Annotated in this window: 50 protein-coding genes and 1 other annotated feature (2 of these 51 running past the window's edge); of the genes, 46 read left to right on the top strand and 4 right to left on the bottom strand. The window is 48.9% G+C overall.

What is annotated here, in order from left to right; all coding sequences use genetic code 11:
• The 4 genes in view from A7975_RS31710 to A7975_RS31695 are tightly spaced (at most 35 nt apart) and all read left to right on the top strand, a layout consistent with a single transcriptional unit that may run on beyond the window.
• On the top strand, positions 1-1,507 hold the 3' portion of the coding sequence (locus A7975_RS31710) for a spore germination protein (protein ID WP_255314635.1). It extends 164 nt beyond the left edge of the window; the window shows 1,507 of its 1,671 coding nt (coding positions 165-1,671); the start codon falls outside the window, past its left edge; it ends in the stop codon at positions 1,505-1,507.
• A gap of 15 nt (positions 1,508-1,522) precedes the next feature.
• Entirely contained in the window at positions 1,523-2,728 is a 1,206-nt protein-coding gene (locus A7975_RS31705; protein ID WP_065387785.1) for a Ger(x)C family spore germination protein, read from the top strand.
• A gap of 5 nt (positions 2,729-2,733) precedes the next feature.
• A complete protein-coding gene (locus A7975_RS31700; protein ID WP_065387784.1) occupies positions 2,734-2,955 on the top strand; it encodes a hypothetical protein in 222 nt (73 codons plus the stop codon).
• A gap of 35 nt (positions 2,956-2,990) precedes the next feature.
• Positions 2,991-4,094, top strand: a complete 1,104-nt coding sequence (locus A7975_RS31695; RefSeq protein ID WP_053376861.1) for a GerAB/ArcD/ProY family transporter — start codon at positions 2,991-2,993, stop codon at positions 4,092-4,094.
• Positions 4,095-4,788: 694 nt separating this feature from the next.
• Here A7975_RS31695 and A7975_RS31690 read toward each other — a convergent pair.
• Positions 4,789-6,060, bottom strand: coding sequence for an IS110 family RNA-guided transposase (locus tag A7975_RS31690; protein ID WP_065387783.1), 1,272 nt, complete (start codon positions 6,058-6,060; stop codon positions 4,789-4,791).
• 135 nt (positions 6,061-6,195) lie between these two features.
• On the opposite strand from A7975_RS31690, the gene A7975_RS35725 reads away from it, so the two are divergent.
• The 13 genes from A7975_RS35725 (at position 6,196) to leuS (ending at position 19,868) form a co-directional block, all read left to right on the top strand.
• The gene (locus A7975_RS35725; RefSeq protein WP_141680468.1) at positions 6,196-6,501 is read left to right on the top strand and encodes a hypothetical protein; all 306 of its coding nucleotides are present in this window, start codon (positions 6,196-6,198) and stop codon (positions 6,499-6,501) included.
• A complete protein-coding gene (locus A7975_RS31685) occupies positions 6,413-7,360 on the top strand; it encodes a helix-turn-helix transcriptional regulator (RefSeq protein WP_053377946.1) in 948 nt (315 codons plus the stop codon). The genes A7975_RS35725 and A7975_RS31685 overlap by 89 nt, the downstream gene beginning before the upstream one ends.
• Before the next feature lie 118 nt (positions 7,361-7,478).
• Positions 7,479-7,883 carry a VOC family protein gene (locus tag A7975_RS31680; protein WP_065387782.1) on the top strand — a complete coding sequence of 135 codons (405 nt, stop codon included), beginning with the start codon at positions 7,479-7,481 and terminating at the stop codon, positions 7,881-7,883.
• A gap of 400 nt (positions 7,884-8,283) precedes the next feature.
• On the top strand, positions 8,284-9,555 hold the full coding sequence (locus A7975_RS31675; protein ID WP_065387781.1) for an IS110 family RNA-guided transposase: 1,272 nt from the start codon (positions 8,284-8,286) through the stop codon (positions 9,553-9,555).
• 469 nt (positions 9,556-10,024) lie between these two features.
• A complete protein-coding gene (locus tag A7975_RS31670) occupies positions 10,025-10,492 on the top strand; it encodes a DUF2691 family protein (RefSeq protein ID WP_065387780.1) in 468 nt (155 codons plus the stop codon).
• A 230-nt stretch (positions 10,493-10,722) separates the two neighbouring features.
• Positions 10,723-12,267 (top strand): right-handed parallel beta-helix repeat-containing protein, encoded by a 1,545-nt coding sequence (locus A7975_RS31665; protein WP_053376860.1) that lies wholly within the window; start codon positions 10,723-10,725, stop codon positions 12,265-12,267.
• A 303-nt stretch (positions 12,268-12,570) separates the two neighbouring features.
• The gene (locus A7975_RS31660) at positions 12,571-13,140 is read left to right on the top strand and encodes a PadR family transcriptional regulator (RefSeq protein WP_065387779.1); all 570 of its coding nucleotides are present in this window, start codon (positions 12,571-12,573) and stop codon (positions 13,138-13,140) included.
• On the top strand, positions 13,137-13,547 hold the full coding sequence (locus tag A7975_RS31655; protein ID WP_053376858.1) for a DUF6194 family protein: 411 nt from the start codon (positions 13,137-13,139) through the stop codon (positions 13,545-13,547). The genes A7975_RS31660 and A7975_RS31655 overlap by 4 nt, the downstream gene beginning before the upstream one ends.
• 671 nt (positions 13,548-14,218) lie before the next feature.
• Positions 14,219-14,707, top strand: a complete 489-nt coding sequence (locus A7975_RS31650; protein ID WP_065387778.1) for a DedA family protein — start codon at positions 14,219-14,221, stop codon at positions 14,705-14,707.
• 9 nt (positions 14,708-14,716) lie between these two features.
• Positions 14,717-15,016 carry an rRNA adenine N-6-methyltransferase family protein gene (locus A7975_RS35565; RefSeq protein WP_369688975.1) on the top strand — a complete coding sequence of 100 codons (300 nt, stop codon included), beginning with the start codon at positions 14,717-14,719 and terminating at the stop codon, positions 15,014-15,016.
• Positions 15,017-15,212: 196 nt separating this feature from the next.
• Positions 15,213-15,899 (top strand): response regulator transcription factor, encoded by a 687-nt coding sequence (locus A7975_RS31640; RefSeq protein ID WP_065387777.1) that lies wholly within the window; start codon positions 15,213-15,215, stop codon positions 15,897-15,899.
• Positions 15,900-16,110: 211 nt separating this feature from the next.
• Positions 16,111-16,995 carry a HAMP domain-containing sensor histidine kinase gene (locus A7975_RS31635; RefSeq protein WP_255314634.1) on the top strand — a complete coding sequence of 295 codons (885 nt, stop codon included), beginning with the start codon at positions 16,111-16,113 and terminating at the stop codon, positions 16,993-16,995.
• A 103-nt stretch (positions 16,996-17,098) separates the two neighbouring features.
• Positions 17,099-17,347: a binding site (T-box leader), on the top strand.
• Positions 17,348-17,429: 82 nt separating this feature from the next.
• Positions 17,430-19,868: a leucine--tRNA ligase gene (gene leuS, locus A7975_RS31630; protein WP_065387776.1), complete on the top strand. Its 2,439-nt coding sequence runs from the start codon at positions 17,430-17,432 to the stop codon at positions 19,866-19,868.
• A gap of 48 nt (positions 19,869-19,916) precedes the next feature.
• On the opposite strand, the gene comER is transcribed toward leuS, so the two are convergent.
• Positions 19,917-20,756, bottom strand: coding sequence for a late competence protein ComER (gene comER / locus A7975_RS31625; RefSeq protein ID WP_053376854.1), 840 nt, complete (start codon positions 20,754-20,756; stop codon positions 19,917-19,919).
• Between the two features lie 190 nt (positions 20,757-20,946).
• Between comER and A7975_RS31620 the strand changes: the two genes are divergently transcribed.
• The 7 genes from A7975_RS31620 (at position 20,947) to holA (ending at position 29,363) form a co-directional block, all read left to right on the top strand.
• Positions 20,947-21,468 (top strand): ComEA family DNA-binding protein, encoded by a 522-nt coding sequence (locus A7975_RS31620; RefSeq protein ID WP_065387775.1) that lies wholly within the window; start codon positions 20,947-20,949, stop codon positions 21,466-21,468.
• A gap of 92 nt (positions 21,469-21,560) precedes the next feature.
• Positions 21,561-22,856, top strand: a complete 1,296-nt coding sequence (locus tag A7975_RS31615; RefSeq protein ID WP_053376853.1) for a homocysteine synthase — start codon at positions 21,561-21,563, stop codon at positions 22,854-22,856.
• Between the two features lie 62 nt (positions 22,857-22,918).
• Positions 22,919-23,449, top strand: coding sequence for a deoxycytidylate deaminase (locus tag A7975_RS31610; protein WP_053376852.1), 531 nt, complete (start codon positions 22,919-22,921; stop codon positions 23,447-23,449).
• Positions 23,450-23,560: 111 nt separating this feature from the next.
• On the top strand, positions 23,561-26,143 hold the full coding sequence (locus A7975_RS31605; RefSeq protein WP_065387774.1) for a DNA internalization-related competence protein ComEC/Rec2: 2,583 nt from the start codon (positions 23,561-23,563) through the stop codon (positions 26,141-26,143).
• Between the two features lie 372 nt (positions 26,144-26,515).
• The gene (locus A7975_RS31600) at positions 26,516-27,064 is read left to right on the top strand and encodes an RNA polymerase sigma factor (protein WP_053376850.1); all 549 of its coding nucleotides are present in this window, start codon (positions 26,516-26,518) and stop codon (positions 27,062-27,064) included.
• A complete protein-coding gene (locus tag A7975_RS31595; RefSeq protein ID WP_065387773.1) occupies positions 27,061-28,074 on the top strand; it encodes an anti-sigma factor family protein in 1,014 nt (337 codons plus the stop codon). Before A7975_RS31600 ends, A7975_RS31595 begins: the two co-directional genes overlap by 4 nt.
• Before the next feature lie 254 nt (positions 28,075-28,328).
• A complete protein-coding gene (gene holA / locus A7975_RS31590) occupies positions 28,329-29,363 on the top strand; it encodes a DNA polymerase III subunit delta (RefSeq protein ID WP_065387772.1) in 1,035 nt (344 codons plus the stop codon).
• Positions 29,364-29,510: 147 nt separating this feature from the next.
• Here the strand turns inward: holA and rpsT are convergent, their stop codons facing one another.
• Positions 29,511-29,783, bottom strand: coding sequence for a 30S ribosomal protein S20 (gene rpsT / locus A7975_RS31585; RefSeq protein ID WP_053376847.1), 273 nt, complete (start codon positions 29,781-29,783; stop codon positions 29,511-29,513).
• Between the two features lie 259 nt (positions 29,784-30,042).
• Here rpsT and gpr point away from each other — a divergent pair, with 259 nt between their 5' ends.
• From gpr to A7975_RS31495, 18 genes are all read left to right on the top strand, one after another.
• On the top strand, positions 30,043-30,984 hold the full coding sequence (gene gpr / locus A7975_RS31580; protein ID WP_053377871.1) for a GPR endopeptidase: 942 nt from the start codon (positions 30,043-30,045) through the stop codon (positions 30,982-30,984).
• Positions 30,985-31,225: 241 nt separating this feature from the next.
• On the top strand, positions 31,226-32,473 hold the full coding sequence (gene spoIIP, locus A7975_RS31575; protein ID WP_053376846.1) for a stage II sporulation protein P: 1,248 nt from the start codon (positions 31,226-31,228) through the stop codon (positions 32,471-32,473).
• Positions 32,428-32,949, top strand: a complete 522-nt coding sequence (locus tag A7975_RS31570; protein WP_065387771.1) for a THO complex subunit 5 — start codon at positions 32,428-32,430, stop codon at positions 32,947-32,949. Before spoIIP ends, A7975_RS31570 begins: the two co-directional genes overlap by 46 nt.
• Before the next feature lie 80 nt (positions 32,950-33,029).
• Positions 33,030-34,847 carry a translation elongation factor 4 gene (lepA, locus tag A7975_RS31565; protein ID WP_065387770.1) on the top strand — a complete coding sequence of 606 codons (1,818 nt, stop codon included), beginning with the start codon at positions 33,030-33,032 and terminating at the stop codon, positions 34,845-34,847.
• Positions 34,848-34,987: 140 nt separating this feature from the next.
• Complete coding sequence (gene hemW, locus A7975_RS31560) at positions 34,988-36,148, top strand: radical SAM family heme chaperone HemW (RefSeq protein ID WP_442950634.1); 1,161 nt, start codon at positions 34,988-34,990, stop codon at positions 36,146-36,148.
• Positions 36,149-36,241: 93 nt separating this feature from the next.
• Positions 36,242-36,712 carry an N-acetyltransferase gene (locus A7975_RS31555; RefSeq protein ID WP_053376842.1) on the top strand — a complete coding sequence of 157 codons (471 nt, stop codon included), beginning with the start codon at positions 36,242-36,244 and terminating at the stop codon, positions 36,710-36,712.
• 205 nt (positions 36,713-36,917) lie between these two features.
• Positions 36,918-37,193 (top strand): hypothetical protein, encoded by a 276-nt coding sequence (locus A7975_RS31550; protein WP_053376841.1) that lies wholly within the window; start codon positions 36,918-36,920, stop codon positions 37,191-37,193.
• Positions 37,194-37,352: 159 nt separating this feature from the next.
• On the top strand, positions 37,353-38,378 hold the full coding sequence (gene hrcA / locus A7975_RS31545) for a heat-inducible transcriptional repressor HrcA (protein WP_053376840.1): 1,026 nt from the start codon (positions 37,353-37,355) through the stop codon (positions 38,376-38,378).
• A 60-nt stretch (positions 38,379-38,438) separates the two neighbouring features.
• Positions 38,439-38,999 carry a nucleotide exchange factor GrpE gene (gene grpE, locus A7975_RS31540; RefSeq protein ID WP_065387769.1) on the top strand — a complete coding sequence of 187 codons (561 nt, stop codon included), beginning with the start codon at positions 38,439-38,441 and terminating at the stop codon, positions 38,997-38,999.
• Between the two features lie 84 nt (positions 39,000-39,083).
• Positions 39,084-40,919 carry a molecular chaperone DnaK gene (dnaK, locus tag A7975_RS31535; RefSeq protein WP_053376838.1) on the top strand — a complete coding sequence of 612 codons (1,836 nt, stop codon included), beginning with the start codon at positions 39,084-39,086 and terminating at the stop codon, positions 40,917-40,919.
• A gap of 104 nt (positions 40,920-41,023) precedes the next feature.
• Positions 41,024-42,154 (top strand): molecular chaperone DnaJ, encoded by a 1,131-nt coding sequence (dnaJ, locus tag A7975_RS31530; protein ID WP_053376837.1) that lies wholly within the window; start codon positions 41,024-41,026, stop codon positions 42,152-42,154.
• 111 nt (positions 42,155-42,265) lie between these two features.
• Positions 42,266-42,421, top strand: coding sequence for a YfhD family protein (locus A7975_RS31525; RefSeq protein ID WP_065387768.1), 156 nt, complete (start codon positions 42,266-42,268; stop codon positions 42,419-42,421).
• The gene (locus A7975_RS31520) at positions 42,421-42,627 is read left to right on the top strand and encodes a hypothetical protein (RefSeq protein ID WP_065387767.1); all 207 of its coding nucleotides are present in this window, start codon (positions 42,421-42,423) and stop codon (positions 42,625-42,627) included. The genes A7975_RS31525 and A7975_RS31520 overlap by 1 nt, the downstream gene beginning before the upstream one ends.
• A gap of 235 nt (positions 42,628-42,862) precedes the next feature.
• Positions 42,863-43,843 carry a 50S ribosomal protein L11 methyltransferase gene (prmA, locus tag A7975_RS31515; protein WP_065387766.1) on the top strand — a complete coding sequence of 327 codons (981 nt, stop codon included), beginning with the start codon at positions 42,863-42,865 and terminating at the stop codon, positions 43,841-43,843.
• On the top strand, positions 43,843-44,517 hold the full coding sequence (locus A7975_RS31510) for a site-2 protease family protein (RefSeq protein WP_065387765.1): 675 nt from the start codon (positions 43,843-43,845) through the stop codon (positions 44,515-44,517). The genes prmA and A7975_RS31510 overlap by 1 nt, the downstream gene beginning before the upstream one ends.
• Positions 44,518-44,616: 99 nt before the next feature.
• Positions 44,617-45,393, top strand: a complete 777-nt coding sequence (locus A7975_RS31505; protein WP_065387764.1) for an RsmE family RNA methyltransferase — start codon at positions 44,617-44,619, stop codon at positions 45,391-45,393.
• 5 nt (positions 45,394-45,398) lie between these two features.
• On the top strand, positions 45,399-46,790 hold the full coding sequence (gene mtaB / locus A7975_RS31500; protein WP_065387763.1) for a tRNA (N(6)-L-threonylcarbamoyladenosine(37)-C(2))-methylthiotransferase MtaB: 1,392 nt from the start codon (positions 45,399-45,401) through the stop codon (positions 46,788-46,790).
• Positions 46,791-46,903: 113 nt separating this feature from the next.
• Complete coding sequence (locus A7975_RS31495; protein WP_053376831.1) at positions 46,904-47,335, top strand: NUDIX hydrolase; 432 nt, start codon at positions 46,904-46,906, stop codon at positions 47,333-47,335.
• Position 47,336: 1 nt separating this feature from the next.
• On the opposite strand, the gene A7975_RS31490 is transcribed toward A7975_RS31495, so the two are convergent.
• Positions 47,337-48,311 carry a Na/Pi cotransporter family protein gene (locus tag A7975_RS31490; RefSeq protein WP_065387762.1) on the bottom strand — a complete coding sequence of 325 codons (975 nt, stop codon included), beginning with the start codon at positions 48,309-48,311 and terminating at the stop codon, positions 47,337-47,339.
• A gap of 107 nt (positions 48,312-48,418) precedes the next feature.
• Here A7975_RS31490 and A7975_RS31485 point away from each other — a divergent pair, with 107 nt between their 5' ends.
• The 4 genes in view from A7975_RS31485 to A7975_RS31470 are tightly spaced (at most 33 nt apart) and all read left to right on the top strand, a layout consistent with a single transcriptional unit that may run on beyond the window.
• A complete protein-coding gene (locus tag A7975_RS31485; protein WP_255314630.1) occupies positions 48,419-49,828 on the top strand; it encodes a class I SAM-dependent rRNA methyltransferase in 1,410 nt (469 codons plus the stop codon).
• Between the two features lie 33 nt (positions 49,829-49,861).
• Positions 49,862-53,377 carry a helicase-exonuclease AddAB subunit AddB gene (gene addB, locus A7975_RS31480; RefSeq protein ID WP_065387760.1) on the top strand — a complete coding sequence of 1,172 codons (3,516 nt, stop codon included), beginning with the start codon at positions 49,862-49,864 and terminating at the stop codon, positions 53,375-53,377.
• Between the two features lie 5 nt (positions 53,378-53,382).
• On the top strand, positions 53,383-57,243 hold the full coding sequence (gene addA, locus A7975_RS31475; protein WP_082198580.1) for a helicase-exonuclease AddAB subunit AddA: 3,861 nt from the start codon (positions 53,383-53,385) through the stop codon (positions 57,241-57,243).
• Positions 57,244-57,258: 15 nt separating this feature from the next.
• Positions 57,259-57,671, top strand: partial view of a hypothetical protein gene (locus A7975_RS31470; RefSeq protein ID WP_065387758.1) — the 5' portion only. Its footprint extends 190 nt past the window's final position; 413 of the gene's 603 nt are visible here — the first part of the coding sequence; it begins with the start codon at positions 57,259-57,261; the stop codon falls past the right edge of the window.

Here is a 57,671-nt window from a genome sequence, read left to right as displayed (position 1 = left end):
TAGCATTAAGACTAATATAGATTGGATTGCGAATCGGCTGGGCAACAGTACGGATCTGACTATTAGGTATTTTAAAATGGGTGAAAAGGATTCCCGGTCTGCGGCTGTTTTGTTTCTTGAGGGGATTTCCGATGCGCCCAAAATGCTGGAATCCATAGTTACTGCTGTGCGCGATCATGCGAATCAAGAGCTCCATTGGTTAGTAGTCGATGGGGAGGATTTTATGGATCGTCTGATCCTTCCTGCCGGATCGGTAAAAAGGGCAGACAATATGACTGCTATCCTTAAAGCGATACTCCTCGGTGATACCGTTATTTTATTAGAGGGTTGGGAATACGGGGTGCTCGCAGGCTCTCGTAAGTTGGAGGATCGCGGAATTGAGGAGCCGAGCAACGAGCCAGTCGTTAGAGGTCCACGAGACGGCTTCAATGAGACACTTAGAACCAATACGAGCTTGATTCGCCGTCGTATTAAGGATCCGAATTTATGGATGGAAACCATGCAAATCGGAAGATCCACTCGAACGGACGTGGCCATCATGTATTTGAATGGTATTGCAAGTCAGAAGGTGATCGACGAGGTGCGGAAGCGATTGAAAGCCATAGATGTCGATGGCATATTGGAGAGCGGCTATATCGAGGAATTTATACAAGACAAAACCTTCACTCTTTTTCCGCTGATTTACACCACTGAGCGGCCCGATGTTGTCGCCGCGGAGCTGTTGGAAGGGAGGGTTGCTATTCTTGTAGATGGTACTCCCTTTGTGCTAATTGCTCCAGCGATGCTGATTCAATTTCTGCAGGCCTCGGAAGATCATTACCAGCGCTGGGATTTCGCTACGTTTATACGTCTAATCCGATACGTTAGTCTTGGCATTACGATGCTAGCGCCAGCGCTTTATATTGCGATCACTACTTTCCACCAGGAGGTTCTTCCGACACAGCTTCTGATGAGTTTGGCAGCAGCCCGGGAAGGCGTTCCTTTCCCTGTTTTTGTAGAGGCTGTATTGATGGAAATTACATTCGAAATATTACGTGAAGCCGGTGTAAGGATGCCGAAAACGATCGGTCAAGCTGTATCCATCGTAGGTACGCTAGTCATCGGCCAAGCAGCTGTTGAAGCGGGTCTGGTTTCCCCGGCTATGGTCATTGTAGTAGCGATAACCGCGATTTCCAACTTTGTGCTGCCGTCATACAGCATAGCCATTTCTTTTCGAATGCTGCGTTTCTTTATGATGATATTAGCTGGCTCCCTAGGTTTTTTTGGTATTTTACTTGGCCTGTTAGCTGCCGTATTTCACTTATGCGGTCTGGTATCCTTCGGGCTGCCTTATATGAGCGGCTTTGCTCCTTTTCATTTAAATGACCAAAAGGATGTCATTCTCCGTGTGCCTAGATGGGCTATGTTCACAAGACCTAGTTACATCAAAGATAGAAATTTCACCAGAGTGGGTTCGGACAAAGATCCATCTTTAAAAAAAGAATCTGAGGAGAATTCCAATTCATAACGCGGGAGGGCTTTAATGGCGGTTAGGATTTGTAAAGGGCTATTCATAATCGGATTAATGATATTGGTGACAGGCTGCTGGAATCGCAGGGAGCTAAATGAAATGTCTATCGCGGTGGCCATGGGACTGGACGAAGCGAGGGAAGGCCGGGTTTTGGTTTCGGTACAAGTTGTCAATCCCGGCGAGATTGCTTCAAAAAAAACATCGGGGTCCGGTGGAACTCCGGTAACGACGTTTCGTGCGGAAGGAAATTCAATTTTTGAGGCACTCCGAAAGCTAACGCTAAAGCTAAACCGTAAAATTTATTTATCTCACCTGCGAATGCTGGTCATCGGGGAGGAGCTCGCGAGGAAAGGAATTGCAGAACCCATTGATTATCTGTCGAGGGACCATGAGCTGCGGACTGACTTTGCCATAGTCATAGCGAAAAATGGAAAAGCAGAGGCTATGCTGGACATTTTAACACCCCAAGAGAAAATCCCTGCGAGTAAATTGTATTCCTCGCTTGAAGTAGGCGAAAAAGCATGGGCTTCTACGAGCAAAGTGTCTTTGGATATGCTGATCAATGATTTAGAAAATGACGGAAAAAATCCTGCTCTGAATGGAATAATTATGAAAGGACCTCATAACGAAGGGCAAAAATTATCCAATCTTCAATTGACAGATACGAAAACGATTATGGTGTACGACGGATTTGCTGTTTTTCGTAAAGACAAGCTCGTGGGATGGTTGAACATAAATGATAGTCAGGGCTATAACTACATCCAGGGAAAAGTGAAGAGCACAATCATCGTAAACTCATGCAGTGGCGGTGTAATAGAGGTGGAACTCATTCGAACAAAAACAGCTGTCAAGGCAACTCTGACAGAAAAGGGAGAGCCGAAAATAATAGTTGATGTCCATGGGGAGGGTAATGTAGGAGATGTTTCCTGTGACATCAATATGCTGGACCCCACCACCATTCCTCGGATCGAGAGGATGACCGAGCAGCGTATTGTGGAGATTATTAAGGGCGTGGTAGATACGACCCAATCAAGATATAAAACCGACATTCTCGGCTTCGGAGACACCGTTCATAGGGCATACCCACAGCAGTGGAAGAAGTGGAAGCAGGACTGGGACTCTACTTTTATGCACTTAACCGTGCAAGTGGACGTGCATATCGACATCCGACGAATTGGAACCATTAACCAGCCTATTAAATCAAAAGTAAGGAAGTAGATCACATGTGGGTAACGGTAGGAGCCGCTGTAATCGGCATCTATGCTGTTTGGTCAGAGATGCCTGAACTGCACAGATCAAAGAAATACAAAGAGATGCTGATATTTAGTTTACTGGTGGTCATTTCGCTGACCGTTTATACTATGCAAATCATTCATGCAGCTCTTCCAAACCCGCTCGAATGGATAACAATTGTTTATGAATGGCTCGGGCTGGTTCTAAGGTGAAGGATAAAGTGATCTGAAGAGAAAGGAGGTTTATCATGAAAGAAAGTGAGACAATCGGTGTCCATCAATTTACGATTTTAGTGATTATTTTTGGTATTGGAACCTCTATTCTCATCGCGCCAGCTGCCCTTGCGGCCGTTGCCAAGCAGGATGCCTGGATTTCAAGCATCATTGGCATTCTGGCAGGCTTTTTACCGGTTATAGTCTATGTTACATTATCAAAAAAGTATCCAAATAGGACAATTATTGAGATTAATGAACTGGTTTTTGGAAAATGGCTAGGAAAGACAGTTTCCGTATTATACTTATCGTACTTTTTTGTATTAAGCGTGCTGCTGCTCGGGGACGTTGGATACTTCCTAACGACGGAAGTGATGCCGGAGACGCCTATTGTTTTTATTATGGGCTGTTTGATGATCGTAATTATTTTAGCTACGCGTAAGGGGCTAGTCGTCATAGCCCGGGGAGCTGAAGTCTTTTTTCCTTGGATCGTATTGCTGCTGGTAATGGTTATTATAATGCTGCTGCCGGAAATTGAAATACGAAAAATTGAGCCGGTTTTGGAAAACGGGCTGATTCCGTCATTGGAAGGCTCTTATCCGTTTATGAGTCTGCAGGAGTATATCGTTCTGATGATGATTTACCCATTCGTTAAGGTCTCGAAAAAGAAGGCACCCGCATTTTTTGTCGGTACCCTCCTGGCTGGGATTGTACTTATCATTATTATATTAGTATGTATTCTTGTACTTGGAGCCAGTCTAACAGAATCCAGCATGTACCCGACCTTCACGCTCGCCAAAAAAATTAGTATTGGTAATTTTCTTGAACGTCTGGAGGTTATTGTAGGCGGTTTATGGTTCGTAACCATTACCTTCAAGCTCATTATAACCTTCTTTGCGGTAACTGTTGGCACAAGTCAGCTGCTTCAATTCAATTCGTATACCTTTTTGACAATACCTATAGGCATGCTGATAACGGCAATGGTACAACCTACCTGCACAAACATAGTTTATGTCATGAATTTTATTCAGAAGGTTTGGCCTGCGTACTCCTTAACCTTTATGGTTGTACTACCGCTTCTGACCTGGCTTTTATCCTTGATAAGAAAGAGAAAGAGTACAGCCATTCAAGTTCAATAAAAGCCGCAAAGTAGCAGCATATAAAAGCACTCCTTCTCTTTGCTTGATGACCTATCTCAAGACAGCAAGCTATTCGTTTCTCCATAATTAAAATGGATTCCAATGAAATCATAGGTTCTTGTGGTAATAATTCTTTGGATTTGGAAAATGAAAATGTATAAATTGGATATGACATTGCTAAATCATTTTGGGGAAGAGGATATGATATGCTTCAGAAGCTATCTATTACGCATTCTCATCTTTAAAGATAAACGATAGTTCATAGAAATTACAGAAGTAGTAGATACAACTAGGCAGTGATTATACGCTTGATTAAGCTCCCTCGGTACGATGCAGTTTTCTCACGAATACTCGCTTATTCGCAGGATTTCACTAGAAGATAAATCGTAAGCCGGATAGAATGGGGCTATAGCCGTCTAAATGGGCATCCGGCGAGCATACGGGAACAGAAGGGGCGAGTTTTCGCTCCTTTATTATTGATCTGCTGCACGCTGCTCCACGCACCTCCGGAGGCTTTCACTCCCATTTCTCGACGGGTCTATGCCCTTTCATTCCTTCGTTACGCCTATCCAGAGGGTGGAGGCCGGTAATCCTAACGGTACGGGTCTATGCCCTTTTGTTTAATGCAATCCGGTACTCCGTGCAATCTTGAAATCCTATGAATAAGCCAGTTTTTGTGCGGAGCGTGAAGCGATTAAGCAACCTGTTTCATAGGCAGAGCTCGATTCGGTTCGTAAGCTTCACCGCTGCGAGCTATGGAAACCAGAATGCGAGCCAGCTTGCCGCAAAGCTTCATCACTGAGCGCATTGGCTTCATGCTTTTCGTCTTTACATTCACTTCGTGCTGTCGTTTAAACGTTTCATCGTTCATAATGAGGGCCATGGTTGCCATGAACAGGGCATGTCGAAGTCTTGGTCGACCACGTTTACTGATGGACATTTGGCCCTTCCACTTACCTGAACTTGCTTCAGCTAGGTTGAGACCGGCATGCCGCAACAACGCATTGCCATGTGTATAGCCACTGAGGTCGCCAGCTTCACCCAGAATGCCGGCGACTGACAAGATGCTCATACCCTTAATGGCCATCAACGGACCGGCAAGCGGGATCCGGACCAATGTAGCCTCGACTTCATCCTCGATGACCTGCAACTGATCCATAGCCAGATCATATTCAGCCAGCAGTTGTTGTAGATGAAGCTTGTAGGCTTTCTCTGCATGCTTGGCGCCGACGGAGCGAGCTGCCAGCGCCAGTAGCTCACCAGCTCTTCGTTCACCGCTATGCCGTTTCATGACTGTTTTCCAGCCGTCGATTACCTGGCGAACGGTTAACTTTCGAAGATCGGCAGGCGTTGGAAAGAGACGAAGTGTAGCGAGGGACCCGGAGCCAATGAGGTGCTTATATACCTGCCGCAGCTCGGGGAACACAATGTCGACCCAACGGTGGATCTGGTTCTTGACGCTGACGAGACGATGGACGATGGTCTCTCGATTCGCCATGAGCACTCGCAGTTCTATGAACACTTCACCGGTATCTTTAATGACCGAGTAGTAGCCGTTTTTCACCATGTCTGCGATAACCAAGGCATCCTTGATGTCGCTTTTGGAGGGAGTATTATCTCGGTTTTCCTTGTTCTTTTTGACGAGATGAGGGTTTACCAACACGACTTCGAGGCTTCGGTCTTTGAGCCAGGCGGCGAGGCTGAGCCAGTAGTGGCCAGTTGGTTCCATACCGATGATGGTGATGTTTAGTTGGTGCGTTTCCTGTAAATCCTTCATCCACTGCAGCAGTTGGCTAAAGCCGGCATCGTTGTTGGAGAAGTGAAGCGGAGTGCCAAGCGTGATTCCACGAAAGTTGACAGCGCGAGCAACATGGGACTGCTGGGCGATGTCGATACCGACGACAAGGTGCTGGATTGAAATGCGTTCGAGCAGTTGATTTTGTTTGGTTTGCGCTTTAAAATTCAAAATAGAGCGACCTCCTTAAGATGGCTAAAGGGCTATGACCCGTGACTACCCCATCGTACCGGAGTCGCTCGTTTTAATGCAAAGCGCAAAATTAACGCTCTACAGGAATCCTAACGGGCAGGATAGTTTAACAAAATGTGGTATGATCTGTTTGTTGAAACAAGTCTGGCGTCTCAGTTCTGGCGCAACAGCTCGCTGCGCATTTCTCCGCTAGAGGAGGTCGAGTTTCTTGGCAAGCTGATCGATGAGACGCTGCCTTTCGACAAGGACGTTATGAGAGCGGTCAAACGGATGATCCTGATGGAGGAATCCGGCGACCATACCCTATACGGCAAATCAAGGAGGGCAGCCAATGAACAAAACAGACCGTTTATTAGCCATCGTTTTGGAGCTGCAAAGCAGAGAAGTGATACGGGGCGAAGATTTGGCGGACCTATTTGAAACCAGCGTGCGGACCATCTATCGTGACATTCAGGCACTTAGTGAAGCGGGCGTGCCGATTGTAGGTGCCCCAGGCACAGGATATTCTTTGATGAAAGGCTATTTCCTGCCACCGATCAGTTTCACGGTAGAAGAAGCCGTGACCTTGCTTATAGGAACGGACTTTATCGAGCAACGATTTGATGATGAGTATCGTGTTAGGGCTCAAGCTGCTCGGAGGAAAATCGAGGCCATTCTATCGGAGAGCGTTCGCATCGAGACCTCTCATGTGCGCAAGGCGCTGCGCTTGCTCACTCCAGGAAAACGGGTCGCGCTGTCAAAAGAAAGGGAATATTTCGAAAAGATCCGTCGAGCGATATTAGAGGAACGAAAGATCAGATTACATTATTCGAAAGGGATTGGGGATTCCAAAGGGAATCACCTTAGTGATCGTACCGTCGCTCCTTATGGACTGGTACTCGTTGAAGGAGCTTGGATGCTCGTTGCCCGTTGCGATCTACGTCAAGACATCCGCCATTTCCGTTTATCCAGAATGACCAAACTTATTGAGCTGGAAGAACGCTTCGAACTACCGGCGCATTTCAACTTAAGGGAGTATACCCCTCCGGATGATCGCCACTTGCGAGTTCGCCTTCGATTTAACCATGATATCGCAGATAATGTGAAGGAATCGAACTATCACTATATAGAGGATATGGAAGAGCATCAAGATGGATTGTATGTGATTTTACGTGTTCGTCAATTGGATGAATTGCTTAAATGGGTGCTTGGCTGGGGAGCGGGTGTGATCGTATTGGAACCTGAATCATTCAGAAAAAGGATTACTGAGGAAGCCCAAAAGATGTTAAAACGCTACTGACATAACGTTGTCAGTAGCGTTGTTTTATAATCGGGTATGTAAACGTAAAGTCGTTGGTTCTGGCCCACGATATTATACTATTGTTTCATTTATTTTATTATAGGAAGGATGATATTTTGTGAATTTCGCTTCTGTACGCATCATTACCGACGACGTAGATCGTCTCGTCGAGTTCTATGAGAAAGTCATGGGTGTTTCGGCAGAGCGCCCCGCGCCCGTTTTTGCCGAACTCGTTGTGCCATCTTGCACCCTGGCAATCGGCCACTCCCAGACGGCGCAACTATTCGGCGCTGGTTCCGTAGTAGCGGCCAACAATCACACTGTCATTATTGAGTTCCGCGTCGATGATGTCGAATCCGAATACGTGCGCTTGAAGCCATTTGTCGATGAATGGGTAAAGGAACCTACAACGATGCCGTGGGGAAACCGTTCTGTGCTTTTCCGCGATCCCGACGGCAACCTCGTTAACCTCTTCGAGCCGGTGACCGAGGAAGCGATCAAACGGTTTAGCGGCAGGCGTTGACGGACAGTTAAACAATTTAGGAAGTGGCAACGATTCGTAAAATATATGGCCACCTAGTTCTTAATAAGGAGCGTGATCATACGCTCCTTTAATAATTAAATAGACTCTCGGAATTCAGAGGAGGTATCACTTGAAATTAAAACGTTAAGTTAATTTTTCTGATTGAATATTCTTAAAAAAATTCTTTGCATTAACAGGACACGATGGCTTTACTAGTCGAACAAGATTGAAGAACCCGAATCATTCAGTATAAGTACGGATCGTTACGCTAACGGGACACGATAGCATTCCTGTAGAGCGTTAATTATCAGTTTTGCAAAAAAACAAGCGCCTCGGTACGATGGGATTACGAAACGGGTCATAGCCCTTTAAATCCAATCATCCAGGAGGACGCTCTACTATGAAGTTTAAATCGCAGGATAAACAAAATCAACTCATTGAAAAAATTACCGCCCAGCATTTAGTCGTCGGGATCGATATCGCTCAGCAAACGCACGTCGCACGTGCAGTAAACTTTCGCGGGATCGTAATTGACAATCCGCTATCTTTCTCAAATGACGAAGAAGGTTTTCAGATCCTTCTTCGCTGGATCCAATCGTTGCAGGCAGTCCATAACCTTAACTTCGCTATCATCGGCATGGAACCGACGGGGCATTACTGGCTAAGCATCTCCAAATGGCTATCCGAGAAACAATTTGAAGTTGTTCTCGTTAATCCTCACCTTGTAAAAAAGAATAAGGAAAACCGCGACAATACACCATCGAAGAGCGATAAAAAGGATGCTCTCGTCATCGCAGACATGGTGAAAAACGGCTACTATTCATTCATTCGCAATGCGCCTGAAGCTTTTGAAGAGCTTCGTGTCTTTCTCTCCAACCGAGACTCTGTCGTTACGAGACTCGTTAGTGCAAAGAACCAAATTCATCGTTGGGTTGACGTTGTGTTCCCTGAACTGCGACAAGTGTTTAAGAACCTGATGTGCAGAGGTTCATTGGCGACACTTCGTCTTTTCCCGACGCCTGAAGAACTGAGAAAGTTAACGCCTCAGGAAGTGGTAAGGTGCTGGAAATCCATTATGCAACGTCAACCCGGGGAGAAGAAGGCTCAGACCCTTGTTGCGCTTGCTAGTCATTCTGTTGGCTCTAAGCAGGCAACTCATGCATATAAGCTCCATTTAATACAGCTTCTCGCTGAATACGATCTCGCTTGTGAACAGCTGCAAGTCGTAGAGGTAGAGATTATTGCAGTATTAGGTCGCATACCTTTTGCTAAATGTATGCTTGCCATAAAAGGAATTAGTGCGATCTCACTAGCTGGTATTCTTGGTGAGGCCGGAGATTTAAGCGGTTTTGCACATGGAAATGCACTGCTTCGGCACGCTGGCCTAAACCTCGCAGAAGCAAGTTCAGGCAAATGGACGGGGCAGATGAAAATCAGTAAACGCGGACGATCGCGCCTTCGCCGTTTCATTTTCTTGATGACCATGAGTTTAGTCGCTAACAATCCAGAGTTCAAAGCCATGCATGCCTACAATGTACAGGTAAAGAAGATGAAGAAAATAAGGTCCATTATGAAACTTTGTGGCAAACTAGCTCGAATACTTGTTGGGATGGCTCGCCGAGGCGAAGCCTACAACCCACCTAAAACCTTACCAATTCAACTAGCAGCGTAACCTACGCCCTACCGTTTCGTTGTACGAGTTTTGGCTTATTCGCAGGATTTCAAAGAAAGCACGGAGTACCGGATATATTCAACCAAAGGGCACCGACCCGTAACGATAGCAAGACCGGCCTCCACCCCTTGGACAGGCGTAACGAAGGAATGAAAGGGCGTAGACCCGTTGAGACATGGGAGTGAGAACCTCCAGGGGCGGCGTGGAGAATGCGTGCAGTAAATGGAACTTTCTGGGGCGGTATATATTCCCCTTTATTCCCGTGCGTCTTCATGTTGCCGAAGTCTTATACGGAGTTCCCCTTCTTGTCTTTCATCCTATACCAACCGGGCGAAATCCTGCGAATAAGCGAGCATTCGTGAGAAAACCATATCGTACTGAGGGAGTTGAATGACGAAAAGACGGCAAACGCTATTAATCGTTTGCCGTTTTTCATTGAAGTAACGGGCAGTATAGGAGAGGAGTTATTATGATAAGAGGCATTAGCTTCGAAATACCAAATGAGTACGGGAGCTACTTGGCTGGGATACTGAAGCCAGTCGATGTAGCTGCATATAACTGGTATGTTGGCGGTGAAGAAGCATATTTCATCGAGGACGGGGAGTTAGGGCGGCCACTCTTTCCTGATGAGGTTATTGGAATGGAAGGCGAAACATTAAAGCAGACAATAGAAAAAAACGAGTATTATGTGATTTTTACAAACCTAAAGGCTTTTCCAAGAAATAAAGAGATTATTGATATTCAAACGTTTGAAGATTTTATTATCAGTGAATGTAGCCTCGTTATTTTAGTGGTCGATTGCGTGTATGTTACGGTGTATAGTAAGGATCCAGAAACAATCCAAAGGCTCTATAATAACTCGCTAAAAATGGGGTTTTCTGAAGTAAACTTCATTACAGATGAAAATGATTTTAGAACAAGACTTTCTGTATGGTAAAGCATTCATGTTTGCATTGCTTGAATGTAATCGCTCAACTAACGGGACACGTTAACGGGCGGGTAGTTGAACAAGTCTAGAGAATAAATGCTGATAATGATATTCCCGTCTGAGTCCAAAGTACGCCAGTCTTTTCCTTGATCACATTTGCTCAAGTGTTTACTTGATGGTGCTTAAGATTCGTTATAGTATAATTAAAAGAAACATTCAGGAAAGGTAGATCCGTCTCAATGCAAACAAAGAGTAAATTATTCATTCTTGGTACGGTAGTTGCAACTGTAATAATTATGATGGGGCAATTGCGTGCCACCTCTACTTCAGCAGCCACTCCCACCTATTATGTAGACTCCAGAGGCAACGATGATAACGCGGGCACCAAAAAATCTCCTTGGAGAACTCTCCAGCATGCAGCAGACGTCGTAAAACCGGGCAGTACCGTGTATGTTAGAGGGGGCGTATATAAGCAAAAGCTAAAAATTACCCGCTCCGGCTCAGCCCGGGGTGGTTCGATCACGTTCGTAAACTTTCCGAAGGAAAGGGCAGTCATTGATGGAAGCGGACTTTCTGTCACAGGACAACAAGGCATTATTGAGATTGAAGACGCCAGCCATATCACGATAAAGGGGTTTGAAATCCGTAATTTTATCACAACGAAAAAAGATCAATTGCCTATAGGTATATATGTCCACGGCTCAGGAAGCTATATTAAGATTCTGAATAACAAAGTGCATGATATCAAAAATACCGCTGCACCAACCGGCAGTGACCTGCTTGGCCGGGATGCTCACGGTATCGCTGTGTATGGTACTGATGCACCCGCCTCCATTCATCATGTAGCGATAGAAGGTAATGAGCTTTACAAGCTGGTACTGGGTTCAAGCGAGTCCCTTGTTTTAAACGGAAATGTCGATACTTTTTCCGTGACGAACAATCTCATTCATGATAATGACAATATCGGGATCGATCTCATCGGCTTCGAAGGAGTAGCGCCGCATCCGTCCTACGATCAAGTGAGAAATGGATTAGTCAGTGGCAATAGAGTATATAACATCTCATCCAACTTTAACCCTTCTTACGGTAAATCACTTCCTAACAATAGCAACGCGGCCGGCGGTATTTATATAGATGGGGGGAAAGACAGTGTTATTGAACGAAATTACAGTTACAAGAACGATATTGGCATTGAAATTGCCAGTGAACATGCAGGGAAATCCACAAGCGATATTACCGTGCGAAGCAACATTGTCTACAGTAATCGGTATACGGGAATAGCGATGGGCGGCTACGATAGTGAACGAGGCGCAACTGTGAATTGCAAGATCATCAACAATACCCTATATCAAAATAATTCGCTGAATAACGGCAGTGGTCAAATTCTGCTACAGTATGATACCAAGAATAATATGATCACAAATAATATCATCTTTGCGGAATCATCGAATGTCTTCATCTATAACGAACACACGAAAAACTCGGGAAATGTGGTAGACTACAATCTTTATTACGCCCCCGGAGACGTTTCGAAAGCAACTTGGATTTGGAAAAACGAGGAATATGTCGGTTTTTCGGCTTATAAGACCAGTACTAGAAATGATGTACACTCTATATTTGCCGATCCCCGGTTTGTGAATCAAGGCCAAAATAATTTCCACCTTAAAGCTGCTTCCGCAGCAATCGATGCGGGTAGATCTTACAGTTCGATCATCAAAACCTTGGACATTGACGGTCAAGCAAGACTACGGGGAGCATCAGTTAACATAGGGGCAGATGAGTAAAAGGAAACGTTAGTTCAATAGTACACATCGATGAGCAGGCGCTGCGGTGGCCTGCTCATTTTATTAAGCTCCCTCGGTACGATGCAGTTTTCTCACGAATACTCGCTTATTCGCAGGATTTCACCAGAAGATAAATCGTAAGCCGGATAGAATGGGGCTATAGCCGTCTAAATGGGCATCCGGCTGCTGAGCGGCGTATTCACTAATTATTCAAGTTTGACTAGTGTGAGTTATGAACGTTATAATACAAGGTATCGCTATTCAAATTTGATTAGTAAAGCAATCCTTGTAAAGGAGATAACCATGTCAACTGTTAGATTACTCGTGTTAGGTTCCATATTGCGAAGAGGAATTAGTCATGGCTATGCAGTTTTAAGTGATATCACTTCTTGGCATGCTGACACTTGGACCAACGTAAAGCCTGGATCTATATATCATGCCTTAGACAAGCTTGAATCGCAGGGGATGACAAGGTCCGTTAATTCAGAGCTCAATGTAAAACTTGGTCCATCACGTAAGGAGTACACTGTCACTAAGAAGGGCGAAATCGAATTTATAGCTTTGCTTGAATCGGCACTTGTAAGTATCGACCTTCAGCAGTTTTCAGCAGGGATTGCTTTTATGAATATGTTATCACGACAAAAATTAAATGCGCTCTTACAGCAACGCCGTATTGCATTAAAAACTTCGATTAACTTTTTGAGGAGTTTGCCAACGGAAGAGCGCCCACCTGATCCTTCCAAGCATCCTGAACTTGTTGGCATTTGGGTTAGTTATGTTGAGAATGAGGCAGCAACTACAGAGAGGATATTGGCAAATGTCCAAGCAGGTAAATACGAGTTCAAATCTGAATTGTTGGAGGGAGAACGATGAAACAGGTGGATTATGACGCATTCATAATGGAACTGCCAAATGTGCAACGAGAAGTGAACTTCGGATATTCGTTCTTTTTTGTCGGCGACGATCACCGCTTACCGTTTGTAACCATTGCTTATTCAGATAATGAATACGACGATGTGTCCAACCTTAATCGAGAAGATGTATTTCGCCTCAATATTGGAGTTAGCAAACAGACCTTTAATAATCTCCTCGCTGGCCTGATGGATGAAAGCATCGACTATTTGGTGCTGAACGAGTTTTTACCACATCCCCAATATTCACGTCAATTCTTTGTTTGTATCCTTAATCCAGTCGGAGAGAATGCCGAAAAAACAAAGCAACTGATTGTAGAAGCACATTTGATTGCAGAAGGACGGCTTCAACGTAAGGGCGGTAGCTAGGGATAGAGGGTGCATCTCCGTGTGCATAGTAGCTTAGATCGTCGGCTTCGCCAAATATGCCAGCCTGAATAGTTGCATTCAAGCCGCGGACTTCAAGCAATTTTGGAACTTAGGGTATTCGCTCGAGTAAGGGAGGGGAACATTATAGCTCCGGGATCAAGTCCCACGGGCAGTTACTTTCGAACCGGCTACTTTAATCCTCTATGCAAATGAAAAGAGGTTCAACCAGAAAGATCTGCCTGAACCTATAATACGAACACAAGGCAGCTCAAAAACAGCAGCATCTTAATTTATAATGCGATTGGATGCGAATCATTTTATGATTCGCTTTATTCGCTTTCTTCGCCCCCATATTTTTCATTTTTACAGCCCTGTTCCACCCATTATTTGTCATGTACAAAAGAAAAACGTTCAAAATCTAAGGAAACAAGCGTATTTAAGAGGAAAACGATTCTCCATATAGTGAGATTAATTAAATAACCCGCAAGAAATGCTTGCCTTTAAAAGAGGCGAGCATTTCTTGTTTTGACTGCTTTAAAACATTAAAACAGCTAAGTAATCTTCAGAATTTCTTCAGAAAGCACCTAGGTAGGAACTAAGTATTTTTTTCTATACTGATGTTGTCCTTATCAGGGCGCACACAAGTCATTTTCACGAAATGGGGAGCATACGTGGATCAAATTATGACAATGATAAGCCATTATGGTTACATTGTACTTTTCTTAGCTTTCTGTTTGGGGCCTTTTGGGATTCCAGTTCCAAATGAGGTGACAATTATCGCCGCTGGAATTATGACGTCTCAAGGATTGTTGCACCCCTTTTACACCTTTGCTTCTATTCTATTTGGAATGACATCCGCCGTGACGTTAGGGTATTGGATCGGCAGGCTGGCAAGTAAATACGGCTTCCTTCGCAAATTGAGCCATTTCGGAGGATATAAGAAAGCTGAGCAATTTTATGTAAGGCATAGTGGGACAGCTTTGTCGTTAGGCTATTTGATTCCGCTAGTTCGATACTTCGTTAGTATTTTAGCCGGAGTAAACAAACTTCCTTTTAAACGAATAATCTTCGTCTCCTATCCAAGTGCTATTGTATGGATCGGCATGTTATACGGTGTCAGCTTCATTATTGGCAATCAATTAGTCCAAATATTTCAATGAGGTGTTAAAATGATAAAGAATCATTCACTGCTTTTTTTTAAAAAATTCATTCTTAATCCTAGAAATGTTGGAAGCGTCATTCCGAGCTCACGTTTTTTGGCGAATCGCATGGTCGCATCGGCAATGTGGGAGCAAGCTGAAAACATCGTCGAAATCGGTTCAGGTACCGGTGCAATTACACGCGTAATTGCAAATAAGATAAAGTATGGTGGCAATATTATATTATTTGAGAGAGATGAAGAGATGGGTCAAACTCTTCAACGGGATTTTCCCCATTTTATTAGGGAAAGTAATGCATTAACCAACTGATTTCGCAGTGCAAAGAAGCGCTGAAACCAGGTAGTAAATTAATTGCTTTTCAGTATTCATTGCAGATGAAAAAATTGCTTTCAGAGCATTTTGAGATTGAAAGTATTTCTTTGGTCCCCTTGAACATCCCTCCCGCGTTTGTTTATGTTTGTAAGAAACCGGAAAATTGAAAAAAATAATCTAGGGAGAGATTGAATTGGGTGTAATTTTAGTCGTAGATGATGATTCGGAAATAAGAGACGTTATCCATGTTTACTTACGCAATGAAGGATACTCTGTTATTGAAGCTAAGGATGGAGCGGAAGCACTCGATGTGCTTTCGCAACGGGAATTGGATTTAGTCATTTTAGATGTAATGATGCCACGAATGGACGGTATTAAAGCTTGCATTCACATTCGGGAACGATATGCTGTCCCAATCATTATGCTCTCTGCGAAGGAAGGAGATATTGATAAGATCATGGGGTTATCGACAGGAGCGGACGATTATGTAACGAAGCCATTTAATCCCATGGAATTAATCGCAAGAGTGAAAGCGCAGCTAAGAAGACAAAAGATAATCGCAGGGAAGGAAGTTCCACTCAATCAAATAACCATTGGAGAGCTCGTTATTGATATTGCAAAGCACTTTTTATCGATCCGAGGACAAGAGGTCATGCTGACACCGCTTGAGTTTTTAATTCTAAATCTGCTTGCGGCTAATCCAGGACAAGTATTTAGTGCTGATACTATCTATGAATCCGTATGGAAAGAGCGTGTGGGCTATTCAGACAATACTGTCATGGTTCATATACGAAATCTGAGGGAGAAGCTTGAACTCAATCCCAGAAAGCCAGAGTACATCAAGACGGTGTGGGGTGTTGGTTATAAAATGGATAAATAAACGTTTCAAAATCAGACATAGCGTTAGATATTCCTTTCTCGGGGCAACGCTCCTGACCATAGTGATCTCCTACATTCTTAGTTTGTATATTGTGGGTTTGATTGGGCAATTGATCGATTCGATCTCATCAAAAGGAAAGCTTGAGTATATTCCGCTTCTAATCGTTGTATCGCTCGCGGTTTTCATATTAATCTTTCTCTTATCATTCTACATGTTAACGAAGCGAATTATTAAATACTTTTCGGTTCTTTCGGAAGGGTTAGGGTTTATTTCACATGGTAATTTTGAGTATAGGGTTCCTGTTCGTCGCGAGGACGAATTGGGCATATTAGCCAAAAACTTGAACAAAATGGCTGAGCAGCTCGCATCCCAAAAAATGAAAGAAAATGAGGCTGAAGATTCTAAAATGAATCTCATTACAGGCGTTTCTCATGATCTTAGAACTCCACTAACGAGTATGATTGGCTATTTGGATTTACTTCGTAATAGATCCTTCTTAGACGAGAACGAATATGATCGGTTCGTAAACAATGCTTATAGCAAAGCACAGCAGTTGAAAATGCTTATTGATGACCTATTCATTTATACGCGTTTGTCTTCTGGAGATATGAGTTTGACGAAGCAACATGCGGATATGCGCGAGCTTTTGGAGCAAGTGCTGTTTGAGTTTGTGCCAATTGCCGAAGAGCATCATGTAGTAGTTAGGCCAGAGATAAGTATTCAAAAGGCAGCCGTCAATATTGACCCTGAACAAGTGGCTAGGATCTTAGATAATCTGCTGATGAACGCTCTTAAATATTCAACGACTCCTAAAGTCATCGATATCCACTTAACCTCGAATGAGACATCAGTTTACTTAACCGTAGCAAATGAGGGAGAACATATTACGAAAGAACAGGAGGCCAAACTCTTCGATCGCTTTTACAAGACGGAAAATATGGAGCATAACAAACATCTTCAAGTAGGTGCCGGCTTAGGCCTCGCGATTGCAAGACAACTTGCAGAACACCAAGACGGTCGCCTTACACTTGCATATGATAATGGTCATTATGCATTCACGTTAGAACTTCCCCTGCTTACTATAAGAAAGAATTGAGCTGGAGCGAATAGAACTTTACCGGTTGAACGCGGGAGTGACAAAGCGATCTCTTGACACGGTAACGCTCGATCTTTATAATCGAAACTAACCATTTTATGCATATGGAGCGTTGAAGAGGAACAGTAATTTCGTAGGCAAGGCCTAGAGAGCCGGCGTTTTTGATGGTGCAAGCCGGACCTGCTGCGGAGTGAAGCTCGCCTTGGAGCTGTGCGAATAAAAGGTCGATGCCGTGCATCGATTGTGAAAAGCACCGTCTGGCCTGCGATAAAGGCGACAAGTGAGCGATAGGCAAAGCATGCCTGCCGCTAACTAGGGTGGTACCACGGGAGAACAACCTCTCGTCCCTAGCGATAATCGCTAGGGGCGGGAGGTTTTATGTTTTTTTGAAGATGCATACTTACAGCACATATTTTTTAGGAGGATTTAAGCAAATGAGTCAAGAACAGCAATTCCACGGCTACAACCCGCTTGTTGTCGAGCCTAAGTGGCAGCAATTCTGGGATCAGAACAAAACGTTTCAAACAACAGAAGACGCGGACAAACCGAAGTTCTACGCGCTTGATATGTTCCCGTATCCATCCGGCGCGGGCCTTCATGTAGGCCATCCGGAAGGTTATACAGCTACGGACATCGTATCCCGTTACAAAAGAATGAAGGGCTACAACGTGCTTCATCCGATGGGCTGGGATGCATTTGGTTTGCCGGCGGAGCAGCATGCGCTTGATACTGGCCAGCATCCACGCGATATTACATTCAAAAATATCGATAATTTCCGCCGTCAAATTAAATCGCTTGGTTTCTCCTATGACTGGGACCGCGAGATCAGCACGACAGATCCGGAATATTACAAATGGACGCAATGGATCTTTATCCAATTGTACAATAGAGGACTTGCATACGTTGCCGAGGTTTCGGTTAACTGGTGCGAGGCGCTTGGAACAGTTCTTGCGAACGAAGAAGTCATCAATGGACTCAGCGAGCGCGGCAACCATCCGGTTGTGCGTAAACCGATGCGCCAATGGATTTTGAAAATTACCGAATATGCGGATCGTTTGCTTGATGATTTGGAAGAGCTCGACTGGTCGGAGAGCATCAAAGACATGCAGCGCAACTGGATCGGCAAATCGAAGGGCGCTGAAGTTACGTTCGAGATCGACGGCCACGATTCGGCATTGGTCGTATTTACGACTCGTCCCGATACGTTGTTCGGCGCGACATATTGCGTATTGGCGCCTGAGCATGAGCTTGTTGCGCAAATCGTAACCTCGGAGCAAAAAGCGGCTGTAGAAGCTTACCAAGAAGCTGCAGCGCGCAAGAGTGACCTGGAGCGCACGGACCTAGCAAAAGACAAATCCGGTGTGTTCACGGGCGCATATGCTATCAACCCCGTGAATGGCGTTAAAACGCCAATCTGGATTGCGGATTATGTGCTTGCCGGTTACGGCACGGGCGCTATTATGGCCGTACCGGGCCATGATTCACGCGACTGGGAGTTCGCAAAGCAATTCGACCTTCCGATCGTTGAGGTTGTTCAGGGCGGAGATATTACGAAGGAAGCTTATGCGGGCGACGGACCGCATGTGAATTCCGACTTCTTAAACGGCTTGACTAACGTGGACGCAATTGCCAAAATGATCGAGCATTTGGATGCAACGGGCAAAGGCAAAGGCAAAATCACTTACCGTTTGCGCGATTGGCTGTTCAGCCGCCAGCGCTACTGGGGTGAGCCGATTCCAATTATTCACTTGGAGGACGGCACGATGAAAACCGTTCCTGAGGATCAGCTGCCGCTCTTGCTGCCTGATGTTGACGCGATTACGCCTTCAGGCACAGGCGAGTCTCCGCTTGCGAGCGTTACGGAATGGGTAAACACGATTGATCCCGAGACGGGCATGAAAGCTCGCCGCGAGACGAATACGATGCCGCAATGGGCAGGAAGCTGCTGGTACTACCTGCGTTTCATCGATCCGAAAAACGACAAGCAGCTATGCTCGCCAGAGAAACAAAAGGAATGGCTTCCGGTTGACCTTTATATCGGCGGAGCCGAGCACGCGGTGCTTCATTTGCTTTACGCTCGCTTCTGGCATAAGGTGCTTTATGATATCGGGGTTGTGGATACGAAAGAGCCTTTCCACAAGCTTGTTAACCAAGGGATGATCCTTGGCAATAACAACGAGAAAATGTCCAAATCACGCGGCAACGTCATTAACCCGGACGATATCGTAAATGAGTTCGGTGCAGATACGCTCCGCATGTACGAAATGTTCATGGGGCCGCTTGAAGCGACTAAGCCTTGGAACACAAATGGCGTGGAAGGCACGTACCGTTTCCTTAGCCGCGTATGGCGTTTGTTCGTAAACGAGGACGGCAGCCTGAACGCGAAAATCGGAGATGGCGATACAAGCGATGCTTTCAAGCGCACATGGCACCGTTCCATTAAGAAAATTACAGAGGACTATGAAGCGCTTCGCTTCAACACGGTCATTAGCCAGCTGATGATTTTCGTTAACGAAGCTTACAAAACGGAAGTGCTTCCGCTTGCGGCTATGGAGCAATTCGTGCAATTGCTTTCCCCAATCGCTCCGCATATCGCAGAAGAGCTATGGGAGAAGCTAGGCCGCAAGGATTCGCTCACTTACGCTTCATTCCCGACTTTCGAGGAAGCATGGACCGTGGATCAAGAAGTAGAGATCGTTGTCCAAGTGAACGGTAAAATCGTGGACCGCGTTTCCATCGCAGCGGATATGGACGTCGCTGAAATGGAAAGCTTGGCGAAGGAAATGGAAAAAGTGCAAGAGCTGATTGCCGGCAAATCGATCCGCAAAGTCATTGCGGTCAAAGGCAAGCTTGTTAATATCGTAGCTAATTAATAGATGTACGCAAAATAAAGAGGTGGGCGGGCTTTAGCTGAAGAACAGCTATTGACCGTTCACCTCTTCGCCTATGAAGGCGGTCGAAACTTTGGCGACATCTTCATCGAACTTGGCATGCGTCGTGCGGATGAGCTGATTGAATACGCCATCCGTCTCGCGGCGAAGCAGATTTAACGCTTTAGCGGTAATGCCGCCAGGCACGGCAACTCTTTCCTGAACCTCTGCTGGAGTCAGCCCGCCTTCGGTTAACAGCAGACCCGTGCCAAGCAGCATGGCGCTTGCTACCCGCAGAGCTTCCTCTCGTCCAATCCCTGTTTCTTCAACGGCTGCATCAACAAATTGCTCAAGCAGGAAGGAGATGAAGGCAGGGCCGCAGCTGGACAGATCCGATACGATACGCGTAAAGCTCTCATCTATTTGAAGTGGCTCGCTAATGTTGGACAACAAATGCTCAAGCTGCGTTTTGTCCTTCTCATCGATCCTCTTGCCGTATATGCAAAGTGATGCTCCGCTCCATACATAGTTCGTGATGCTCGGAATAACCTTTGCCACCTTGCAGTTTAATTCGCCCTCCAAATGGGATAGGAGTACAGGGCTTGTTATGGATACAACCATTTGGCTGGGACGAATGACTGGCTTCAGGTCATCTACGACCTTTTTAAACTCATGCGGCTTCACGCATAAAAAAATGATATCGCAGCCGCAGGCTGCTCCGGCATTCGTGTATTCGGCTCTCATGCCGGAATAACGGTTGGCCAATGCTTGCGCTTTTTCAAAGGTGCGGTTACTGACTGCAATTTGCGATGGCGATAATGCAGCCGATGCAATAAATGCTTCAATGAGCAGGCTTCCCATCGTGCCCGTTCCGATAAATCCGACATTCATGCTGAGCCCTCCTAAAGGTTTAGCGCGTGCATACCTTCATACCGATGATAGGGTTAAGGTTATGCGCGAGCAAATCCCGAGTCAAAATATTCGTATTCGTTTTGTTTGCTCTCTTACTTTATTCCATAGTACTTGTTCTATATGTCACTAAATACCAAACAATTTGTCGTTTGCAGAAAGGATGATCCAAATGAAGAGTCCCTTTATTGTTGTACCGAATAAACAGCTATTATTTGCCGTTATGTTTTTGATAACAGCTGTAATACTTCTTGCCTTCGCGCTCATGGAGCCAAAACGGGAAGCCGATCCCGAATGGGTGCCGCTCAATGCTGAAGTAGAATCGGCGCTAGCCTCGTTAGATCATTCTATTGAGGAAAGAGAATCGCCAGCAGCTGCGCCGCAAAATAAAGTTGAAAGCGCAAGCGCGAATACAGATGGAAAAACAGAAGAAAATACGGTAGATGAGATCGGAGAGGATAATGGGGAAGCTGCTTTGCATCAAGCCGAGGAGGGCAGCAAACTGGATATTAATCGTGCTACAGCCGCAGAGCTGGATGATTTAAAAGGAATTGGACCTGCGAAGGCGAAGGCGATTGTTCAGGATAGAGATCAGAATGGAAAATTCAACTCGGTGGATGATTTGCTCCGTGTCAAAGGAATCGGTGAGAAATTGCTGCAAGGTATTAAAGAGAGCATTGTAGCTCGTCCATAATTGTGAGAGAATGGAAGGAAGCGGCATGGAAATGATTCCGCTTCCATTATAGCTACAACCATTCATATCTCATTTTTGAAGGAGTCGAGAAAATGTCAGAACAACGCAAGCTTTCTCTTGATACGCTATCCGTCCACGGAGGCCAACAAATCGATCCGACTACGTTGTCGCGCGCGGTGCCTATCTACCAGACGACGTCTTACGGATTCAAAGATACGGATCATGCAGCAAATCTATTTTCACTGCAAGAGTTCGGTAACATTTATTCCAGAATTATGAACCCGACCTCGGACGTTTTTGAGAAACGTGTAGCTGAGCTTGAAGGTGCTCCGGCAGCTTTGGCAGTTGCATCTGGCCAATCGGCAATTACATATGCGATACTCAACATCGCTGGTGCAGGCGATGAAATCGTATCTGCAACAAGCCTTTATGGCGGAACGTTCAACCTTTTTTCGATAACGCTGGCTAAGCTTGGCATTACGGTAAGATTTGTTGATCCATCGGATCCGGAAAACTTCCGCGCTGCCATTAATGAGCGTACAAAAGCGGTTTATGCGGAGACGATCGGCAATCCGAAGGGCGATGTCATTCATTTAGAAGCCGTTGCTGCAATCGCGCACGAGAACGGCATTCCTTTTATCGTGGACAACACGTTCCCAAGCCCGTATTTGTGCAGACCGATCGAGCACGGCGCAGATATCGTTGTCCACTCTGCAACGAAGTTTATTGGCGGCCATGGCACGTCAATCGGCGGCGTCATCGTAGACGGCGGCAAATTCGACTGGAAAGCCAGCGGCAAATTCCCAGGCTTGACCGAGCCGGATCCAAGCTACAACGGCGTCGTGTACACAGATGCGGTTGGTCCTGTCGCTTATATCATTAAAGCACGCGTGCAATTGCTTCGTGATATGGGAGCGGCGATTTCACCTTTTAACTCCTTCTTGTTGCTGCAAGGCCTTGAGACGCTTCATCTTCGCATGGAACGCCATAGCTCGAACGCGCAAAAGGTAGCGGAGTTTCTGGAAGGGCATGAAGCGGTTGAGTGGGTAAACTACCCAGGACTTGCAAGCCATCCGTCGTATGAGCTCGCGCAAAAATATTTGCCTAAGGGCAAGGGCGCGATTTTGACATTCGGCATTAAAGGCGGCGTGGAAGCGGGCAAAAAAGTGATCAATTCCGTGGAGCTGTTCTCGCATTTGGCGAATGTCGGCGATTCGAAGTCGCTTATTATCCACCCGGCAAGCACGACTCACCTGCAGCTCTCTGAAGAGCAGCAAACGAATGCAGGCGTATCGCCTGGCATGATTCGTCTATCGATCGGTACAGAAGGCATTGAAGATATTTTGGCTGATCTTGCGCAAGCGATTGCGGCCAGCCAACAGATCTAATTCCCATTATTTTTTATAGCAGCCAGAACATCAGATGCAGCAGCTGAAAGGAAGTTGGTTTCATGAACACCCAAACTCAGGATGCCGTCCGTAAGGATTGGGACACTTATTTTATGGATATCGCTTATATGGTATCGACGCGCTCGCGTTGTCCGCGCAGACATGTTGGAGCCGTGCTCGTGCAAGGGAAAAAACTGCTTGGTACGGCGTATAACGGAGCGCCGATGGGCGTGCAGGACTGTCTAGAGGCAGGCTGCATGATTTCGGAGGAAGTTGAGATGAGAGTAGTCGACGGCCAGGAGCAGCCGTTCAAGAAGCAGCGCTGCATCCGTACGATCCATGCCGAGCAAAACCTGCTGCTGTTCACGGATCGTGCCGATCGCGAAGGCTCAACCGTCTACGTCACCGACCAGCCTTGCTGGACCTGCGCCAACATGCTTGCTAATAGCGGCGTCATAGAAATCGTCTATCACCGCAGCTATCCGAAGGATAGCGACAAGGTGAGCCATCTAATGAGGCAGAAGGGCATCATATTCCGCTGTTTGGATCATTTTGAACCACCTGCTCAGGCGCATATGGATGTGACTTCGTAGTTGTAGAGCCATTAAATAGGTAGTAGGGGAAGAACCTCTGATTGCATCTTCGGATGCGCCAGAGGTTCTTTTTTTTCGTTACCGGCAAGTTGCGATGAAGGAGAGATGGGGATGAACCGGCGGCCTTTAATTTGGTTTGTGATTTTCTGGGTATTTGGGAGCGCTGCGGCTGCGGGTTTGAACAGCCGCGGCGTTTTGCTTGCGGCGGGCGCTGCTGCGCTGCTGGCGCTTGCCGCGATGCTGTGCAGGCAGGCGCCTTGGCAGCTCGCGGCAGCCTGCGTCTTGGCAGTGGGCCTTGCCGCTGGGGAGAGGATGTGGGCGGATGCCCGCAATGTGACCGAGCTGCCGGCCCTGCTCGCCGCCGCAGAGGCGGATGGACCGCGGGCTGCGTATGCGGCGGAAGCGGTCGGCACGATTGTGTCGGCGGTAGAGGTCGACGGCGACCGGGCGATGTTTCGCGTGGAGGCGCAAAGCGTCCACGCGGAAGGGGGAGCGGCCGCGCGAGAGGTGCGCGAGCGGCTGCTTGTGCATGTGCGGCTGGATGCGCAGCCGCAGCAGTCGATCGCCGCGGCGTGGCAGCGCGGCGACATCGTGCGCCTCGCCGGCGAGCTGACGCGGCCGGCTGGCGCATCCAATAGCGGCGGCTTCGATTACCGCCGCTATCTCAGCAGCCAGAGAACCCACTGGCTGCTCAAAGTGCAGGGCACAGGCGCCGTCCGCGCGGCGCCTGGCCCCAAGTGGACCGCGGCCGCGCTGCTCGGCCGCGTCGACGCCGCGCGCGACTGGCTTGGCGCGCGTATGGACGCCCTGTACCCGTCCTCGCAGTCCGGGTACATGAAAGGTCTCGTCCTCGGAATCCGCGAGGACCTCGACCCAGAGCAGTTCCAGCAGTTTTCGCGGCTTGGACTCACGCATATACTGGCTATTTCCGGCCTCCATGTCGCCGTATTTATTTACGCGCTTGGCGGCTTGCTTCGGGCGGCGCGGATTAGCCGCGAGCGAATATTGCTTATTCTCATGCTGTCCGTCCCGCTATACGTGCTGCTCGCCGGCGCTTCGCCTTCGGTAAACCGCGCTGGACTTATGTCGGTGTTGGCTTTGCTGGCTGCCCGAATGGGGAAGCTCAAGGACGGCATGCATCTGCTGGCTGCCGCCGCGGTCATGATGCTCGCATTTGATCCTTTCCTGCTCGAGAATGTAAGCTTCCAGTTATCGTTTATTGTGACGCTCGGCTTAATAGTGGGCGTCAAGCCCGTGCGCCAAGCGCTGCCGCAATGGCAAAAGGGCAAGTGGCTGCTGGATTTGGCAGCCGTCACGCTGGTTGCCCAGCTCGTTTCCTTCCCTTTAACGGTCTATTATTTCAACCAGTTCCATGCGCTGTCGATGCTTGCTAATTTTGTGCTCGTTCCGTTCATAAGCTTTATTGTGATGCCGCTTGGCGCAGCCGCGCTGCTGCTAGGGATGATTTGGGATTCTGGCGGCAAGCTGCTCGCCTATGCCTCGCAATATGCGAATGATTGGACGTTTGCGCTTGTCGAGCAGTTAGCGGCGGTCGACTCGCTTCGATCAATTTGGGCAACCCCGCCGCTCTGGTGGGTAGCGTCTTGGCTCCTGCTGCTTGGCGCTTTATTTCAGGCCCTCAACCTTTGGAGCACGCAATCGGCTGATTTGCGTGCCGAAGCGATTGAGGCAATGGAGGCAACGGCACCCATAGGAGCAGCTTCTGCAATGAGGATGCCTCAGCCCAGTTATAAAGGGGTGAAGACATCTTTTTACTCATTGCTGATCCTTTCTATCTTCATGCTCTTCTATGCGTATAAACCGGATTTGATTAACAGAAAAGCTGCTGTAAGCTTTATCGACGTTGGTCAGGGCGATGCGATCCATATCCGAACGGCCAGCGGAAAACAAATATTGATTGACGGCGGGGGGACGCTTTCCTTTCGCAAGGAAGGCGAGGAGTGGCGAGAGCGCAGCGACCCTTTTGAAGTAGGGAAGAAGGTGCTTGTTCCTTTATTAATGAAAAGAGGCGTGCGCGCTATCGATATTCTAGTTATCTCGCATCTGGATAGCGATCATATCCGCGGCTTGCAGGCGGTACTCGATTCGATCCCGGTTCGCAGCATTTGGTGGAACGGTACCGTTAAAGAGGCTGAGGATGCACAGCTGCTGCTGAGAAAGGCGTTGGAGCTGCGAATTCCAATGTATAGCGTGCATGCTGGCCAGCAGTACAAAATCGACGAGCAGACGGAGGTCAGCATCTTGTGGCCGATTGCGAAAAAGGATTCTCTTGTACAGCAGGCAGAGGATCAGAACGAAAGCAGCGTCGTGATGAGCGTGCGGTTATACCACTCGACCTTCTTGTTTTCCGGCGATATTAATTCCGTAACGGAGCGGTCTATTATTCGTAATGAACAGAAGCGCTCTAATCGGGCCGCAGTGCAAAAAACGATAACGGTCATGAAGGCTGCGCATCATGGCAGTCGTTTTTCGACGGGGAAGGAATGGTTGGATTATTGGAGGCCGTTCGGATCAGTAGCATCGGCAGGAGCGTCAAATAGCTACGGGCACCCCCATCCGGATGTCTTATCCAGACTGGCAGTCGCCGGAGCGGTTATTTGGCGGACGGACAAGGATGGCGAGGTTCGTTTTACGGTAACGGCCAAAGGGCTGTATAATGCCACTATGCGCTAATTTAACTGAGGTTATCATGCTGCTATAATGGGAGTTAATCCATGTTTTAAGATGCTTTTGGTATATATTTATGAGAAATAGATCAAAGGTCCGCCTTCTTCATGCAGTATTCGATCACTTTCTATATACGAGGTACTAGAAATTTGGTATCCTTTGATGTGGAGTTTATTTCGCATTTTCGTTTTATCATTCTCGTATGCTACATTATTTTACCGTTGTTTGCTTGCGAAATGAACCATAAACGGTCCCGCAAGGGGACGATGTTATCCAATGGCAATTGTTACTAAAAAAAATATAGTAATATTTCAAACAAATCTGCAACTTTTACCGCAACCGGTTCGTCAGAATGGTTGCAAGAGAGGGGGATCCTTCGTGGTGGAGCCGGAGCTTATAAGAGCCGCTCAGTCGGGAGATCGCGACGCTTTAATTACTCTATTGCGAGAGATTGAAACGCATGTTTATCGGACAGCCTATTATATATTAAACAACGAACAAGATGCACTGGATGCTGCGCAGGAAGCGCTCATTCGCATCTATACGAAAATAGGCTCGTACGAAGAAAAAGCGCAGTTCAAAACATGGATTCAGCGTATTGTAACAAACATTTGCATTGACAAGTTTCGGAGAAATAAACCGACCGTCTCGATAGATGAGCATGACATGGTATTCCACGAGAAACAGAATGTGGAGGACGAGGTAATGTCTGCTTACGCTGTTAAAGACATTCAAGCCGCTATCGATAAGCTTCCTGAGCATCATCGCGCGGTTGTCGTCCTTCGGTACTTACAAGATTTCTCTTACAACGAAATCGCAGATTCGCTCGATTTGCCGCTCAACACGGTAAAATCTTATTTGTTCAGAGCTAGGCAGCAGCTGCAGACGTTACTCCATGATTATCAGAAAGGTGGTGTCCGGGGATGAATTGTCAAGAGGTGATGGAATTAATGCAAAGACAGCTAGACGACGATCTCGATGAAAGCGAGAAAGAAGTCTTGATGAGCCATACTAGACAGTGTCCGGACTGTGCAGCGATGTTCGAGCGGTTACAGCTGTTATCCGCCGAGCTTACCAGTTTACCCAAAGTTGTGCCGAGCTACAGCCTTGTAGACGCTATTATGCCCCAATTGGAGCGTATGGAGCTCTTTGGTCAGCCTGACTCGGATACTGAGCCTGCTCCTGCCGTACAAGCAGCAGAAGCGCTTCCTCGCCGCGCTAAGCGCGAACGGCGTTGGCCGTCCATACGCATAATGAGCGGAGTTATCGCGGCCGGTATTGTAGCAGGATTATTTCTTGTTACGTATAAGCCTGATTCTTCGCCGGATTTAAGCAGCACTGCTAAATTTTCTGCTAATGAATCCAGCAATGCCGCCGCCGATATGCAAGCGGATGTCCCGAAAGAATTATCGTTTAAAGGACCTAAATCCGACGATGCAGCCATGCCGGATGTGAGTACGGAAGGTTTAAGAAAGCAAGATATGATGGGCGATAAATCATTCGTAGAGAATAACGGTGATTCAAGCCAAAGCAATTCGAACTCCAGCGGAGGTTCGGGATCAAACACGGGGAGCATGCCATCCAAAGCGATTAAGCCGGGTGAAAGTTCTAACGGCAGCACTGATGGCGGATCAAATCCAACTCAAGGCATTGCCGGTGAGCAAAGCGGTGAATTCGGAATCACATCCCAAGATGCCGCCGTTGTTTCTCCTGATGGCAAATATAGCGGGGAAGTTGTTGGTTTTGGCATCAAATTGTATGCTGTATCCGACCAATCTCTATTGTTCGAGTCTCCACGCAAAAACGGCAAGCTGGCCAATTTGAGCTGGTCAGAGGACAGCTCGAAGCTGACCTATGAGGTTCAGGTGGAAAAGGGCGCAATCGAGAAATATGTGATTGACATTGCTACTTTTACAGAGCAGAAGGCGGCTCACTAATTTACAAGATAAGCTAAAACAAGCGTCAGCTGTTTTTGCCTACAAACATTCGCACACATTCATCCGCTTTTGCGTATAGTATTAGCAACGAGAGTGTCTGCGACGAAGCCTTAACGTCGTATGACCATCCGCAGGGCGGCACCATGGGCCTGCCTGCGAATGTTTATATAGATGTTCGGCAAAGGGATGAAGCCTAGAAACGGCTCATCCCTTTGTTGCCGTTTAAATGTACTTACTGGTAACGAGGTGAAGGTATGGATGCGAAGGAAGCTTTAAAGGAAATTAAGGGCGGCCGCTTTCGGCCTATCTATGTGCTATACGGGAAGGACCGCTACCGTCTCCAGCAGTTTATTAACGTTTTGACGGAAGCGATGTTCACGGCTGAGGAGCGCGAGCTTGGCATTGTCAAATTTGATACGGCGGAAACCTCGATAGATGAAGCCGTGCTTGAAGCGGAGACTTCGCCGTTTTTCGTGCAGCGCAAGCTTATATTGATACGGGATGCTACCGTGCTTTGTGCTGGAGGCAAAGAAGGGGGAAAGCTTGAGCATCGCCCTGAAAAGCTTATTCAATACATGGAGTACCCTTCAGAATCGTCGATTATCGTCATTTCCGTAAATGCCGAGAAGTTGGATGAGCGCCGGAAGCTCGTCAAGACATTAAAGGATCGGAATTCGCTAGTGCCATTTCCCGAGCTGGACGCCGCTCAGCTCAAGCAATGGATGATCAAGCGCGCTGCGGAGCAATATCGGACGATGACGGCAGATGCAGCGGATCTGCTGCTCTCGCGTGCGGGATCAAGTATGCAGCAGCTGTCGCAAGAGGTGGACAAGCTTTGTTTGCATGCGGGCGCTGGCGGCACCATTGATGTGGAAACCGCTGCGCTCCTAACAGCTGCAACCGTCGAGGAGGACGTGTTCGCCCTTGTGGACGCCATTGCCGAGCTTCGCATCGATCGTGCGATTCGATTGTACAGGGAGCTCCTCGTGCGACGTGAAGAGCCCATTAAGATCGCAGCGCTTATCGCAAGGCAATTAAGAATTATGCTGCAAATTAAAGAGCTGGAGCAGCATCACTATTCACCGCAGCAGATGGCCGGCCAATTAGGTTTGCATCCTTATGCGGTCAAGCTTGCTGCTGAGAAGAGCAGAAAGTTTCAGGTGGCAAGGCTTGGCAGGCTGCTTGCATCGCTTGCAGACCTTGATTACCAAATGAAAACAGGCGCTATCGACAAAACGTTGGGCCTAGAGCTTTATTTGCTTTCACTCGGCATGGAGAAAGGCGCGTAGCCTGACTCCAGTGCCGTTTTTTATTATCGGTTGAACGCTAACAAAAAAAAGCTTCACTGCTCGTAATGAGCGGCGAAGCTTCTTTTGAGTGCCAAACGAACTTCTAACGCCCTAGGGCGAAATTAGCCGTTTATGCAAGTATCATGCTTAGGCTTGAGCCGAAAGGGCATTAAGTCTTTTAGCAAGACGTGATTTTTTGCGGGAAGCCGCATTTTTATGAATCAGGCCTTTAGTTGCTGCTTTGTCCAATTTTTTCGTTGCAGCGATAAGAGCTGCTTTAGCAGCATCTACATCAGTGCCAGCGATAGCTTGGTCAGCAGATTTAACGGCCGAACGAAGTGCGGATTTTTGGGATGCATTCAAAGCACGACGCTTTTCACTTGTTTTAACGCGTTTAATCGCGGATTTAATGTTTGGCATGGAATTCACCTCCTAAACTGTTTACAACGGTTCATATACATAATAAACCTAGACAACACAACTTAAAATATATTATCATGCCGATGCCCAAAAAGCAATAGCAGTAAGTTTCCTGTTGCAACAGTTGCGAGTATGAAAAAAAACCATCTGCAAACAATAACCTTAGAACATGTGTATGAAGGGAGAATGAGCAGTGGAGAACGAGCTTGATCTGCAGAAATACAACGTAAGAACCGATTTGGCGCTTGAGGCCAAGGAGATGGCGGAGAGACCGAACGGCGGGCCAATACCAGGCATCCAATCGGAGACTACGGAAGATGACGGCATTACCATTACACAGCTTCAAGTCCAAAATGAGCAGGGCGCGCAGGCGATAGGCAAAATGCAGGGCAATTATGTGACCATCGAGGTGCCGGGACTGCGAAATGGCGATACAGGGCTGCAGGATCGTGTTGCTACGCAGTTTGCCAAACATTTTGAAGCTTTTTTGGAGAGGCTGTCCATCAATAAATCGGCGCGCGTTCTCATTGTCGGCTTAGGCAACTGGAATGTTACGCCTGACGCGCTAGGTCCGATCGTAGTCGAAAATGTAATGGTGACGCGTCATTATTTTGAGCTAATGCCTGATCAAGTCGCGCCCGGCTACCGGCCTGTTAGCGCGGTCGCGCCAGGCGTGCTCGGAATCACAGGAATCGAGTCGAGTGAAATTGTCCATGGGATCGTCGAGAAGACGAAACCGGATCTTGTTATAGCGGTCGATGCCCTTGCATCGAAAGCGGTGGAACGCGTGAACACGACGATCCAGATCGCGGATACAGGCATTCATCCAGGCTCGGGCATCGGGAACAAACGCAAGGGACTGACGCAGGAAATTTTAGGCGTGCCTGTTATTGCAATAGGCGTTCCAACGGTTGTCTACGCCTCGACGATTGTGAATAACACGCTTGAAATGATGAGCAGCCACTTTAAGCAGCAAAGCGCCAACTCGGATCAAATTATGGGGCTTGTCAATCAAATGGACGAGAACGAGCGCCTGCAGCTTGTCCGGGAAGTGCTGAGTCCGCTCGGGCATGATCTTTTGGTGACGCCAAAAGAAATTGACGAATTTATTGAGGATATCGCCAATATTATTGCGAGCGGCCTTAACGCGTCGCTGCACGAGGCTGTCGATTCGAGTAATGTAGCGGCTTATACGCATTAAGCTTTAGCTTTTTATATCTGAAGTTTGGAGCTGTCTATTAAGGCGATTAGCCTTTTAGGACAGCTCCTTTTTGCGCGTCGGAATGGCTGCAGCCAAGTCTAGTAGACGAGGTCTATTGATCAACGAGCCAACTCTATTACATACATGCATTCACATTTAATAGGTTCTATGAACTCTATTACTCTCATAGTTTAGTAGTAACAAAAGCCACTGGCGCGAAGAAGCGGAGGTATCAAAGCTAATGAAACGAAGGATCATGCTGCTGGATATCGGGAAAGAAAGTAAACGAATGAGACAATTGCTGGTGACGGGACGTACGTTCGCGTTGCTCTCTTTTTGCTCCATGCTGTTTTTTGTCGTGCTGGGCGTTGCGGGAATGGCGCATAAGCAAACGACGGCTTCACCGGTTAATTCGATGAAGGGATTCGCTGCTGCCGTATCCAGCGGATTTTTTGGGGATATGCTAGAGATGGAGATGCCTGCTTTTCAAAGCAGCAAGGAAACCGAATCTTTTACGACCAAGCAGCTAAGCGCATTTCTAATGAGGGCTCTGACGGATATTAATCCGAACGATCCAAAGAGCCTGCTCGCAGGCGAGCTGCCGGGCATGAGCGCGAATGACGCTTTTCTTATACGCAAAGGCATTGGCACGGATACGGATATTGGACCTGAGGACAATGCGCCGATTACCTACGATCCGCTGGAAGGGCTTCACGAAGGGACCGGGACCGATGTAACAGGCGAGCCAACGGATGAACCGGCTGGACAGCCAACTCCTACGGATGAGCCTGATCAGCCAGATGATAGCGGCACGCCGATTAAACCAACAACGGGCGGCGCGAAGGTTGCCTTTATTTATCACTCCCATAACCGGGAATCTTGGTATCCCGTGCTGACGGATAAATCAAAGGACCCAAGCTCCAATACAAAAAACATTACGCTAGTCGGCAAGCGGCTTGCGCAGAAGCTGGAGGAGAAAGGCGTCGGGGCGCAGCATTCCAATACGGACTATCCGTCAACCATCAAAGATTTCAAATATTATTTATCCTATAAATATTCGATGAAAACGGTGAAGGAAGCGATCGCGAGCAGCAAGGATTTGAAGTTTTTCTTCGATCTTCACCGCGATTCCCAGAAACGAAAGTATACGACGATTGATATTGAAGGCAAAAGCTACGCTCAGGTTTATTTTATCATCGGGCATAAAAACCCAAACTGGGAGAAAAACGAAGCGTTCGCAACCAAAATACATGATGCGCTTGATAAAAAATATCCAGGCATCTCACGCGGCATTTGGGGCAAGACAGCCGCATCCGGAAATGCGGAATACAATCAATCGCTTGCAGCAGACAGCGTCCTAATCGAGGTAGGCGGCGTTGATAACACGCTGGAGGAATCCTATCGCACAGCCGATGCACTTGCGGAAGTCATTTCGGAGATCTATTGGGCGGAGGAGAAGGCTTCAACGAGCAAGGGCGACGCGAGCTAACGAGCGAACAGCTTAATAAAGAGAGGAACGGTGAACCTATGAAACGGAATACGCTAAAATGGACGGTGCTCGGCGGCGCCATCGCGATTATCGTCATGTACGGGATTGATATGTCCTCATCGGGCATTGAGCGTATTTACGGTCCGATGGAAGGCGGGAGCGAATATACGGACGTCGTGCAGCCTGTAGAAACGACGGACCCGGCAAAAGAGCTGGCGAACGCCCAGCAGCAAAAAATTGCCCAGCTTGAGAAGGAGCTTGAAGAGCTGAAGCGGATGGCAGCGAAGGGGGCAGAATACTCGAACGAATATGACGAAGGCAAGCTTACGGAGAATGAAAGGCTGCCGGGCGTGCCCCTCCAGAACGATCAACCGGCAGTGAACCGGATCGCCGATTCAACCTCTGGATTGCTGCAAAATATGTCTAGCGAAGGCATTCGAATGGTCGTTTCGATATTCGACGGCTTAACCAAGTGATAATGAACATTGCTGGTCTTCTCCTTAACTGATATAATAGGAGGAATGATTAGCATTATTGGAAATTGTGGGGGTTAGGCATGACTGACGTACGTGACCGACAAAAAAGAATTAGAAATTTTTCCATTATCGCGCATATAGACCACGGGAAATCAACGCTTGCTGACCGGATCTTGGAATTTACCGGCGCTTTGTCATCTCGCGAGATGCAAGAGCAGGTTCTTGACCAAATGGATTTGGAGCGGGAACGCGGAATAACGATTAAGCTGCAAGCGGTTCGTTTGGCTTATAAGGCAGATGATGGCGTGGAGTATATACTGAATTTGATCGATACGCCTGGACACGTCGACTTTACATACGAGGTTTCACGCTCACTCGCAGCATGTGAAGGCGCTTTGCTCGTAGTGGACGCTGCGCAAGGTATCGAGGCACAGACGCTTGCCAACGTATATTTGGCGCTCGACAACAATTTGGAGATCGTGCCTGTTATCAACAAAATCGATTTGCCAAGCGCTGAGCCAGAACGGGTGAAGCAGGAAATCGAGGATGTGATCGGACTTGATGCGAGCGATGCGGTTCTTGCATCGGCAAAAGCCGGTATCGGCATTAAAGAAATTCTTGAGCAGGTAGTAGCCAAGATGCCATCGCCGATTGGCGATCCGGACGAGCCGCTTAAAGCGCTTATTTTCGATTCCCATTACGATCCTTACAAAGGCGTTATCGTCTATGTGCGAGTAGTGGACGGAAGCATCAAAGCAGGCCAAAAAATCCGGTTTATGGCTACGGGTGCAGAGTTTGAGGTAATTGAGGTTGGAGCCTTTATGCCGCGCATGTCGATTGTGAAGGAGCTCGCGGTTGGCGATGTTGGTTTCGTCGTAGCGGGAATCAAAAACGTGAAGGATACACGCGTCGGCGACACGGTTACTGATGCGAAGCGGCCGTCGCCTGAGCGTCTGCCGGGCTACCGCCAGATCAATCCAATGGTATTTTGCGGCCTTTATCCGATCGAGACGCAGGACTATAACGACTTGCGCGAGGCGCTTGAGAAGCTAGAGCTCAATGATGCATCGCTCAGATATGAGCCGGAATCCTCGACAGCACTAGGCTTTGGCTTCCGCTGCGGATTCCTAGGCTTGCTGCATATGGAAATTATTCAAGAGCGCATCGAACGGGAATTCAACATTCCGCTCATTACGACTGCGCCAAGCGTTATCTACAAAGTAACGCTAACGAATGGCGACTCGATGGAGATCGATAATCCATCGAACTATCCGGAAGCTGGCAAGCTTGACTTTGTCGAAGAGCCATTCGTAAAAGCAGCGATTATTGTACCGAACGACTACGTCGGCGCGATTATGGAACTTTGCCAGAACAAGCGCGGCGAATTCGTTAACATGGAATATTTGGACACGAATCGCGTTACGCTTACGTACAACGTGCCGCTATCGGAAATCGTTTACGATTTCTTCGACCAGCTCAAATCGAGCACGAAGGGTTATGCTTCGTTCGATTATGAGGTAATCGGCTATCGCAGATCCAATTTGGTCAAAATGGACATTAATCTTAACAACGAGCAGGTTGATGCCTTGTCGGTTATCGTTCACCGTGACCGTGCGTACCAGCGCGGCAAAGTGATTTGCGAGAAGCTGAAAGAGCTGATACCGCGTCAAATGTTCGAGGTGCCGATTCAGGCATCTATCGGCAACAAGGTTATTTCTCGTGAGACGGTTAAAGCGATGCGCAAAAACGTTCTTGCCAAATGCTACGGCGGTGACATTAGCCGGAAGCGTAAGCTGCTTGAGAAGCAGAAGGAAGGCAAGAAGCGGATGAAGCAGGTAGGTAGTGTAGAGGTGCCGCAGGAAGCGTTCATGGCGGTGCTCAAAATCGGCGAGGATTAAGACGTACGAGGATGAGGGAGGGCGCTGCTCTCCCTCTTTCCTGTTGATAGTGACTGGAATTACGATTATATTTTCAATGCGAAACGTAAGGCCGCGCAAGATCGGTTTCAGCCGTTTGCGCTTGAAGGAGAATGCTAACGATGACTATAACGCAATCACCGCGCGCTTTATATATACACATCCCATTTTGTACGAACAAATGCCACTATTGCGATTTCACCTCTTATGTATTGAAGGGGCAGCCGGTCGACCAGTACCTGGATGCGCTAGAGATGGAAATGCAGCGGACGGTTGAACAGTGGCCGCCCGAACAGATCGATACCGTATTTGTTGGGGGCGGTACGCCAACCGTACTCACTCCGCCGCAGATGGAAAGATTTTTGAAGGCGGTTCGGACTTATTTTCCGCTTGCGCCAAATGTAGAGTTCACGATGGAAGCCAATCCGGGAACAACGGATATTGATAAGCTGACCGCGATGAAGGAAGGCGGCGTAAATCGAATCAGCTTCGGGGTGCAGTCCTTTGACAACGGCTTGCTGGAGCGGATCGGCCGTATTCACAACGTGGACGATGTTTATCGCAGCATCGAAAATGCGCGCGCGGTCGGTTTCACCAACCTTTCCATTGACCTAATGTTCGGCCTGCCTGGCCAGACGGTAGAGCTGCTCAGAGACAGCGTTAGCCGTGCGATGGAGCTTGGTTTGCCCCATTACTCCATATACAGTCTCAAGGTTGAAGAAAATACGCTGTTCCATAAGCTCTACGAACGCAATGAGCTGCCTCTGCCTCCGGAAGAAGAAGAGTTTAATATGTTCATTCTGCTAATGGACATGCTGAGAGAGAACGGCTATGCGCACTATGAAATTAGCAATTTCGCCAAGCCGGGTTATGAAAGCCGCCACAATTCCACCTACTGGCGCAATGAGCCGTATTACGGCTTAGGAGCGGGAGCGCACGGCTATGCAGATCGCATGCGCCATGTTAACTTGAAGGGGATTACGCCTTATATCGAGGCTGCGGCGCAGAAGCTTCCTCGCCTTGAAACGCTTGAGGTGCCTGAAGCGGAGGCGATGGAGGATTTAATGATGGTGGGTCTCAGACTGCTAGAAGGCGTGCCGGCATCCCGCTTCTCCAATCAGTTCCCAGGACAAACGCTTGAGGGCAAGTTCGGCGATATTATAAATAAATTAATGAATGACGGCCTGCTAGAGTCGGAGAAAACCGAGGAGGATACGATTTACCGTCTGACGGATAAAGGTGTGCTTCTCGGGAACGAAGTGTTCGGTGCTTTTATCGGATAAAAACGGCTAAAATCCTCTTGAGAAAAAATTCAATCTAGTGTATATTTATTCATATTGAATTTGAACTTGCACCGGGTGGAGGCGAAGGCACAAATGCAGGCATTGCAGGTCGTATGTAGAAAAGCGACATCAGGCGATATCGAGACATTGTTTCAATTAATTAAAGGTTATGCCGAGAAAGGCATTATGCTGCCTCGCACTCGGGAAGCGCTCGAATATATGATAGATACATTCGTCGTCGCGGAGATTGGGGACGAGGTTGTCGGATGCGGTTCCCTTACAAGACTGGGCAAGGATTTAGTAGAGATTCGGTCGCTGGGCATGTCTGAGGGGTACAAAGGCGTCGGAATCGGAAGCAAGCTGGTGGACGCTTTGATCGAACAGGCAAGAGAACAGCAGATTCCGAAAATTATGGCTTTGACGTACGCCGTTTCCTTTTTTGAGAAAAATGGCTTCAAGGTTGTAGACAAAGAAATTTTCCCCGAAAAAGTATGGAAAGATTGCGTCAATTGTCCGAAGCAGCTTGCCTGCGATGAAATAGCCGTATTAAAGATGCTGTTCTAAATCGAGTGCAAATGAAGCAATCCGAGCGATTCTGCTTGAAAAATAAAACCACTATCCCTTAGCGCTTGTATGCGGCTAATGGGAAAGTGGTTTTTTGCAGCGATAGGCCAAAAGGTACTTTGTCCGAACTCGTTGATAGTAATGTCATGCGTTTTGGTATATAGTCAAGATAGATGTTTATTGTCATATAGAGGAGAAATAAAAAATGAGCCAAAAAAAAGATCAAATCGTAGCGGTAGAAGATAAGCTGAAGCATGTCACAACGGTGCTGCTGAAGAAATGGGCGGGATTAAGCGGATTTTACGGATTTAAAGCAATGGAATTTGACGAGGTATTCGCTTTGCTAAACACGAACGGTTGGAAAGTAACTATAGATGACTCTGTTTCTCCGAATCGAATCGTTGAACTGTATCAAGGCGCTAACCGGGTTAGAAGAGAGAAATTTGCAGTCGACGAAGCAGGAAGAGTGCATAAAGTATAATGAGACGTTTATAAAATAGGCGACAAAAATGCCGAACCGACTTGACAATCGACAAGCTGGTTTGGTATTTTTGTAGTAATGATTAGCACTCGATTGTATTGAGTGCTAACGATGGTAAACCGAAATAACGGATTTAACATTTACGTAGGGGGAATTCGAATGCTGACGGAACGACAACGGATGATTTTGCATGCAATTGTGGATGATTATATTCGCTCGGCTGAACCGGTCGGCTCACGCAGTATTTCGAAGCGCGGCGACGTTGGCTTCAGTCCGGCTACCATTCGCAACGAAATGGCGGATCTTGAGGAGCTTGGCTTCCTAGAGCAGCCGCATACGTCAGCAGGGCGTGTCCCGTCCACGAAAGGCTACCGTTATTATGTCGACCATTTAGTAAAGCTTAACGAAGTGGATGAGAACGACATTGGCATGGTCCGCTCTTTCGTTACGGACAAAATGAACCAAATGGAGCAGGTCATTCAGCAAACCGCCATGATCCTCTCCAATTTGACCAATTATACATCCATTTTGCTTGGACCGGAAATGTTCAGTACGTCACTTAAACATTTTGGACTAGTGCCGCTGGACCAAACCTCGGCAGTTGCCATTATCGTGACGAACACCGGGCATGTTGAGAATCGGACGATTTCAATTCCAGAGGGCCTCAAAATGGAGGATATGGAAAAGGTCGTTAACATTTTGAACACGAGGCTTGTTGGCGTTCCGCTAATTCGCCTAAGGTCGAAGCTTTACACCGAAGTTGGGCAAGAGCTTGAGCGGCATGTTGATCATTATGAACAGCTGCTTCAGGTGCTGGACCATGCGCTGCAGAACGAGGATGAGCATCGCATATTTCTTGGCGGTACGACAAATATGCTGACGCAGCCTGAGTTTAAGGACGTTGACAAAGTTAAGACGATTTTGGATTTACTTGATGAGACACCAGCCATTATGAAAATGTTTACCGGCCTTCCGTCAGGTATACAAGTACGTATCGGGACAGAAAATGACCATAAGGCAATTAGCGATTGCAGTCTAATCACAGCAACCTATGCCATTGATGGCCAATCGCTGGGAACGATCGGCATTCTAGGACCTACACGAATGGAATACGGCAAAGTCATTAGTCTTTTGGATATTATATCCAAGGATATGGCGGTTCTTCTAAGCCGCTGGTATAAATAGTGTTTATACCGAAGCTTACGATGCCAAGTTTACTTCGTAAACTTTTAAGGAGGTGATTGCATGAGTACGAAAGAACAACATAATGAAGCAGTTGAGGCTGCAGAAGAAGTAGTATCTGCTGAGCAATCAGAACAGGCTTTCGAGGAAACGGCAAATGAGGAAACTCAGGAAGATGCGCGTTATGCGGAGCTTGTGAAGCAAGCGGAAGAGAACCAGCAGCGATACCTACGGGCGCAAGCGGATTTCGACAATTTCCGCCGCCGCACGTTGAAGGAAAAGGAAGAACTAGGACAATACGCATCGATGAAGCTGATCGGTCAGCTTTTGCCGGTTGTAGATAATTTTGAACGCGCAGTTGCTGCGGCATCGGTTAACGGTGATTTTGAATCGCTCGCAAAGGGCGTGGATATGATCTTCCGCCAGCTGGAGCAGACGCTCGAGCAGGAAGGCCTTAAAGCAATGAACGTTGTTGGTGAGCCGTTTAACCCTGATTTCCACCAAGCCATTATGCAGGTTGAATCCGACGAGCATGAGGAAGGCATTATTGTGGAGGAAGTACAGAAGGGCTATATCTTGAAAGATAAAGTCTTGCGTCCAGCCATGGTTAAAGTTAGCGGCTAACGCTTATGACTTCACTAATAGATTTGAATACAAAAAGCTTTATTTTGCGTAAAAATACAAATGAATGTAGGAGGAACTATAGCTATGAGTAAAGTAATTGGTATTGACCTTGGTACAACAAACTCTTGCGTAGCAGTAATGGAGGGCGGCGAAGCAGTCGTTATCCCGAATCCAGAAGGCAACCGTACAACCCCTTCGGTTGTAGGCTTTAAGAAAGACGGCGAGCGTGTCGTCGGTGAAACGGCAAAACGCCAAGCGATCACGAATCCAGATCGTACTATCAGCTCGATCAAACGCCACATCGGTACGAACCACAAAGAAAAAATCGATGACAAAGATTATACGCCGCAAGAAATTTCAGCAATCATTTTGCAAAAATTGAAAGCTGATGCGGAAGCTTACCTAGGTCAAACGGTAACCCAAGCGGTTATTACCGTTCCTGCATACTTCAATGACAGCCAGCGCCAAGCAACAAAAGATGCTGGTAAAATCGCTGGTCTTGAAGTGCTTCGTATCGTGAATGAGCCGACTGCTGCTGCACTTGCATACGGCCTTGAGAAAACAGAAGACCAAACGATTCTTGTTTATGACCTTGGCGGCGGTACGTTTGACGTTTCCATTCTTGAGCTTGGCGACGGCTTCTTTGAAGTTAAAGCAACAAGCGGCGACAACAAGCTGGGCGGCGATGACTTCGACCAAGTGATCATCGACCACCTCGTTGCTGAATTCAAAAAAGACCAAGGCATTGACCTCTCCAAAGATAAAGCAGCGGTTCAACGTTTGAAAGATGCTGCTGAGAAAGCGAAAAAAGAGCTTTCCGGTACATTGACATCCGCGATCTCGCTTCCGTTTATTACGATGGTTGACGGCGTTCCACAGCATTTGGAGCTAAGCCTAACTCGCGCGAAATTTGAAGAGCTTGCTGCTGGACTGGTTGAGCGTACGCTTGGACCTACTCGTCAAGCGCTTAGCGATGCTGGCATGTCTTCCAGCGATATCGATAAAGTTGTACTAGTAGGCGGATCTACGCGTATTCCTGCGGTACAAGAAGCGGTTAAAAAATTGATCGGCAAAGATCCGCACAAAGGCGTTAACCCGGATGAGGTTGTTGCTCTTGGCGCTGCCGTACAAGCGGGCGTTCTTACTGGCGATGTGAAAGACGTTGTATTGCTAGACGTTACTCCATTGTCGCTTGGTATCGAGACAGCAGGCGGCGTGTTCACAAAAATGATCGACCGCAACACGACGATTCCTACAAGCAAATCCCAAGTGTATTCGACTTATGCGGACAATCAGCCGGGCGTTGAAATTCACGTCTTGCAAGGTGAGCGCTCGATGGCTGCCGGCAACAAAACGCTAGGCCGTTTCACATTGAACGATATTCCTCTTGCTCCACGCGGCGTGCCTCAAATCGAAGTTACTTTCGACATCGATGCGAACGGTATCGTTAACGTATCCGCGCTTGACAAAGGAACAGGCAAAAGCCAAAAAATTACGATTACATCTTCAAGCGGCTTGAGTGAAGATGAAATCAACCAAATGATGAAGGATGCTGAGCTTAACGCTGAAGAAGATCGCAAGCGCCGTGATCTCGTTGAAGCAAAAAACAGCGCTGACCAACTAGTCTACTCCGTTGACAAAACGATTAAAGATCTTGGCGATAAAGTTGATGCTTCCGAAATCGAAAAAGCGAACGTTGCGAAAGAAAAAGTTACAGCAGCGCTTGCTACTGACGATCTTGAGCAAATCAACGCAGCCGCAGCTGAGCTGACTGAAATCGTGCAACAGCTTTCCGTGAAGCTTTACGAGCAAGCGGCGCAAGGAGCTGAAGGCGCGGGTCCGGATGCGGGCGCTGGCGCAGCAAAAGGAAAAGACAATGTAGTAGACGCGGATTACGAAGTTGTTGACGATAATAAATAAAGTGTAGCGAGCGAGAGGTCAAAGACAGGCGCTACCTGGCTTTGACCTCCTTTCGCGCGCATAGGCACATGGAATCATAGGATAGATAGCGGAGGTGAGAACAGGTGGCAGACAAACGCGATTTTTATGAAGTGCTAGGTGTAGGCAAGGATGCATCGGCAGAGGATATTAAAAAGTCATACCGTAAGCTTGCACGTCAATATCATCCCGATGTGAACAAAGCTGCGGATGCAGAGACGAAGTTCAAGGAAGTTAAGGAAGCTTATGACGTACTAAGCGATGACGGCAAACGCTCGACTTATGACCGGTTCGGCCATGTTGATCCAAATCAAGGCATGGGCGGAGGAGGCGGCGCGGATTTTGGCGGCGGCTTCGGCGATATTTTCGATATGTTTTTTGGCGGTGGCGGCGGACGTCGCGATCCGAACGCGCCTCAGCGCGGTAACGATCTGCAGTATACGATGACGGTCGAGTTCAAGGAAGCGGTATTCGGCAAAGAAACGGAAATTACGATTCCGCGCACGGAGACCTGTGATACCTGTCACGGCGACGGTGCGAAGCCGGGTACTAAACCGGAAACCTGTTCGGTATGTAAGGGCAGCGGGCAGCAGGAGGTTGTACAGAATACGCCGTTTGGCCGTATGGTCAACCGCCGTGCTTGTACGAATTGCAGCGGCACAGGCCGCGTGATTAAAGACAAATGTACAACATGCCACGGCGCGGGCAAAGTGAAGCGCCAGCGCAAAATCAATATTCGCATCCCAGCCGGTGTAGATGACGGCGCTCAAATCCGGATGACGGGCGAGGGCGAAGGCGGTCTGCGCGGCGGTCCTGCGGGCGATTTGTATATTGTCATTCGCGTGAAATCCCATGAGTTTTTCGAACGCGAAGGCGACGATATTTATTGCGAGGTACCGCTTACGTTCGTACAGGCGGCGCTTGGGGATGAGATCGAGATTCCTACGCTAACGGAGAAAGTGAAGCTGAAAGTACCGGCAGGCACGCAAACGGGCACTTACTTTAGGCTTAAGGGCAAGGGCGTTCCTAAATTGCGCGGTTACGGTCAAGGCGACCAGCACGTGAAGGTGACGATCGTAACGCCAACGAGCTTGACGGACGATCAGAAGGATCTTCTTCGCCAATTTGGCGGGCTGAGCGGCGATGCCGTAACGAATGATCATGAGCATCATGAATCTATATTTGATAAAATGAAAAAGGCGTTCCGCGGTGAATAACCCGGCACGCCTTTTTTTTTCTTTTTATGGCTGTATAGATTTTGGTGGACAAACATATTCTATTCGGGAAGGAAAACCATACATCAACAAACAACCGGAGGGAATTAAACGATGACTGATCAAAACAACTTGGAGAAACAAAACTTTGGCAACCAGCCTGTAGGGAAAAACGAGGATGTTGAATTTTCCGAAGAGCTTGCTGACGAAGCTGATCGCAAAGCAGCGCAGCGCGCAGCAGCAGCCGATGAGCGCAACGAGCAGGAATAATGAGCCAAATCGAAATCCAAGCAACGTTTAATGGCGAGGGTGCAGCCCTTGAAGCGTCGCGCAAGCTGCAAGCGCTCCGTGCGATTGAAGTGAACGGATTATTCGATAACGGTCTGCTGAAAGCAACCGTAGATGAAGCTGTCGCTGAGCGAGCACTTCATTTAATTCAGCAAATAGGCGGAAATGTGAATACGACGAGCTTTTAACCAAAAGAGACTGCGGGCCCAAAGGCCTGCAGTCTCTTTTGCTTGACCTATTCTGTATGCATGTATCTGTAACGTATTCAAGCATTAATGCGGCAATAGGTCGTTTGCGTCATTTTTTTGTGCAAAGGTGCTACTCTGGTGTACAATAGATGTTAGGTTTTTACTAGCGAAACGTTTGTCTAGCCGACTGAAGTCGGCGATGGCCGTTTACGATTGGCATTGGAGGATAATACATATGAAATGGCATGAAATTACGATCTCAACAACTGAAGAGGCGCAAGAGATGATATCGAACTTTTTGCATGAACTCGGAGCTGGCGGCGTATCCATTGAAGAATCGGGTACACTCAGCAAGCAGCGCGATACATCGCTTGGACAATGGTATGAGCTGCCGCTTAACGATATACCAGAAGGCCAAGCCATCATTAAGGGTTATTTTGGCGAAGATACGAATACGGATGAGCTTATCGCATCGCTTAAGCCTCGCATTGAGGAGCTTCGCGAATTTGATATCGATCCGGGCAGCGTAGAGTATTCGGCGCTTGTCGTAGATGAAGAGGACTGGGCAACGGCGTGGAAACAGTACTTTAAGCCGCTCCGTGTCTCGGATAAGCTGACGATTAAGCCAACTTGGGAAGTGTATGAGGCAGGCCCTGACGAACGGATTATTGAGCTTGATCCAGGCATGGCCTTCGGCACGGGTACCCATCCAACGACTGCGCTGTGCTTGCAGACGCTGGAATCTGTCATTAAAGGCGGAGAAGAAATTATCGATGTCGGCACAGGCTCAGGCATCCTTGCAATCGGAGCTTGCCGACTTGGAGCGAAAAGCGTGCTTGCGCTTGACCTTGACCCGATTGCCGTAACCAGCGCAACGGAGAACGTAAAGCTTAATGATCTATCCGATCAGGTTGAAGTACGCTTAAGCGACTTGCTTGGCGTAATCAAGGGCGCTGACGCCGGACAAGAAGCAACGGCTGTGACTGTACCGGTCGATTTGGTAGTTGCGAATATTTTGGCGGAAATCATCCTGCTGTTTGTAGATGATGTGTACGCAGCGCTGAAGCCTAACGGCATTTATATCGCATCAGGCGTATATAAGAACAAGGAAACCGATGTAGAAGAGGGCCTAATCCGCTCTGGCTTTGAGATTTTAGAGAAACGCCGCGATGAGGAATGGATCGCATTCGTAGCGAGAAAGCCGCAGGTGGGTTAATGGACTTACAAAGCTTTTTGCGATTTCCGCTTGAAGATTTGCCATTTATCGTATTGGCATTAATTATTGCGTTTACGGTGCATGAGTTCGCTCATGCATACAGCGCTTATAAATTTGGCGACGACACCGCGTATAACGCGGGAAGAGTTACGCTTAATCCGCGCGTGCATTTAGACGTGCTTGGAACGCTCCTTATTCTGATCGCCGGTTTTGGATGGGCAAAGCCGGTTCCGGTTAATCCGAGCAAGTTCAGCAGTCCAAGAATCATGAGCATTATCGTGACGCTTGTTGGCCCGCTAAGCAATTTGATTATCGGTACGCTTGGCATTATCATATATGTTGCACTTATCGCCTCCGGCGTTCTAGACAGTGCTTCCGTTGGCGTCAGCGCGGCGGTAGACCGGTTTTTTGATTATTTTATTTGGTATAACTTTCTTTTGTTTATTTTCAACTTAATTCCGCTGCCGCCGCTGGACGGCTACCGGATTATTGCCGATCTATTGCCGCTAAGGCTTCGGTACAAAATGGATCAAAATGTGCAGTGGGGAATGTTCATCTTTTTGTTGATTGTGTTTATCCCGCCGCTGCGCAGCGTTACGCTTGATCCGATATTAGGATTAGGCGCTGATTTAATGAACAACACCTTCGCATGGGTTTACCAGATCTTCTTTTAAAAAGCCATGGATGATTGGCAACGGTTTCTGATAGATTTCATGAATATAAACATGCTATTATGAAGGATGGAATTTGTTTAAGGGTGGTAGGCAAGAGCGATGCAACGATATTTTGTAGCGGCGGAGCAGTTTGGCGACTCCGATATCCGCATAATCGGCGAGGATGCGCATCATGCGGTCCGAGTCATGCGCACGAAGCCAGGCGATAAGTTTATCGTCAGCGACGGACAGTCGCGTACTGCTCTTGTCGCGGTACGCGAGGCTTCTCCAACGCTCATTATGGCTGAGATAGTTGAGATGCTAAGCGCGGATAGTGAGCCTAATTGGGCAGTCACGATTGCGCAAAGCTTGCCGAAAGGCGATAAGATGGAGCTCGTTATTCAAAAAGGGACAGAGATCGGCGCTTATGCGTTCAAGCCTTTCCAATCGGAGCGAATGATCGTTCAGTACGATGGCAAGAAGGAAGCCAAGCGCATAGACCGCTGGACCAAGATCGCGAAGGAAGCGGCGGAGCAGGCGCATCGCAACCGGATTCCGGACATTGAGTCGCTACAAAGCTGGAAGGAGCTTATCCAGTCGTTCGGCTCTTATGATCTGGTGCTGTTTTGCTTCGAGCGCGAGGGCCATGCCGCTCATGGGCGGGGTATTGGCTCCGCGGTACGCGAGTGGATCAATCGTGCAGATATGGCCAGCAGCCCAAGCGTGCTGCTCATCGTAGGCTCGGAGGGCGGCTTCACAGATCGCGAAGCAGCTGAAGCGGAAGCGGCAGGCGCCGTGTTGGTTGGATTAGGCAGAAGAATATTAAGAACGGAAACAGCAGGCATTGTAGGATTAACCTGCTTGTTATATGAATCCGGAGAAATGGGAGGAGCGTAACTACTATGCCAACAGTCGCATTTTATACGCTAGGCTGCAAAGTAAACTTCTATGACACAGAAGCGATATGGCAGCTATTCAAAAACGAAGGCTACGAGCAGGTCGATTTCGAATCGACCGCAGACGTATATTTAATTAACACATGTACGGTAACCAATACGGGAGACAAAAAGAGCCGCCAGATCATTAGGCGGGCTGTGCGTCGCAATCCCGATGCCGTTATTGCGGTGACGGGCTGTTACGCTCAGACCTCTCCAGCAGAAATTATGGCGATTGAGGGCGTTGACCTTGTCATCGGTACGCAAGACCGCGAGAAGATCATGACCTTCGTTAATCAAATTCAAGGCGACCGCATGCCGGTAAATGCCGTGAGAAACATTATGAAAACGCGCGATTTTGAGGAGCTGGACGTTCCCGATTTCTCCGAGCGGACGCGTGCGTTCTTGAAAATTCAAGAGGGCTGCAACAACTTTTGCACATTCTGCATCATTCCATGGTCACGCGGACTTTCTCGCAGCCGTGCTCCGCAAAGCGTCTTAGAGCAGGCGAAACAGCTGGTAGCTGCTGGCTACAAAGAAATCGTGCTTACCGGAATTCATACCGGCGGCTACGGCGATGATATGGAAAATTACAATCTAACAAGCTTGCTATGGGATTTGGACAAGGTTGAAGGGCTAGAGCGCATTCGGATCAGTTCGATCGAAGCAAGTCAAATCGATGATGCGATGATCGACGTGCTGAACCGTTCGAGCAAAATGTGCCGTCACCTTCATATTCCTTTGCAAGCCGGCGAGGACTCCGTGCTTAAGCGGATGCGCCGCAAATATACGACGGCTGAATTTGCCGCTAAGATTAAACGCCTGCATGAGGCGATGCCTGGCGTGGCGATTACGACTGACGTCATCGTTGGTTTCCCGGGCGAAACCGAAGAAATGTTCGAGAGCGGCTTCCGCTTCATGGAAGAGCTCAAATTCGCGGAAATGCATGTGTTCCCTTATTCCAAGCGTACAGGCACGCCTGCGGCTCGGATGGAGGAGCAGGTGGATGAAGAGATCAAAAATGAGCGGGTCCACAAGCTGATTGATCTCTCCGAAAAAATGCAGCTTGCATACGCGAAGCAGTACGTTGGCCAAGTGCTTGACGTCATTCCTGAGCGCGATTACAAGGGTGCGCCGGGAACGGGACTCGTTATGGGTTATACGGACAACTACATTCAAGTGGTGTTTGACGGCTCGGAGGCTTTGATCGGCAAATTATGCCGCGTCAAAATTACCGAAGCAGGCGTCAATGAATGCCGAGCGAAGCTTGTCCGCGTCATGGAAGATCACCCTGCTGAGTCGAGCGAGATGGAGCTTCACAGCTTCGTGCTTGAGCGTCCGGAAGCCATTAGGGCATAACGTAAGCTTCACAAATACGGGGATTCCTTTGCTTATCGATTCCTTCTACGGAAAAGATGGAGGAATCCTTTGCTGCATATACTAAACATTACCGCTGTAAGGGGGAAACGGACATGAAGGAAATTTCAGCAGGCGGAGTCGTTTACCGCCGCACCGAGGAAGGTAAGCTGCAAATTCAGCTCATTCAGGATCGTTATGGAAAAGTATCGCTGCCAAAAGGAAAGATGGAGGCCGGCGAAACGATTGAACAGACCGCATTGCGGGAAATTGTCGAAGAGACAGGTCTTGAAGGAGTGATCATTGCTCCGATTGACCAAATCAAATACAAATATGAGCATGAAGCTCACGGCACGGTAGATAAAGAGGTTCATTATTATTTGGTGGAAGCCGTTGGCGGCTCCTTGCAGGCGCAGGTGGAGGAAATTCGCGGCGTCGACTGGTTTGATCCTCAAGAGGCGTGGAAGCGTCAGAAGCAATCGGGCTACGATAACAATCATCGCATCGTAGCCGGAGCGTTTCATTTGCTAGGGCTGCAAACGGATTAAGCTAGCGGACAGGGTCCAGCCGGCGAAATGCGCCCAGGTAGCAAAATGGCAATGCGAACAATGAGCTGAGAATGTTGAAGATCGTCTGCGTATGGGCGATTTGCCCTGCCGGGGACGAAGAGATCCATTCCGACAGCAGGGTGAGTTCGCCGGTGAAGGGCATGAACAGCAAGGCGCCTCCGGCGTTCAAGACGACATGAGACCATGCTACATATTGCCCGGCTTTAGTGCCGCCAATGGAAGCAAGCAGCGCGGTAGCGCATGTGCCGATATTAGCGCCAAGCACGACTGCGATTCCAAGCTCAATAGGCATAGCGCCGATGGATACGAAGCCCATAATAATGCCTATGACGGCAGCGCTGCTATGAACGGCAGCGGTAAGTATGGCGCCGGCTGCTAGACCCCACCATAAGCTATCGTCTGCTTTGTCTAGAAACCATCCAAACAGAGGGCTATCTTGTACGGCAGGGCCGACGCCCTGCATCATAGTGATGCCCGTCAAAAGCAGGCCGAAGCCGCACAGAACGACCGACGATGAACGCAGCGTATCGAGCCAGCGTGCGCTTCGAATGGCCGGAAATAGCCGGATCTCGCCAAACAACGCCGTGACAAGCCATGTGCACATCGCTACGATTAGCAATGGCATGGCAAGCTTATTTAAATTTAAACCGATCAACTCCGTCGTTATACAGGTGCCGATATTCGTGCCGAGTATGATGCCGAGCGTACGAGGGAAGGTAAGCAAGCCGGCATTAACCATGCCGATTGCAATAACCGTTACAGCCGTACTGCTCTGCAGGAAAGCTGTGGAGGCGGTGCCGATCACCAGTCCATGGATTGGCGTTGCGGTAGAACGAGCAAGGAAGCGGGTCAAGTAAGGGCCTGCCAATCGGTGGAGCGCAAGCTCCATCAGCTTCATGCCGCACATGAATACAGCGAAACCGAGCAGCATCGGAATAAGAATCGTTTGAACCATTAGACGGTCTCCTTATTTGTTAGTGAAAAGTTCATTTCGTAAGTATACATATGCCGCCAGCGAGACAAGCATGACAAGCAAGCTCAATGAGGGGAAGAGAGACAATCGTGAGTAATCCAAAAGTAGTTCTACTAAAGGCGAGAAAAAAAAGGCTGGAGCAAGGACATCCTTGGGTCTATGCAACAGAAATTGATCGGCTGGAAGGCGAGGCGCAGCCCGGAGATTTGGTTGATATCGTAACGCATCAAGGCCGTTATTTGGCAACGGGTTATTGGAATCCTAAATCGCAGATTACGGTAAGAGTGGTGTCCTATCAACCGATCGCGGCAATGGACGTTAGCTTTTTCCGCGACAGGCTTCTAAAGTGCCAGGAGCATCGCCGCCGCTTCGTTAAAGATTCCGATTGCCGCATCGTTTACGGCGAGGCGGATTTCCTGCCGGGCCTTGTTGTCGACCGCTTCAACAATGTGCTGGTGCTTCAGCTGCTCACGCTTGGAATGGACGCGAGAAGAGAAGCGCTAATAGAAGCGCTAATCGAAGTGTTCCAGCCGCAAGGCATATATGAGCGCAGCGACGTCAGCGTTCGGTTGCTTGAAGGGCTGGAGGAGCGTACGGGCGTACTATATGGCGATTGTCCATCGATTATTGAAATCGAGGAGAACGGCTTGAAGCTGGAGGTTGATATTGTAGAAGGCCAAAAAACTGGCTATTTCTTCGATCAACGGGAGAATCGCGCAGCCATCGCACCGCTTATGACAGGCTGGGGCGGCCGCAGCGGCATTCGCCTAGCAGATCGCGAAGCAGCGGAATCGGGATTGGCAGGCTCGGGCGAACTTGCGGCGCATAAGGCAGCGGATTCTGCGAACCTTGTTCCCGTTAATGCAAATGGCAAGATCGTTACGTTCCCTTATTGGGACGGCGCTTCTGTGCTTGAATGCTTCGCGCATACCGGCAGCTTCACGCTGCATGCTTGCAAATATGGCGCTAAGAAGGTAACTTGCCTTGATGTCTCGGAGCATGCCATCGATACAGCGAAGCGCAATGTCGAGCGCAATGGCTTTACAGACCGCGTTGAGTTTGTCGTTGCGGATGCGTTTGAGTATTTGCGCACGCAAGTTAAAGGAATCGACGAGCGGAAGCAGCGCGGCCTTGGCGGCGTGGATACCTCGAAGAAGCTTGAAGGCGCCGCTGGACGGACATGGGATGTCGTCATTCTGGACCCGCCCGCTTTTGCCAAAACAAAAAGCGCTGTTCCGGGCGCATGCCGCGGCTACAAGGATATTAACCTTCAAGGGCTAAAGCTTGTGAATGAAGGCGGATACCTTGTCACGGCAAGCTGCTCGTACCATATGAAGCCTGAATTATTTTTGGAGACGATTCAAGAAGCGGCGGTCGATGCAGGCAAGATGCTCCGTTTAGTCGAGTGGCGCGCAGCGGGCAAGGATCACCCTCAGCTGCTTGGCGTGAACGAAGGTCATTACTTGAAATTCGCGATTTTTGAAGTTAGAAGCAAATAACCGATAATTAACGGATAGACGGGAGAGCTGGGTATGTCGCTTCGCTTTGTCATCGGACGATCGGGAACCGGTAAAACATCCTATTGCTTGAATGAAATAAGGGAGCAGCTGCGCGTTCAGCCGGACGGGCCGCCGCTCGTCATGCTCGTTCCGGAGCAGGCAACCTTCCAAACGGAATATGCGCTGCTTCAAAGCGGCGATTTGAATGGCACGATCAGGGCACAGGCGCTTAACTTTCGGCGTCTGTCCTTTCGTGTTATGCAGGAAACGGGAGGGACAGCGCTTGTTCCAATCGGCGATACGGGCAAGCATATGCTGCTATATAAGATCGTTCACAGGCTTGGCGCTCAGCTGGAGTTGTTTCAAAGCGGTGCAGAGCAGCCTGGATTCATTGACCGTCTTGCGGAGCTGTTAACGGAGTGGAAACGTTATGGCATCGATTCGGAGCTGCTGCAAGAGAGGCAGGAGGCAGCAGACACGGGTGCGGGGCAGTCCACATTACTAAAGCGTAAACTGCATGATTTGCAGCTTATTTATAGCCAGATGGAGCAGGAACTCGCGGGCATGTACATCGACGCCGAGGATTATTTGCGTTATTTGCAAAATGGGTTCGCGGACGCAGCCTCCATGCACGGCGCGCAAATATGGGTCGATGGCTTTTATGGCTTTACGCCAACCGAGTACGAGGCTCTTGGCGCGCTAATCGCTTCCTCGGCGCAGGTTACGGTAACGCTGACGCTTAACCGGTCTTATGAAGTAGGAGAGCTGCCGCATGAGCTTGAGCTCTTTCATCCGACCGCCGAGACGTATAACAAGCTGATGGAGCTGGCAGCTAAATACGAGGTCGATGTCCAGGAGCCGACGGTGCTGGGAACTGACCTTCCCATCCGCTTTAGAAACAGTCCGATGCTCGCCCATCTTGAGAAGCATTATAGCGATCGAGTGTCGATGCTGATTGCGGACCGGGCGATGATGGATCATGAGGACAGGCGCAGCGGCGTATCGCTGCACGCTGCCGCGAATCGGCGAGCCGAGGTTGAGGCGGTCGCGCGCGATATCGTTCGCAGAGCGCAGAAGGAGGAGCTTCGCTGGCGCGACATCGCCGTGATGGTTCGCAATAGCGAGGATTATACCGATTATATTGGACTTGTATTTGCCGATTATGGCATTCCATATTTTGTCGATCAGAAGGAGAAGGCAGTCCATCATCCGCTTGTCGAATTTATCCGGTCCGCGCTCGAAACGGTGCTCTTCGGCTGGCGGTATGACGCGGTGTTCCGCTGCGTCAAGACGGAAATGCTGTTTCCTATGGATGGCAGCTTGCTGCGCGAGTGGTTCGATCTGCTCGAAAACTTCGCATTAGCGGCAGGCATCGACGGCTGGAAATGGCTCGATAAGAAGCGCTGGCATCCATTAGTTCCGATTTCCCTCGATGATGACGAGGAAATCGATACGAAAATCAGCGACAAAGCGCAGCGAGAGTTCGATATTGTGCTTGCTGCAAGAGAAGCCGTAGTTCCTCCGCTTCGCCGATTCGGCGAGGCGCTGAAGAAGGCGGAGAACGTCCAGCAGATGTGCGAGGCGTTATACCGCCTGCTCGATCACTCGGATGCAGCGGATCGTTTGGAGCGGTGGAGCTTGCAGGACACGCAAAATGGGAAGACGCAGCGGGCCAGAAGCCACCGCCAGCTCTGGGACAGCATCATGCAGCTGCTTGATCAGTTAGTTGAGCTTGCAGGTACGCAGTCGGTATCTCCTGAGCTGTTCGCCGGCATGGTTGAGGCTGGCCTCGACAGCTTGAAGCTTGCGGCGGTGCCTCCGGCGCTAGACCAGGTGCTGATCGGAAGCATGGACCGGACGAGGTCCGGCCATGTACAGGTCTGTTATGTTCTTGGTGCCAACGATGGCGTCATGCCGATGAGAGTGAAGGAGGACGGCATTCTTACGGAGCCCGAGCGGGAGAGGCTCGCAGAGGACGGATTAGCGATGGCGCCTGGCGTGCGCCGCCGCTTGCTCGATGAGCGGTTTATGATTTATAACGCCTTGACGACGCCAAGCCGGCATCTGTGGTTAAGCTGGGCCCAAGCAGACGAGGAAGGCAAAAGCTTGCTTCCCTCAGAGATTGTAAGGCATGTCAAGCAGCTCTTTCCCGGCATTCCGGTACAGAATGTTGCGGCTGAGCCGTCTCCAAGCTTGACGATATCAGAGCAAAGAATGTTCGTGTCGCAGCCGCAGCGAACGTTGTCTTATTTAATTGCCGCAATTCGAAAATGGCAAAATGGCGCGACGATCGCCCCTTTTTGGTGGGATATGTACAATTGGTTCGCGGTTCGGCCGGAATGGCAGCACAAGCTTCAGCTGCTGACAGCCTCCTTAACTTATGAGAACCAGGAGCAGCTGCTGTCGAAGGATACCGCTAGGCAGCTTTATGGAGCTCGGCTGCAGGTTAGCGTGTCGCGCATGGAGCGGTTCGTATCCTGTCCGTTCCAGCATTTTGCGATACATGGCTTAAAGCTCCGCGAAAGAAAGCTATACCGCCTGGAAGCACCCGACGTGGGGCAGTTGTTCCATGCGGCGCTCAGCCGGATGGCAGCAGGCCTTGGAGAGCGCTGGGGCAAGATGCCTGAAGCCGAGATTAGAGCCGCCGCCTCGCAAACAGTCGACGAGCTGGCACCTAAGCTTCAATCGCAAATTTTGCTCAGCAGCAGCCGTTTTCAATATATTGCCCGCAAATTGAAAGAGATCGTTGGACAAGCTGCGCTTATGCTGGGCGAGCACGCGCGCAGAGCGCAGTTTCACCCGGTCGGCACAGAGGTTGATTTTGGACCGGATGGCACGCTGCCTTCCCTGCGCATTCCGCTGGAAGACGGCGGTGTGATGGAGATTATCGGAAGGATTGACCGCGTAGATGCGGCTGAGACGGAAGAAGGTCTATTGCTGCGCGTGCTTGATTACAAATCAAGCTCCACGCAGCTGCGGCTGGAAGAGGTTGCTTACGGACTTTCCCTGCAAATGCTGACTTATCTCGACGTGCTCGTAACGCATGCATCCGCATGGCTTGGACAGCCTGCGTCCCCTGCAGGCGTACTCTACTTTCACGTTCATAACCCGCTGCTGGCGCTGACAAACAGCATGAGTCCAGCCGAGGTCAATGGACAGCTGTTGAAACGGTTCAAGATGCGCGGCCTCGTTACCGCCGATTCGGAAACCGTAAAGCTTATGGATGATGAACTAGAGACAGGTTACTCGGAGCTGCTCCCTGTGGCGCTTAAGCGTGACGGAAGCTTCTACAGCAGTTCCTCGGTCGTTACGAATGAGCAGTGGGATGTGCTTAGGCATTCCGTCAGAAGCACGATTAGCCGGATCGGCAGCTCGATCCAAGCGGGCGAGGTATCCATTGAGCCTTATCGCATGGGCACAAAAACGCCATGCCAGTATTGTGACTATAAAGCGGTATGCCAGTTTGATGCGCAGTTCGAAGGAAACGAATATAGGAAGCTGGGCAAGCCATCTAAGGAAGAGATTTGGCAGCAGCTGGAGAAGGAGTGATGAGTATGCACACGGCAAAGGATTCCCCCAAACCGGAAAACAGCACATGGACCGACGACCAGTGGGATGCCATCGTCACTAGCGGCTCCAACATTCTTGTTGCTGCCGCGGCTGGCTCGGGCAAAACAGCGGTGCTGGTTGAACGGATTATTCGAAAAATTTCGGCGCATACCGACGTCGACCGTCTGCTTGTTGCGACCTTTACCAAGGCGGCGGCAGCGGAGATGAAGGATCGGATACGGCTGGCGCTTGAGCAGGAGCTTGAGCGTGAACCGGATTCCGAGCATTTGCGCCGCCAGCTGGCTTTGATGAACCGTGCCTCCATAACGACGCTGCACTCTTTTTGCCTCGATGTTATCCGGCGGTATTATCCTTTAATCGGACTGGATCCTGGCTTTCGCATAGCGAACGAAACGGAGAGCGAGCTGATGCGGCTCGATGTGCTTGATCAGCTATTCGAGCAAAAGTACGAGGGAGCTGGAGATGACGGGGCGTTTCTTCGTTTAGCGGACCGCTATGGCGGCGAGCGCGGCGATGAACCCTTATACAGGCTGGTACAGCAATTGTACGATTTTGCGCAAAGCCATCCATGGCCGGAGCACTGGCTGCGCCAGACAGCGGAAGCATTTGACGTTGAAGACGTGGCAGCCCTTCAAGGCAGCCAATGGGTGATCAGCTTAAAGAACGATATCCAGCTTGCCTTGGAAGGCGCGGCTTCGCTGCTTCATCAAGCGCTGGATTTGACGCGGCAGCCTGCCGGTCCTGCGCCTTATGCCGCAACGTTCGATGAGGATTTGCAGGTTGTTCGCGGCCTTGAGGATATGATTCATGCGCAGCCTTGGGAGAAGTGGATTGAATCGTTTCAAGCGATTCAATTCGGCAAGCTGAAGGCGATGCGCGGCGATGAATATGACAAGTCGCTGCAGGAGCAAGCGAAGGACTTGCGCGATCAAGCGAAGAAGCTGATTACATCGCTTGCTGAGGAGCTGTTCGGCAGGGATGCCGGGCAATTTCTGGAGGAGCTCCAGGAGCTGGCACCGCTGATGCGCGCGCTGGCAGAGCTTGTTATTGAATTCGGACAAGGCTATGAAGCGGCAAAACGTGCGAAAGGGCTGCTTGATTTTGGGGATTTGGAGCATTACTGCTTGCGGATTTTGCGAGATGCCGCATCGACGCCGGAGCATATGACCCCTTCGGTAGCCGCGATTGAATTCCAGCAGCAATTCGATGAGATTTTGCTGGATGAATATCAGGATACCAATATGGTGCAGGAGGCTATCGTATCCTTAATCGAGCGCCCTGGCGCAGGGAATCGTTTTATGGTAGGCGATGTCAAACAGAGTATCTATGGCTTTCGTCTTGCGGAGCCGAAGCTCTTTTTGCAAAAATACAAATCCTACCTCTCGCGCCGGGAAACGAGCAAGCTGACTGAAACGGATGTCCCTCATGCCCTGCGTATTGACTTGGCGCGCAACTTTCGCAGCCGCTCAGAGGTTGTTGACGGGGTAAATGCGGTGTTCCGTGCGATCATGCGTGAGAATGTGGCCGAGATGGACTATGACGAGCGAGCGGAGCTTGTATGCGGCGCCTCCTATCCGAATCCGGTACCGGCTGACCGCTTCCAAGTGGAGTTTGCTGTATTAAACAAAGGGGATATGGATGACGCCGAGGATGATGATGCCGAAAATGCGGAGACCTCTGAGCTAACGGATGATGGCGACCAAGGCAATTTAGCTACGCAAGCGGAGTCGCCTTCCGAACTGAAAACGGCGCAGCTTGAGGCTCGCTGGATCGCGCAGCAGCTGAATGCCTTAATCGACAGCGGCTTTCAGGTCTATGACGGGAAGCGGCGCGAGAACAGGCCTATGCAGTGGCGAGATGTCGTCATTCTGCTGCGAGCGACGCAGCAATGGGCGCCAATCATTATTGAGGAGCTTCAAGGGAGCGGCATCCCGGCATATGCAGAGCTGAACAGCGGGTATTTTGACGCGATTGAAGTAGAGACGATGTTATCGTTGCTTCGCGTCATCGATAATCCGTATCAGGATATACCGCTGGCAGCAGCCTTGCGTTCGCCTTTATTTGCGCTAAATGGGGAAGAGTTAGCCCGCATTCGCATCCAATCGGCAAAATCGACGTATTACGATGCGGTGCTTGCAGCGGCTGGAGATTTGCTTCTGGAGGATGACACTCGCAGAAAGCTTTCATTGTTTTTGGAGAGCTTGGACCGTTGGCGCGAGGAAGCAAGGCAGGGCTCGCTAGCTAATCTGCTGTGGGAAATCTATCGTGAAACGGGCTATTACGACTTTGTAGGCGGCTTGCCGGGCGGAACGCAAAGACAAGCGAATTTGCGAGCGCTGCATGACCGTGCGCGGCAATACGAGGCGACATCGTTCCGCGGCTTGTTCCGTTTTCTGCGGTTTATCGAGCGCATGCGCGATAGCGGCGGTGATCTAGGGACGGCAAGAGCGCTCGGCGAACAAGAGGATGTCGTGCGCATCATGTCCATCCATAAGAGCAAAGGTCTCGAGTTTCCGGTCGTATTTGTGGCTGGTCTTGGCAAGCTGTTCAATCAGCAGGACGTACGCAGCGCTTTCCTGAAGCATAAAGAGCTTGGATTTGGCCCCCGCTTTGTTGATCCGGCTCTCCGTATCAGCTACCCTACGCTTCCTTATTTGGCGATTAGAAGGGCAATGCGAGGAGAGATGCTTGCAGAGGAAATGCGGATTCTATACGTTGCTTTGACTAGGCCAAAGGAAAAAATGTATCTTGTCGCAACGGTATCGGACGCGGAAGCAAAGCTTCGGCGCTGGCTGGCTTCAGTTGATGCGAATGGCAGAATGCCGGATTTCCGCGTGGCTTCCGCAAGATCCTTTATCGACTGGCTTGGGCCGCTCGCCGCAAGGCAAATCGCGGCAAAGCAGCAGGCGGACGAGAACGCGCCGAAGTGGCAAGCTGGAATCGTATCGGCTTCGATATTCGGCACGGAAGCCGCCGCGGCGGTAGAAGAGCCTGACCAAGAGGATTTGGCTAAGGAAGAAAGGCTGCAAGCCGTAACTTCCTTGGCCTTGCTTGAGCAAGTCGAGGAGGACCGGCAGCTCCGATCCCGGCTGGAATGGCAATATCCGCATCAAGAGGCGGCGCTGCTTGCAGCCAAAACATCGGTTACCGAAATGAAAAGGCTGCATGCGGAAGTAATGGAGGATGCGGTTCCTTTGGAGGAGCCGCAGAGTAATGATTATGCTGAGCAAGCGGACCCATTCTCCATTCCGGCTGCTAATTACACCTTGCGCCTTCGCCGTCCCAGCTTCATGGAAGAGAAGTCGCTTACAGCGGCGGAAAAAGGCTCTGTCAACCATTTGCTCATGCAGCATGTATCCCTTATGGAGCCAGCAGATGAGGAGAGGTTGAAACTAACGCTCGACGACATGATTAAACGCCGTTTAATGACGGTTAAGCAGTCGCAGGCGATTGATCTGACAGCCGTCGCCGCGTTTTTCACAAGTGAGCTAGGCCAGCGGCTGCTAGCCTCTGAGTGGGTACGTAGGGAGGTTCCCTTCAGCTGCATGTTTCCTGCGAGCCGGGTATATCCGGATTCCAGCGAAGCGTTAATGCAGGAACCAATATTGATTCAAGGCGTTATCGACTGCTTGTTTGAGGATGAGCGCGGCGTCGTATTGCTAGATTACAAGACGGATCGGATCAGCAGGCAGCAATGGGCAGAAGCGGCAGAGAGGCATAGGTTTCAGCTTGAGCTGTATGCGGAAGCGATCGAATCCGTACTCGGGCGCAAAGTGGATGAGTGCCATGTCTTTTTCTTTGACGGCGGACAGTCTGTGGAGCTGAAGCAAACGAACAAAGCATAAAAGGAGGCTGCGAAGTTGGAACAGCAGCAAACGGGCAAACGCTCGATCGCGCTGCCGATTACACTTGTTATTCTCGTATTCAGCTTAATCGGCAATGTATTTTTATACTCACAATTTTTACAGCATAAGCAGGAAAATAATTTTGTAAAAGGCCAAAAGATTTTTGCGGCAGCCATGGAGTCGAAGCAATATGTGGATGAAATGATTCCGGTGCTTGATGCGATGCTGCAAAGCAAAAGCTTAGAGGAACGCCTTAACGTAAAATTTGATGCAGGCAGAGTAACGGCAAAAGGAAATGCTGTAGCTAAGCTCACTGAAGAAGCGGCGAGCGTATCTGCTGAACCGGAGAAATTTAGTTCGGAATCGACACTGGCTTTTTTAGCTAATGCCGAAAAAGGCTTGCAATCACTAGGAAGCTACAACGGTGC

This window comes from Bacillus sp. FJAT-26390, assembly GCF_001682865.1.
GTDB lineage: Bacteria > Bacillota > Bacilli > Paenibacillales > Paenibacillaceae > Pristimantibacillus.
Note: the sequence above shows the minus strand (reverse complement) of the source record. Positions and strands in the feature narration are given on the sequence as shown.

Bases quoted from the DNA above. Each gene is read 5' to 3' on its own strand.
- A7975_RS31705 (WP_065387785.1), top strand. From the start codon at position 1,523: ATGGCGGTTAGGATTTGTAAAGGGCTATTCATAATCGGATTAATGATA.
- A7975_RS31700 (WP_065387784.1), top strand. From the start codon at position 2,734: ATGTGGGTAACGGTAGGAGCCGCTGTAATCGGCATCTATGCTGTTTGG.
- A7975_RS31695 (WP_053376861.1), top strand. From the start codon at position 2,991: ATGAAAGAAAGTGAGACAATCGGTGTCCATCAATTTACGATTTTAGTG.
- A7975_RS35725 (WP_141680468.1), top strand. From the start codon at position 6,196: ATGTGGTATGATCTGTTTGTTGAAACAAGTCTGGCGTCTCAGTTCTGG.
- A7975_RS31685 (WP_053377946.1), top strand. From the start codon at position 6,413: ATGAACAAAACAGACCGTTTATTAGCCATCGTTTTGGAGCTGCAAAGC.
- A7975_RS31675 (WP_065387781.1), top strand. From the start codon at position 8,284: ATGAAGTTTAAATCGCAGGATAAACAAAATCAACTCATTGAAAAAATT.
- A7975_RS31670 (WP_065387780.1), top strand. From the start codon at position 10,025: ATGATAAGAGGCATTAGCTTCGAAATACCAAATGAGTACGGGAGCTAC.
- A7975_RS31665 (WP_053376860.1), top strand. From the start codon at position 10,723: ATGCAAACAAAGAGTAAATTATTCATTCTTGGTACGGTAGTTGCAACT.
- A7975_RS31660 (WP_065387779.1), top strand. From the start codon at position 12,571: ATGTCAACTGTTAGATTACTCGTGTTAGGTTCCATATTGCGAAGAGGA.
- A7975_RS31655 (WP_053376858.1), top strand. From the start codon at position 13,137: ATGAAACAGGTGGATTATGACGCATTCATAATGGAACTGCCAAATGTG.
- A7975_RS35565 (WP_369688975.1), top strand. From the start codon at position 14,717: ATGATAAAGAATCATTCACTGCTTTTTTTTAAAAAATTCATTCTTAAT.
- A7975_RS31635 (WP_255314634.1), top strand. From the start codon at position 16,111: ATGTTAACGAAGCGAATTATTAAATACTTTTCGGTTCTTTCGGAAGGG.
- leuS (WP_065387776.1), top strand. From the start codon at position 17,430: ATGAGTCAAGAACAGCAATTCCACGGCTACAACCCGCTTGTTGTCGAG.
- comER (WP_053376854.1), bottom strand. From the start codon at position 20,756: ATGAATGTCGGATTTATCGGAACGGGCACGATGGGAAGCCTGCTCATT.
- A7975_RS31620 (WP_065387775.1), top strand. From the start codon at position 20,947: ATGAAGAGTCCCTTTATTGTTGTACCGAATAAACAGCTATTATTTGCC.
- A7975_RS31615 (WP_053376853.1), top strand. From the start codon at position 21,561: ATGTCAGAACAACGCAAGCTTTCTCTTGATACGCTATCCGTCCACGGA.
- A7975_RS31610 (WP_053376852.1), top strand. From the start codon at position 22,919: ATGAACACCCAAACTCAGGATGCCGTCCGTAAGGATTGGGACACTTAT.
- A7975_RS31605 (WP_065387774.1), top strand. From the start codon at position 23,561: ATGAACCGGCGGCCTTTAATTTGGTTTGTGATTTTCTGGGTATTTGGG.
- A7975_RS31595 (WP_065387773.1), top strand. From the start codon at position 27,061: ATGAATTGTCAAGAGGTGATGGAATTAATGCAAAGACAGCTAGACGAC.
- holA (WP_065387772.1), top strand. From the start codon at position 28,329: ATGGATGCGAAGGAAGCTTTAAAGGAAATTAAGGGCGGCCGCTTTCGG.
- rpsT (WP_053376847.1), bottom strand. From the start codon at position 29,783: ATGCCAAACATTAAATCCGCGATTAAACGCGTTAAAACAAGTGAAAAG.
- gpr (WP_053377871.1), top strand. From the start codon at position 30,043: ATGGCGGAGAGACCGAACGGCGGGCCAATACCAGGCATCCAATCGGAG.
- spoIIP (WP_053376846.1), top strand. From the start codon at position 31,226: ATGAAACGAAGGATCATGCTGCTGGATATCGGGAAAGAAAGTAAACGA.
- lepA (WP_065387770.1), top strand. From the start codon at position 33,030: ATGACTGACGTACGTGACCGACAAAAAAGAATTAGAAATTTTTCCATT.
- hemW (WP_442950634.1), top strand. From the start codon at position 34,988: ATGACTATAACGCAATCACCGCGCGCTTTATATATACACATCCCATTT.
- A7975_RS31555 (WP_053376842.1), top strand. From the start codon at position 36,242: ATGCAGGCATTGCAGGTCGTATGTAGAAAAGCGACATCAGGCGATATC.
- A7975_RS31550 (WP_053376841.1), top strand. From the start codon at position 36,918: ATGAGCCAAAAAAAAGATCAAATCGTAGCGGTAGAAGATAAGCTGAAG.
- hrcA (WP_053376840.1), top strand. From the start codon at position 37,353: ATGCTGACGGAACGACAACGGATGATTTTGCATGCAATTGTGGATGAT.
- grpE (WP_065387769.1), top strand. From the start codon at position 38,439: ATGAGTACGAAAGAACAACATAATGAAGCAGTTGAGGCTGCAGAAGAA.
- dnaK (WP_053376838.1), top strand. From the start codon at position 39,084: ATGAGTAAAGTAATTGGTATTGACCTTGGTACAACAAACTCTTGCGTA.
- A7975_RS31525 (WP_065387768.1), top strand. From the start codon at position 42,266: ATGACTGATCAAAACAACTTGGAGAAACAAAACTTTGGCAACCAGCCT.
- A7975_RS31520 (WP_065387767.1), top strand. From the start codon at position 42,421: ATGAGCCAAATCGAAATCCAAGCAACGTTTAATGGCGAGGGTGCAGCC.
- prmA (WP_065387766.1), top strand. From the start codon at position 42,863: ATGAAATGGCATGAAATTACGATCTCAACAACTGAAGAGGCGCAAGAG.
- A7975_RS31510 (WP_065387765.1), top strand. From the start codon at position 43,843: ATGGACTTACAAAGCTTTTTGCGATTTCCGCTTGAAGATTTGCCATTT.
- A7975_RS31505 (WP_065387764.1), top strand. From the start codon at position 44,617: ATGCAACGATATTTTGTAGCGGCGGAGCAGTTTGGCGACTCCGATATC.
- mtaB (WP_065387763.1), top strand. From the start codon at position 45,399: ATGCCAACAGTCGCATTTTATACGCTAGGCTGCAAAGTAAACTTCTAT.
- A7975_RS31495 (WP_053376831.1), top strand. From the start codon at position 46,904: ATGAAGGAAATTTCAGCAGGCGGAGTCGTTTACCGCCGCACCGAGGAA.
- A7975_RS31490 (WP_065387762.1), bottom strand. From the start codon at position 48,311: ATGGTTCAAACGATTCTTATTCCGATGCTGCTCGGTTTCGCTGTATTC.
- addB (WP_065387760.1), top strand. From the start codon at position 49,862: ATGTCGCTTCGCTTTGTCATCGGACGATCGGGAACCGGTAAAACATCC.
- addA (WP_082198580.1), top strand. From the start codon at position 53,383: ATGCACACGGCAAAGGATTCCCCCAAACCGGAAAACAGCACATGGACC.